This window comes from Bacteroidia bacterium, from assembly GCA_016218155.1.
In the GTDB taxonomy this organism is placed as follows: Bacteria; Bacteroidota; Bacteroidia; order Bacteroidales; family GWA2-32-17; genus GWA2-32-17.
Window position 1 is genome coordinate 57,672 of record JACREQ010000105.1, and the last position, 57,671, is coordinate 115,342.

The following is a 57,671-nucleotide window of genomic DNA, read 5'->3' on the forward strand; positions in this document are numbered from 1 at the left end:
GTCCAACTTTATGTAAAAATACAACATCCGGGTTATTATTGTCAATAGCTTCCTCAATTTCGTCGCGAGTAACTATTTTAAATTTAAATGGGTATTGCTTTTTAAACTTTTCCTCAGTATTTATTAGATTTTCTAACTCATCTTTTGCAACATAAAAAGTTTTATTTTTTAATTCTGCTAAATTTTTCTCGTAGTAATCTATAATATTTGAACTTTTTAATTCCTGATTTTTCGATGTCAGAATCAAATGATTTTGCATAAAGTTTAACATTGTAGCAATTTTATAGCTATATGTTTCCTGTTCGGCATCAGCGTAGGAAAGTGGAACAGTGCACAACTGAGGCATTTCGCTTTCATTTTTATAGTTTCCACCTAATGCAATACATAAAAAATTATATTTTGACGCTGATTTATCACCTTCATAAAAAACTTTATCTATTGTTATAAATGAAAAAGACGGATCTTTAATTTTCTTTTCATAATCATCAACATTAATAAATTCGAATTCTGTTAGTTTCCAGTTCTTTTGCACAGCTGCCTTAAGTTGAATATTTGATTCGTTAAATGGGTCTTCATCCAGAACAACCATTGTTTTTGTTTTAAAAAACTGCTTTAACTGTTCAGGTGTTCCAACAGTATTTTGTGCTTCTGAGTAAGAATAAAAAAAGACAAAAATTGCTAATATGCTTATATATTTCATAACGTTATTGCATTGGTAAATATAATGGATTTCGTTCATTATAACGACGTATGTATAAAAACATCATTTGCTTTTTTTTATTTTTCTTTAATAAGTTAAATTCATTAAAAAGTTCAGGATCTTTTGAAATAAATGCCTGAACAGTCTCGAGAGTAAAGGGAAATGATTTGCCATTTTCGAAATCAATCAAATTTTGAACTAAATGGCTTGTTTCATATGAAGGCATATATGTATTAGAATAATTATAATATGGATCGAAACCATTATCTACTCTTATGGTTTGTGTTGCTACATAATGTGAGATTTTACCAATATACGGCACTCTGTAAAAATCGTTATTATAATATACATAAATAGCACCATTTCTACAATATCCCCATAATTGTTTGGTTTCAACAGTTTGCTGAACTCCGTAATCGTCAAGAAAAACTATTTTCTGGTTTTTAAATATATTGCTATACCAGTTATCATCATTTTTATCACCTGAAATAACTCTTTCAAAAGAAAGTGGCTTATTTAAAAGTAACTGATCAAAGGAGATAAAAATCCCTTCTTTAATTTTATACGATAAAGTATATCGTTCTTTTCCGGTTGTATCTGTTTGAGCAGACACAGCAAAAACATTAAACAATAGAATAACTTTAAAAACGATAAGAAATATTATTATCGGAAAATTAATTTTCATAACAAATAACCTATAATTTTATTCCGATTACAAGAATATCATCAACTTGTTCGAGCTGACCTTTCCAACTTTCAAAATTCTCCTCAAGAAATGCTTTTTGTTTTAGCAATGGAAGTCCATTTATAGTTAATAAAAGGTGACGGAAACGACGGAATTTGAATTTCTTACCAAGTGGACCACCAAACTGATCGGCATAACCATCAGAGAATATATAAAGCATATCATTTTCGCGGTAAGACACAATGTGGTTATCAAATTTAAGATCTTCATTTCCTTCCATTTTACCCACTGCAAAACGATTTCCTTTAACTTCTATAATTTTATTTTCACGTGCAATGTAAAGTGGATTAAAAGCTCCGGCATATTCTAGCACTTTGTTATTACGATCGATAACAAGAAGCGAAACATCCATACCATCCTTTATAGCACTCTCATTTGCATGCTTACTAAAAGTTTCACTAATTCCAAGATTTAATAAATTAAGAATTTGTGCAGGATTTTCTACCCCTTGTTCTTTTGTAATATTTCTTAATAAATCAAATCCAATAATACTCATAAAAGCCCCAGGCACACCATGTCCGGTACAATCAACAGCTGCAATAAAAATCTTACTTTCCTTCTCGGTAACCCAGTAAAAGTCACCGCTAACAATATCCTTAGGGTTATAAAATATGAATGAATCCGGCAATAATTTTCTGAATAAATATTCAGATGGCAACATAGCTTCCTGAATACGTTTAGCATAGTTAATACTATCGGTAATACTCTTATTTTTAACGGCCAGTTCTTCTCTTTGTTTTGCAATTTCCAATGCTGCTAATTGCTTTATCCTAAGTGCATCATTAGCTTTCTGAAGCTTCTTGGTTCTGCTTCTGACATATAAATATATTGCTGTAAATATTAATAAAATATAGGTTATATAAGCATATATAGATTTAAAAATAGGGGGATTAACAATAATCCTTATTGATATTTCTTTATCGTTCCAAACCAAGTCATTATTGCTACCTTTTACTCTAAGAACATATTCTCCTGGTGCCAATGTTCCAAAATCCTGAAAGTTTCTATTACCAATTTGAATCCATGAATTATTAAGCCCTTCCATCATATACATATAACTGTTCTTTGGGGACTTTGTGAATTCTAAAGCTGCAAAGTTAAATGTAAGCGAATGATCAGTATAAGCCAATTCTAACTCACGTACTTTCTCAATGTTTAATATTATTTTATTTCCGTTTGAAATTTTTTCGAAAGTAGTAAAAACAACAGTTGGTATAAAAGGGTTATCATTCATTTCTGAAGGGTTAAAACTATTAAAGCCATTAGTTCCCCCAAAAAATATTTCTCCACTTTTTGAAATAAAAGAAGCTCCGTTATTAAACTCCAAACCCTGCAATCCATCAGCCCTATCGTACGAACGAATTTTAAAAGTTTTGCGATCGAGCATTGCAATACCATGATTTGTACTCATCCAGATATTTCCATTTTTATCTTGCTCAAGTTCGTATATGGTTTCGTTTGGCAAACCATCTTTATCGGTAAAATACTGAAATGTTGCATTTCTTTTATCATATCGATTTAGACCACTTGCAGTACCAATCCAGATAGAGCCATCAATAGAATCCTCAAGTATTTCTTCAATATAAGAGTTACTTATCTGGTAATACTTGTTTTTACCTGCATAAGTACGACCATCTTTTACAGAGCCAATTCTAAAAAACTTATTTGTTTTATAATCAAATCTGTTTAATCCTGCTTTTGTACCTATCCAGATATATCCATCCCTATCTCCCATAATATAAATAATCTGGTTATCAAATAAACTTAATGTGTCGGCATAGGTACTCCAATAAGTGTTAACTGTTAAGTCAGAAATATTAAATCTATTTAAACCATTAGTGGTTCCTACCCAAACATTTCCCTTATAATCCTCAAGAATAGAGTAAATTCTTGATCCATCAAGATTTGGAAAATTTTTAAACTTATAATATTTATTTAAATCAGTAAATTTCTTTGTTTTTTTATCGTAAATGCTTATACCTTTTTTTGTTCCCAGCCAGATTAATCCTTTACTATCAGGCATAATAACGTGAACGTTATCACCAATAATTCTTTCACCCGGAGGTGAGTTTGTTGAATAATTTTTTACTACCCCCGTTTTTCTGTTTACTATATCTAGACCATAATCCCATGTTCCAACCCATAAATCGCCATTATCTGCTTCATAAATTGATGCAATAATATTCTCTGAAAGTTTTAGTGAATTACTCCCTTTAGAATCACGGTATAAAAGAAACTTTTTTGGTTTAAGATCATATTTATCCAACCCCTGATCGTCAGTTCCAATCCATAAATTATATGATTTATCTTCTAAAACAAAATTTAAATATTGTGAGCTTATACTAAATTTATTATTTGGTTGATTTTGAAACACCTGTACATCACCCGTTTTCGGATTTAATTTATTTAATCCACCACCATAAGTAGCAACCCAGATGTAACCATCGTGCCCGTAACAAATAGAATTTATTTGATTGGCAGAAAGACCTTTCTCTTCAGTAAAGTCATGAAAAAAGTGTTCGAATTTTTTAGTTTTCTTATTAAACTTATTTATTCCATAACGGGTAGCAACCCATAATGTTTTATCACCATCAAATACTAATCCTGTAATAAAATTATCACTGATAGAATTTACATCTCCGGGATTATGTGTATAAGATTTAAACTGTTCAAGTTTCCTATTAAAAAAATGTAGTCCTGTTGCTGAGCCTACCCAAATACCCTCTTCATCCTCAAGTAACGGGAACCCTTTGTCGCTCTTATTTGAACCGAAATAATCAATTTCATGTTCAAATCTTGTAAATTTTCCGGTAGCTGTATCTAGCTTATTTAAAGCCTTTTCTGTTTTAGCCCAAACCGTACCAAATCTATCAACCAAAACACCAAACACTTCATTTTCGCTAATTGATGAAGGTTTCTTTGGGTTATGAATATATCTTACTATTTTATCCGATCTCTGATATAATTTATTTAATCCATATTGAGTTCCTATCCAAATAATTCCGGAAGTATCATCATCAATTGCATAGATCCAGTTACTTGAGATAGAATTAGTATCAAGCGGACTATGTTGATAATGTTTAAATTTATATCCGTCGTATTTATTTAGCCCATCTTGTGTTCCAAGCCATAAAAATCCAACCTTACCCTGAACTATGCAATTAACCGAACTTTGCGATAAACCCTCATCAACAGTAAAATGTTCGAAAAAGGCTTCGGATACTTGAGCATTACTTAAACCGCTGATTAAAACCAACAACAACCCCGCAACAATATGTATAAATTTCTTTGATTTCATTAAAATAGTTCTCATGCTAAATTAATATTTCTTTATAATTAAGCATACAGAAATTTAAAATATTACAAACTATTTTAAATTAAATCATGATTTCTTTTCAAAACCTTCGTTTGTAATCAGATTATGAATTATTTGTGATGGCGATTTCTCAAACTCAGAAAAACCATATTTTATCCATTTGGAATCAACAACAGAAATTGTTTCCTTGTCAGAATAAACCGGATTTGGCCACGGACTTTTAATATGTGGTTTTGAAGTACAATCGATAATAACGATAGGTTTTAAATCAAATTGTTTTATTTTAATATCTCTGGTTGGGTCAATGTTAGCAAGACAATGCCACAAAATAAGTTCTTTAGTATCTGGTAATCCTTTATCACAAATTATTAAACTTGTTGGAGAAATATTATTTTCAATAATTTCCTTTAAAAACAATTCTGAATTAAAAACTTCAGAATTTTCAATCTGAACCAATAATATTCGGTATTTCAACAAAAATGAATTTACATTAATAATTTCCCTTTTTTCATTACAAAAATTTATTATAATCTTTTGTTGATCCTGGTTCCATCCTTCAATTAATTCGTAATTTGAATAAGTATTATCTATTGCCAATTTTCCACCAAATGCAAACTGATTTCCTGCATGTTCAAGTGCATCCATTGGTCCTGAAGAGAAAAACATGTTTTTTACAAAATCTGCATTTTCTAGAATTGACTTATAAATATCATCTTCGTTCTTAGGACTTTTATCAGTAATAATTAAAACTTTGTTTAGCATCATTTGTCCCATTCCCCAAAGCGAATGTGCTACTTTTTGAGCCTGTCCTCTATATTCATTTTTTATTTGAACAATAACCAAATTATGAGCTACACCGTAATCGGGCATGCTCATATCAATAACTTCAGGCAAACCTGCCTTTTGCATTAATGGTAAAAAAACACGTTCGGATGCTTTAATTAACCAATAATCTTCTTGTGGTGGAACACCAACAATTGTTGCAGGATAAACTGCATTTTTTCGGCTTGTTATACAGGTAACATGAAATTTCGGGTAGTTATCAGGTAACGAATAAAAACCTGTATGATCACCAAAAGGACCTTCGTTTACAAGTGATTCCATCGGATCAACATAACCTTCAATAACAATATCTGCATCTGAAGGAACTTCAATATCCTGAGTTAAACATTTAACAAGCTGCACCGATTTTTTTCTTAAAAATCCTGCAAGCATGTATTCGTCAATACCATCAGGCAATGGAGCTGATGCACAATATGCATAAACAGGATCCCCACCTAAAATTACAGCTATTGGAATTTTCTTTTTCTGCTTTAAATATTCTGCAAAATGTCTTGCACCTGTTTTGTGTAGATGCCAGTGCATACCAGTTTCCTTTGTTCCAAACACCTGCATTCTGTACATACCTGCATTTCTTATACCTGTTATAGGATCTTTTGTATTAACAACAGGTAAAGTAATAAATTTTCCACCATCAAAAGGCCAGCATTTTAATATTGGCAAAATAGATAAGTCAGGATTTGCATAAACAACTTCCTGACAAGGAGCTTTTCTTTTAGATTTTTTAGGAAAATATGAAGAAACTCTTTTTAATAATCCTAAAGTTTTAAGTTTGGCTTTAAAGCTATTTGCAGGCAATAACAAATTATCAATTATAGCATTTATTTCATTTTCTATTGATAAAAACTTATCGGTATTTAATGCCATACAAACCCTCTCCTCACTTCCATATGCATTAATAAGAAGTGGGAAATTTGTCCCATTATTTTCAAAAAGCAGAGCCTTATTTTGTATTTTACTTTTAGATATTCTATCAGTAATTTCAGCTACTTCAAGCTCGGGATTTACAAATTCTTTAATCCGAACAAGTTGATTTTTTGACTCAAGAGCCAAAATAAATTCATTTAAACCATTATAAGCCATGCTTTTTTCTGAAATATAATTTTAACGAAGATACTTAAACTCTCTTCCTGTATAACGGGCAGAACTACCAAGCGCTTCTTCAATTCTTAAAAGCTGATTATATTTTGCAATTCGTTCAGAACGGCACAAAGAACCTGTTTTGATTAGTCCTGTATTTAATGCAACAGCAAGTTCAGCTATTGTTGTATCTTCTGTTTCACCAGATCTGTGACTGATAATGGAAGTAAAACCCCATTTAGTAGCCAGTTGAACAGTATTTATTGTTTCTGTTAATGTTCCTATCTGATTTAACTTTATTAAAATACTATTTGCTGCACCTTCCATTATTCCCTTTGCTAATCTAGAAGTATTGGTTACAAATAAGTCGTCACCTACCAACTGAACACTATCCCCCATTTTCTTATTTAGTTCAATCCAACCTGCCCAATCATCCTGATCAAGTCCATCTTCAATTGATACTATAGGATATTTTTTAACCCACTTTATCCAATAGTTTATCATTTCAGCAGAAGTCAGTTTTTGTTTCCCTTTTGACAATGAATAAACTTTTTCTTTTGAATTATATAACTCACTTGCAGCAGCATCAATTGCAATAAAAATATCTTTACCTGCTTTATACCCTGCTTTTTCAATTGCTTTAATAATATATTCTATTGCTTCTTCATTGGATTTTAAATTAGGTGCAAATCCACCTTCATCTCCAACATTAGTTGAAAGTCCTTTTTCTTTTAAAATATTTTTAAGATGATGAAAAACTTCAGTTCCCATTCTAAGTGCATCGCTAAAGCTATCTGCATTAGTTGGCATTATCATGTATTCCTGAATATCTATATTATTATCAGAATGTGCACCTCCATTTAAAATATTCATCATTGGAACAGGTAATGTAGTTGCATTTACACCTCCAAGATATCTGTAAAGTGATTGTCCGGTGGTTTGTGCAGCTGCTTTTGCTGCAGCAATTGAAACTGCAAGTATGGCATTTGCACCAATTGTTGATTTATTTTCAGTTCCGTCAATGGCTATCATCGCCTGATCAATACTTACCTGATCTGTAATAAAAATACCTTTAAGTTCATCATTCAGTACTTTATTAACATTATACACTGCTTTAGAGACTCCTCTTCCAAGATATCTTCCTTTATCATTATCGCGAAGTTCTTTTGCTTCATATTTTCCAGTCGATGCGCCTGATGGCACACTTGCTCTACCTATTATTCCTCTGTCTGTTATTAAATCAACCTCTACAGTTGGATTGCCTCTTGAATCGAGTATTTGTCGTGCAAAAATTCTTGAAATATAACCCATAATCTTTTTTTTATAAAGGTAAAAAATCTTTAAAAAATAAGACACGAATTACACTAAAAATAAGATTGTAAATCGATGTCAAAATAATGAAATTTTAAACAAACACTTTTCTACAATTTTAAACAAAATAAAAAAGGGACAATGCTATGCTTTGTCCCTTTTCTTAAAAATATTTGGTTTAGTTTATTCAGCAGCATCTGCTGATTTATCTTCAGCTTTTGGTTCTGATTTTGCTTTTGGAGCTTTTGCTTTTGGAGCTTTTGCAGCAACTTCACCTTCAACTTTTTTCTTAGCAGCACCACGACGAGTAGTTTTTGCTTTTTGTTTAGATTCGGTTTTAGCAGATAACATATTTTCGTTATAATCCACTAATTCTAATCTGCATAATTCAGCATTATCACCTTTACGATTTGCAATTCTCAGAATTCTTGTATAACCACCTGGTCTTTGCGCAACTTTAACAGCTACATCGCGGAAAAGTTCAGAAACTGCACTTTTATCACTAATATAACTAAAAACAACACGACGATTGTGGGTTGAATCTTCTTTTGAACGACTGATTAAAGGTTCAATAAAAACTTTTAAAGCTTTTGCTTTTGCTACTGTAGTAACAATACCTTTGTGCATAATAAGCGAACTTGCCATATTAGCAAATAACGCTTTACGATGAGAGCTCGTTCTGCTAAGGTGATTAAATTTCTTTCCGTGTCTCATTGTACTATTCCTTATCTAATTTGTATTTTGAAATATCCATACCAAAGCTCAAATTCATATTGTTAAGAAGTTCGTCTAACTCGGTTAGAGATTTCTTACCAAAATTACGGAATTTGAGTAAATCGCTACGATTGAAAACTACTAAGTCTGAAAGTGTTTCAACATCAGCAGCTTTTAAGCAATTTAGAGCGCGAACTGATAAATCGAGGTCTATAAGCTTATTTTTAAGAAGTTGACGCATATGAAGTATCTCTTCATCAAATTCTTCATTTTCTTGTTTTTCTTCTGAATCGATAGTAATTTTTTCATCAGAGAATAACATGAAATGATAAATAAGAATTTTAGCTGCTTCTTTTAATGCATCGGTTGGTGCAATTGAACCATCTGTAACGATTTCGAGAATTAGTTTTTCGAAGTCAGTTTTTTGTTCAACACGAATATTCTCAATTGCAAATTTCACATTTTTAATTGGAGTATATATTGAACTTACTGGAATAACACCGATTTCAAATTCGCCGGTTTTATTTTCTTCAGCTGGTACATATCCTCTACCTTTATTAATATTTAAAACCATATGAAGTTTTACATTGTGCTCCATGTGGCATATTTCGAGGTCTGGATTTAATACTTTAAAGCCGGTAAGAAATTTACTGATATCTCCTGCTTTAAATGAATCTTGTCCGGTTATAGAAATTGATACTGTCTCATTTTCAACCTCGTCAAGTTGTCTTTTAAAACGAACCTGTTTCAGATTTAGAACAATTTCAGTAACATCTTCAACAACACCTTTTATTGCTGAAAATTCATGCTCAACTCCTTCAATTTTGATACTATTAATAGCAAAACCTTCGAGAGAGGAAAGAAGAACCCTTCGGAGAGCATTTCCTACGGTTAATCCATACCCGGGTTCCAACGGACGGAATTCAAATTTTCCGTGCGTGTCGGTTGACTCGAGCATTACAACCTTATCGGGTTTTTGAAAAGCTAAAATTGCCATATATTGTTTCTTGCTGTTTTTATTTAGAATATAATTCTACTATAAGTTGTTCTTTGATATTTTCTGGAATATCAGAACGCTCTGGAATTGTAACAAATTTTCCTGTTAAAGATTCCTGTTCCCATTCTAACCAAGGATATCTTTTTCCTCTACCGTTTGAAAGTGAATTAGAAATAACTTCAAGGTTTTTTGATTTTTCTCTTACTGAAACAACATCTCCAGGATTTACCTGAAATGAAGGAATACTTGCAATTTTATTGTTCACAGTTATATGTCTGTGAGAAACAAGTTGTCTTGCAGCATCGCGTGTAGGAGCAATACCTAATCTGAATACTACATTGTCAAGTCTTGATTCTAATAATTGAATAAGAATTTCACCAGTAATACCTTTTTTCCTTTGAGCGTGTTCAAAATATTTACGAAATTGTCTTTCAAGAACTCCATAAGTATATTTCGCTTTTTGTTTTTCTTTTAACTGAGTACCATACTCAGAAGTTTTACGACGTCTGTTTAGACCATGCATTCCAGGTAAATAGCTTTTTCTTTCAAAAACTTTATCTGGTCCGTAAATAGGTTCACCAAATTTTCTTGCAATACGGGTCTTTGGTCCTGTGTATCTTGCCATTTATACTTAATTTATTATTTTCAAAAATTATACTCTTCTTCTTTTTGGTGGTCTGCAACCGTTATGTGGTAAAGGAGTAACATCAATAATTTCTGTTACTTCAATTCCAACTGATGCTACCGCGCGAATTGCTGATTCACGACCTGCTCCGGGTCCTTTAACATAAGCTTTTACTTTTCTTAGTCCAAGGTCGAATGCTGTTTGTGCACAATCTGCAGCTGCAACTTGTGCGGCATAAGGAGTATTCTTTTTTGATCCTCTGAATCCTTTTCTTCCAGCAGATGACCAAGAAATTACCTGACCTTCACCATTAGTCATTGTAATAATAATATTGTTAAATGAGGAATGAACATGAGCTTGTCCAACTGCCTCTATTTTAACGTTTCTTTTACGTGCAACTTTTGTTGTCTTTTTTGCCATAATTATTTATTATTTAGTGGCTTTCTTCTTATTTGCAACTGTCTTTTTCTTTCCGCGACGAGTTCTGGCGTTTGTACGGGTACGTTGTCCTCTAACAGGTAAACCACCTCTATGGCGAATACCTCTGTAACAACCGATATCCATAAGTCTCTTTATGTTTAACTGAGTTTCAGAACGAAGTTCACCTTCAATTTTCAAATTTTCAGAAATTATACTTCTGATTTTAGAAACCTGATCATCATTCCATTTTTCAACATGAAGATTGCAATCAATGCCCGCTTTTGTTAAAATCTTATGAGCTGTACTACGGCCAATTCCATAAATATATGTTAATGAAATTTCGCCTCTTTTCTTGTCAGGTATATCTACTCCTGCGATACGTGCCATATTGTTTTTTTAATTTTTTAAAAGGTTACAAAGTTAAGTAATTATCCTTGACGTTGTTTGAATTTAGGATTTTTTTTGTTAATAACATAAAGGCGACCTTTTCTCCGGACAATTTTACATTCCGGGCTGCGCTTTTTAATGGATGTACGAACTTTCATTTTACTCAGTATTTCAATTATTTATAACGGAAACTTATTCTACCTTTTGATAAATCATATGGCGACATTTCTACTCTAACTTTATCTCCAGGAAGAATTTTAATGTAGTGCATTCTCATTTTTCCTGAAATATGAGCGGTAATAATATGTCCGTTTTGCAACTGAACGCGAAACATTGCATTTGACAAAGCTTCTATAATAGTACCATCTTGCTCAATAGAGGGCTGTTTAGCCATATATTTATTTTATTTTTTTACTTTTTACCTTCGATATAATCGAAAGTGGTTAATATTTCGGCCTTTCCATTAACTACTGCAATAGTATGTTCAAAGTGTGCTGAAGGTTTTCCGTCTCTTGTAGAGATTGTCCAACCATCTCGCCATTGCTTGATTTCTTTTTTTCCCATGTTTACCATAGGTTCAATTGCAATAACTAATCCCTGACGAATCATCATGCCTCTGCCTTTTTTTCCGAAATTCGGAACTTCTGGTTCTTCATGAAGTTGCTTTCCTATTCCATGTCCGATTAATTCTCTAACTAAAGAGTAACCATGATTTTCGGCATGAGTCTGTATAGCATTACTAATGTCGCCTATTCTGTTTCCTTCTGAAGCCATTGCAATCCCTTTATAAAGAGATTCCTTTGTAACTTTAAGTAGTGCTTTATTTTCGGAACTCACTTCACCTGCTTCAAATGTATAAGCAGAATCGCCATGAAAACCATTCATATAAACACCACAATCAACAGAAACAATATCCCCATCTTTAATTTCGTATTCAGAAGGAAATCCGTGTACAATCTGATCGTTTACCGATATGCAAAGTGTATATGGAAAACCTCTGTAACCTTTAAAAGAAGGTTTTGCTCCATTGTCGAGAATAAACTCTTCAGCTTTTTTATCAATTGCTATCGTTTTTGTTCCTGGTACAATAAAAGGTTTAATGTATCCAAGAGTTTTTGAAAGCAGCTGACAACTTAGCTTAATAAGCTCAATCTCTTCATCAGTTTTATAAAAGACCATCAAAGAACGTTTTTTACAACTACATTGAAGCGCCAGCTCCTTGAGAACGACCCTTTATTCGGCCTGATTTCATCAAACCATCATAATGACGCATTAACAAGTGACTTTCAATTTGTTGTAAAGTATCTAATACTACACCTACTAAAATCAATAAGGATGTTCCTCCAAAGAACTGTGCAAATTGATTGTTAACTCCTAATAATCCGGCAAATGCAGGCATAATAGCTATAAATGCTAGGAATATAGAGCCAGGAAGTGTAATTCTTGACATTATCGAATCAATAAATTCAGATGTTTTCTTTCCGGGTTTTACACCAGGAATGAATCCTCCGTTTTTCTTCATATCATCAGCCATTTGAACAGGATTCATAATAATGGCTGTATAAAAATAGGTAAATACAATTATTAGCATTCCAAAAACAAGATTATACCAGAAACTAGTATATCTTGAGAAAGCAGCTGCAAAACCAGATCCTGAATCAGTAAATCCGACAATAATTGTAGGAATAAACATTAATGCCTGAGCGAAAATAATTGGCATAACACCTGCTGCATTAACTTTCAAAGGAATATATTGACGAACCCCACCATATTGTTTATTTCCAACAATACGTTTAGCATATTGTACAGGAATTCTGCGAGTACCTTGAACAAGAAGTATACTTCCGGCTATTACTAATAATAATAATACAATTTCTACAAGTAATATTACAAGACCTCCACCACCTTCTATACGTGAAGCAAATTCAGCACCAAACGCAAAAGGAAGTCGGGCAATAATACCAATCATAATTATTAATGAGATACCGTTACCAATACCTTTATCAGTAATTTTTTCTCCTAACCACATTACGAATATAGTTCCTGCAGCTAAAATCAACATAGAACTAATAGTAAAGAAAGTTCCAGTTATTACAAAAGCATCTGCTGGTAATTGAGCATGTAAGTTTGACAAATAACTTGGACCCTGTAAGAAAAGAATGATAACAGTTAAATACCTTGTAATTTGATTAATCTTCTTTCTTCCACTTTCACCTTCGCGTTGTAATCTTTGAAAATAAGGGATTGCTATACCCATTAACTGAACAACAATAGAAGCGGAGATATATGGCATAATTCCCAAAGCAAAAATAGATGCATTTGAGAAAGCACCACCAGAAAACATATCGAGTAAACCAAGAATACCTTCAGAAGTCTGTTTACTTAGATTTTCAAGTTTAGATGGATCAATACCTGGTAAAGATACATATGAACCCAGTCTGTAAACAAGTAAAATTCCTAAAGTATAAAGGATTCTTGTTCGAAGTTCCTCTATCTTATAAATGTTCTTTATTGTCTCGATAAATCTTTTCATTCACCAAAAATTCTTATAGTTTAGTAACAGTACCTTCTACAGCTTCTATAGCTTTTTGAGCAGTTGCACTAAATGCATGAGCTTTTACTTCTACTTTTTTAGTAATAGTTCCAACTCCCAGTATTTTTACCAGACAGTTTTTAGGAATCATACCAAATTCATAAAGAGTTTCTGGATCAATTGAAACCAGATTATGATCTTCAACAAGACGCTGAATATCTTTTAAGTTTACTCCTTTATATTCAACTCTGTTTATATTTTTGAATCCGAATTTAGGTGATGTTCTTTGAATAGGCATCTGACCTCCTTCAAAACCACGTTTACGGCTATAACCAGAACGAGATTTTGCTCCTTTGTGACCACGTGTGGATGTGCCGCCTTTTCCGGATCCTTGTCCACGTCCCAATCTCTTTTTTTCGTTCTTTACAGATCCTTCTGCAGGTTTTAGATTACTTAAATCCATAACATTTAATCTATTATATATTTTTTACAATTGTTCTGATTTAACCAAATGATGAACTTTTCTAATCATTCCCATAATTTGAGGAGTAGCTTCGTGTTCAACTTTCTGGTTCATTTTCTTTAATCCCAAAGCATCAAGAGTTTTTCTTTGTCTTTGAGTGCAGCCACTTCTGCTACCGGTTTGAATAACTGTTATTTTTGCCATTTTTCTTTAATTCTAGCCGTTAAATACTTTTTCCATAGGAATACCTCTTTGATTAGAGATAGTATATGCATCACGCATTTCGAGTAAAGCTACCATAGTTGCTTTTACTAGATTATGAGGATTTGAACTTCCTTTAGATTTTGCAAGTACATCTTTAATACCTACGCTTTCTAAAACAGCACGCATAGCACCACCAGCTTTAACTCCGGTACCACCAGATGCAGGTTTTAAAAATACCTGAGCACCACCAAATTTAGAAACTTGTTCGTGAGGAACTGTTCCTTTAAATACTGGCACTTTTATAAGGTTTTTCTTTGCATCTTCAACGCCTTTTGCAATAGCAGTTGTTACTTCATTAGCTTTACCTAAGCCATAACCTACTATTCCATTTTCATTTCCAACAACAACTATTGCTGCAAAACTAAAATGACGTCCGCCTTTTGTTACTTTAGTAACTCTATTAATTGAAACCAGACGATCTTTTAATTCGAGGTCGGTTGTTTTTACTTTTCTAATGCTTGATGACATATTTTTTAAAATTTAAGTCCACCTTCTCTAGCTGCATCGGCCAATGCTTTTACTCTGCCATGAAACAGGTAGCCGTTACGATCAAAAACTACTTTTGTAATTCCGGCTTCAATAGCGCGTTCAGCAATAAGCTTACCTACCATTACAGCCATCTCAGTTTTATTACCTTTTTTATCACTTAGTTCTTTTACAAGTGATGAAGCAGAAACAAGAGTTTTCTTGTTAAGGTCGTCAATTACCTGAACTGAAATCTGCTTATTGCTTCTAAAAACTGATAATCTTGGAGTTTCACTAGTTCCGTTTACTTTTTTACGTACACGTAACTTTATTTTTAATCTCCTGCCTAATTTAGTTTGTGCCATAGTTCTTTTTATTCAATTATTTAGCACTTGCTGATTTACCAGCTTTCTTGCGTAATTTTTCGCCAATAAACTTAATACCTTTACCTTTGTATGGTTCTGGTTTACGTAATGAACGAATTTTTGCAGCAACCTGGCCAAGCAATTGCTTGTCAATACTTGTTAATGTAATTATTGGATTTGCTCTACGTTCTGTAACAGCAACAACTGATACTTCTTTAGGCAATTCAAAAACAATTTCGTGGGAATAACCAAGAGTCATATTAAGCAATTGTCCTGCAGATTCAGCTTTGTAACCTACTCCAACAACTTCTTGTTTTAATGTAAATCCTGTAGATACTCCAACAACCATGTTATTAATAAGAGCTCTGTATAATCCATGAAGAGCTTTGTGTTGTTTTTGTTCTGATGGTCTTTCAACAACTAAAGTAGTATCGGTAATGTTTAATTTAAATTCACTATCAATAACTTGTTTTAGTTCTCCAAGGGGACCTTTTACAACTACGATTCCGTCGTTAAAATTAATTTTAACTCCTGAAGGTATGTTTATGGGTAATTTTCCAACTCGTGACATTATCTTATCTGTTTAGTAGATGTAACATAAAACTTCTCCGCCCAGTTTTCTAGCTTTTGCTTCTTTGTCGGTAATAATACCCTGTGGGGTCGACATAACAGCAATACCTAATCCATTCAATACACGTGGAAGATCTTTTACTCCTACGTATTTACGATGTCCTGGACGACTAACTCGTTGAATGTTTTTAATAGCCGGTTTACGGGTTTCTGGATCATATTTAAGAGCTATCTTAATTATACCTTGATAAGCATCATCTTCAAATTTATAATTAAGGATATAGCCTTTCTCAAATAACACTTTTGTTATTTCTTTTTTAATATTGGAAGCTGGAATTTCAACTATCCTATGTTGTGCCATTACGGCATTTCTAACTCGGGTAAGATAATCTGCTATTGGATCAGTCATTTTATTATTTCTTTTGAATTATTACCAACTTGCTTTTTTAACGCCAGGAATTAAACCATTAGATGCCATTTCACGGAAAGTAATACGGCTAATTCCAAAAATACGGATATATCCTTTTGGACGTCCGGTTAGACTACAACGATTATGTAATCTTGTTTTTGAAGAATTTTTTGGAAGTTTTTGCAAACCTACATAATCTCCTTCAGCTTTTAATTTGGCTCTTTTTGGTTCAAATTTATCGTACATTGCTTTCCGCTTTCTTTCGCGGGCTTTCATTGATTCCTTAGCCATAATTAATTCTTTTTATTGTTTTTAAAAGGCATTCCAAATTCTCTTAATAATGCATATGCTTCTTCATCTGTTTTTGCAGATGTAACGAATGTTATTTCCATTCCTTTCATTTTTGATATTTTATCGATATCAATTTCAGGGAAAATAATTTGTTCAGTAATTCCTAATGTATAATTACCTCTACCATCGAATTTAAATTCTACTCCTCTGAAGTCACGAATACGAGGTAAAGAAATATAAATAAGTCTTTCAAGGAATTCATACATTTTTTCGCGGCGTAAAGTTACCTTTATACCTATAGGCATTCCTTTTCTTAACTTAAAGTTAGAAATATCTTTCTTAGACATTGTAGTAATAGGCTTTTGTCCAGAAATATTTGTTATTTCAGTAACAGAAGCATCAACTAATTTTTTGTCAGCAATAGCATCACCCAAACCTTGATTAATTACTATTTTCTGCAATTTTGGTACCTGCATTACATTTTTGTAACTAAACTCTTTTTTAAGAGCTGGTATTACTTCTGCAGTATATTTTTTCTTAAGGGATGTATTATATTCCATTATTTAATCTCCTCTCCTGATTTTTTGGCAAAACGCACAAGTTTGTTTTTATCATTCAATTTGCGTCCTACTCTTGTTGGTTTACCTGATGAAGGATCCACTAACATTAAGTTTGAAATATGAATAGATGCTTCTTTTTTAAGAATTCCACCCTGTGGACTTTTAGCATTTGGTTTTGTGTGTTTAGAAATAAGATTTACGCCTTCAACGATTGCGGTATCTTTTTCTTTATTTACACTTAATACGCGGCCCTGCTGTCCTTTAGAATCACCGGTAAGAACTATTACCGTATCCCCTTTTTTAATATTAAATTTCTTTGGCATAACTTATTATTTACAAATTATAACACTTCAGGAGCCAGTGAAACAATTTTCATATATTGTTTTTCGCGTAATTCTCTTGCAACCGGACCAAAGATACGAGTACCTCTAAGTTCATCTGATTCGGTTAAAAGAACTACTGCGTTATCGTCAAAACGAATATAAGATCCATCAGTTCTTCTAATTTCCTTACTTGTTCTTACTATAACTGCTTTAGAAACTGTTCCTTTTTTAGCATCAGATGAAGGAATAGCAGTTTTAATAGAAACAATTATTTTGTCTCCTACAGAAGCGTATCTTCTTCCTGTACCGCCTAGTACGCGAATACAAAGTACTTCCTTTGCTCCGCTGTTATCGGCTACGGTTAATCTTGATTCTTGCTGTATCATGGTTATTTAGCTCTTTCAATTATTTCCACTAATCTCCAACATTTATTTTTGCTTAGAGGGCGTGTTTCCATAATACGTACTTTATCGCCAACGTTACTTTCGTTTTTCTCGTCGTGAACGTAGTATTTGGAAGTTTTATTAATAAACTTTCCGTACTTAGGGTGTTTTACTTTTCTTTTTTCGGCAACCACGATAGATTTTTCCATCTTGCTGCTTACAACAACCCCAACGCGTTCTTTTCTAAAATTTCTCGTTTCCATTTAGTTGGATGCTATTTATTTTGTTCTTTAATTTCTCTTGAACGGAGTTCGGTAACCATAGTAGCTATTAATCTCCTGGTTCTTTTTATTTTTAATGGATTATCCAATGGTGAAATATGATGATTCAATTTCATTTTAACGAGCATACTTTTTTCGTCTTCGATACGCTCTTTAAGTTCCTTAGTGGATAAATCTTTTATTTCAGCAGTTTTCATGGGTGCTTTAAATAGTGTTTTCGACAAAATCTCTTCTTACAATAAACTTAGTAGCTACTGGTAATTTTTGAGCTGCAAGGCGACATGCTTCACGAGCAATTTCTAATGAAACGCCTTCAACTTCAATAATTATTCTGCCAGGAGTAATAGGTGCAACAAAACCTTCTGGTGCTCCTTTTCCTTTACCCATACGTACTTCGGCAGGTTTTTTAGTTATAGGTTTATCGGGAAATATTCTGATCCAAATTTGACCTTCACGTTTCATATAACGTGTAACGGCCTGACGTGCAGCTTCGATCTGACGGCTGGTGATCCATTCTTTCTCTAAGGTTTTAATACCAAAAGAGCCAAATGCTAGCTGGTTTCCACGCTGTGCATTTCCTTTCATGCGGCCTTTTTGCTGCCTTCTGAATTTGGTTTTTTTCGGCTGTAACATTTCTTAAAAATATTATTTATTAGTTTCTTCTTCTTTTTGCAAATCCTTTTGGTTTTGCTTTTGAAGTTTTAGCTTCGATATTTGGACTAAGATCACGTTTACCGTAAACTTCACCTTTACATATCCAAACTTTAACTCCGATTTTACCAACTTTTGTTAATGCTTCACCTAATGCATAATCAATGTCAGCACGGAATGTATGTAAAGGTATTCTTCCTTCTTTATAAGTTTCACTACGAGCCATTTCAGCTCCGTTAATTCTACCAGCGATTCCAACTTTAATTCCTTCAGCTCCCATTCTCATTGCAGATGCTATTGCCATTTTTACAGCACGGCGATGTGCAATTTTTCCTTCAATCTGACGAGCAACATTACTTGCTACTAACATAGCATCAAGTTCTGGTCTCTTAATTTCAAAGATATTAATCTGAACCTCTTTGCTGGTAATTTTCTTTAATTCTTCTTTTAGCTTATCAACTTCCTGACCACCTTTTCCGATAATAATACCTGGACGAGCAGTGTTAACAGTTATAGTTATAAGCTTTAAAGTACGCTCTATAATAATTTTTGAAACACTAGCTTTTGCAAGACGTGCGTTCAAATACTTTCTGATTCTGTTATCTTCAACAAGCTTATCGCCAAAATTGCGTCCACCAAACCAATTTGAATCCCATCCGTTGATGATTCCTAATCTATTGCTGATTGGATTAACTTTATTTCCCATTAAGCTTCTTGATTTTGAGTTTCGTTAATATTTGTTCCTAAAATTAAAGTAACATGATTCGATCTTTTACGAATTCTGTTTGCTCTGCCTTGTGGCGCAGGACGAAGTCTTTTTAATGCAACAGCTGAATCAACAAATACTTCTTTAACAAATAAATTGCTGTCTTCGATACGAACACCCTGATTTTTATTTGTCCAATTTGCTATTGCAGAAAGTAAAAGTTTTTCAAGTGTATCTGAAGGCTGTTTTGCAGAAAATTTTAGCATATCTAAAGCTTTCTTTACTTCTACACCTCTAACCATGTCAGCAACCAAACGCATTTTACGAGGTGAGGTTGGGCAATTGTGAAGGTAAGCAAATGCTATTTGCTTTTTTTCTTCTTTTAACTTATCGGCACTAAGTCTTTTTCTGGCACCCATATTATTTTATTCTTTTTCTTTATTAATTATTTTTTACCTGCATGACCCCTGTATGTACGGGTAGGTGAAAATTCTCCTAATTTATGTCCAACCATATTCTCAGTTACATATACCGGAATAAATTTATTTCCATTATGTACTGCGATTGTCATTCCAACAAATTCTGGTGAAATTACAGATGCTCTTGACCAAGTTTTAATTGGCTGACGTTTGCCAGAAGCAATCATTTTTGTCACCTTACTCTCGAGTTTGAAGTGAATATATGGTCCCTTTTTTATGGATCGGCTCATAACGATTTACTTAATAATTATTTTTTTCTACGTTCTATGATCAATTTATTTGAAGCATTCTTTGGCTTACGGGTTTTATAACCTTTAGCTGGAATACCTTTACGTGAACGAGGATGACCTCCAGAAGCCTTACCTTCACCTCCACCCATTGGGTGGTCAACTGGGTTCATTGCAACACCACGATTTCTTGGTCTGCGACCTAACCAACGTGAGCGACCTGCTTTTCCAGATACTTCTAGGAAATGGTCAGGATTAGATGTCATACCAACAGTAGCTTTACAAGTAACAAGAATTTTTCTTGTTTCACCTGAAGGCATTTTAATAATTGCATGACGACCTTCACGTGAAGTTAAAGTTGCATAGCAACCAGCGCTTCTAGCGATAGCAGCACCCTGACTAGGATAAAGTTCGATATTATGAATACTTGTACCTAAAGGAATATCTGATAAGAAAAGTGTATTTCCAATTTCTGGAGCTGCATCTTTTCCTGATAAAATTGTTTGACCAACTTTAATTCCGTTTGGAGCAATAATATATCTTTTTTCGCCATCAGCATAATAAACTAATGCTATACGAGCACTGCGATTTGGATCGTATTCTACAGATTTTACTGTAGCAGGAATTCCGTCTTTATCTCTTAAGAAATCGATAGTACGGAATTTCTTTTTATGTCCACCACCAATATAACGCATCGTCATTTTACCGGAATTATTTCTTCCGCCAGAATTTCTTACTGGTGACAATAATGATTTTTCGGGGGAACTAAATGTAATTTCCTCGAATGAGCTTATTACTTTTCTTCTCTGACCCGGGGTAACAGGTTTAAATTTTTTAACGGCCATTGTATATTAAATGTTGCTGTAAAAATCAATTTTTTCTCCTTTAGCCAATGTAACGATTGCTTTCTTAAAAGCACTCGACTTTCCGCGTAAAAGACCGGAACGTGTATTTCGGGTTTTATTTTTGCCACTATACTTTATAGTATTAATAGAAGCAACGTTAACGCTATATAGTTTTTCGATTGCATTTTTAACCTGAAGTTTATTTGCAACGGTTGAAACCATAAATCCGTACTTGCCAAGTGAATCGCCCTGACGATTCATCTTTTCTGTTACTATTGGCCTGATAATGATATCCATTACTCTTTAATTATTTAAGCATATTATTCTCTAAAACCGCAAGTGAACTCTCTACAAGAACTAAAGCCGAAGCTTTAACAATTTCGTATGTAGTTAATTCTGAAATACTTATGACCTTAGAGTCTTTTAAATTTCGAGATGACAAATATACGTTTTTCTTTTGATCTGCTACCACTATTAAAGATTTTTTATCATCTATTTTTAAGTTTTTTCTTAAATCAACGATACTCTTTGTTTTAGGTGTCTCAAAATCAAAATCTTCCAAAATAATAATATTATTATTTTTTGCTTTGGTTGACAACGCAGATTTTCGAGCTAGTTGCTTAACTTTTTTATTAAGCTTTATACTGTAATCGCGAGGCATTGGTCCAAAAGCACGTCCACCACCAACAATAGTAGGTGATTTAATATTACCAGCACGTGCACCGCCAGTACCTTTTTGTTTTTTAATTTTTTTCGAGCTACCACGAATTTCAGCGCGTTGTTTAGATTTGTGAGTACCCTGGCGATTATTTGCCATAAATTGTTTCACATCTAAATAAATAGCATGATCGTTAGGTTCGATTCCGAAAATGGCATCATTAAGGGCTACCTTACGGCCAGAATCTTTTCCGGTTATATTTAATACTGATAGTTCCATTACTTCTCAACAATTATATATGATCCATTTGACCCGGGAACCGAGCCTTTAACAACTAAAATATTTTGTTCAGCAATAAGCTTTACAATTTCAAGATTCATTTGTTTCACTTTTACAGATCCAGTTTGTCCAGCCATACGCATTCCTTTAAATACGCGTGAAGGGAATGAACTTGCACCAAGTGATCCAGGAGCTCTTAATCTGTTATGTTGTCCGTGAGTTGTTCCGCCAACACCACCAAAACCATGACGTTTAATTACGCCCTGAAATCCTTTTCCTTTTGAAGTTCCGGTTACGTCAACAAAATTATCTTCTTTGTACATTTCAGCTGTAATAACATCACCTGCTTTAACGTCAAAAGTGAAATTTTTGAATTCGCGAACAATTCTTTTAGGAGTTGTTCCGGTTTTTTTGAAATGCCCCACCAAAGGTTTTGGGGTATTCTTTTCTTTTCTTTCGTCAAATGCTAACTGAATAGCATCGTAACCGTCTTTTTCTACGGTTTTCACCTGTGTAACTACACAGGGACCAACTTGTAAAACAGTGCATGGAATATTTTTTCCCTCGGCGCTGAAAATCGAAGTCATTCCGATTTTTTTACCTATTAGTCCGGCCATTGTTTAATTATTATTTAAAAAATTACACTTTAATTTCTACTTCAACACCACTAGGAAGTTCTAGTTTCATAAGAGCATCAATAGTTTTGGATGTAGAACTATAAATATCCAATAATCTTTTGTGTGAACTCATCTGAAATTGCTCTCTAGATTTTTTGTTTACAAAAGGCGATTTTAAAACAGTAAATACTCTTTTGTGTGTTGGTAAAGGTATTGGTCCGTTTACAACTGCGCCAGTTGATTTAACAGTCTTTACGATTTTCTCAGCTGACTTGTCAACCAAGTTGTGATCATAAGATTTTAATTTTATTCTAATTCTTTGGCTCATATTATTGATTAATGAAAATTTGCTTTCCTGTAACTCGTTTAATAATTTCAGCAGCTAATTCAAAAGGCATTTTCTGATATTGAAAAAACTCCATTGAAGAAGATGCTCTGCCAGAAGTAATGGTACGTAAAATTGTAACATATCCAAAAACTTCTGCAAGTGGAACCTGAGCTTTTACAACTCTTGCTCCTAATCTGTTATCCATTCCTAGAATCTGGCCACGACGACGATTTAAATCGCTCATTACATCGCCCATATATTCTTCTGGCGTAACTATTTCAACATTCATAATGGGCTCTAGGAGTGTTGGATTTGCACTCATACAAGCATTACGATATGATAAATTTGCTGCAATTTCAAAAGATACTGCATCTGAATCTACCGGATGAAAAGCTGCATCAGTTAACACAACTTTTAAATTATCCAATGTATATCCTGCAAGCGGACCATTATTCATGGCCATTTTAAATCCTTTTTCTACTGCTAAAATATATTCTTTAGGAAGATTATTTCCTTTAAGTTCATTAATAAATTGTAATCCAGAAACACCTTTATCGGCAGGACCAACTTTTACAGTAATTTCTGCAAATTTTCCTTTTCCGCCTGTTTGTTTCTTAAATATTTCGTGATGTTCAGTTTCAGTTGTCAATGTTTCTTTATATGCAACCATTGGAACACCCTGGTTAATCTGAACGTTATGTTCTCTTTTTAATCTGTCAATCAAAATTTCCAAATGAAGTTCACCCATACCGTTAATTGTAGTTTGACCGGTATTCTCATCAATTTTTACTGTGAAAGTTGGATCTTCGTCGGAAAGTTTCTGAAGTGAAAGCACTAATTTATCAATATCTGCCTGACTTACTGGCTCAACTGCTACGCCTATTACAGGTTCAGGAAAAACCATAGTTTCAAGTACTATTGCTTTATGTTCGTCACAAAGAGTATCTCCAGTTTTTACATCTTTTAATCCAACTGCTGCACAAATATCGCCTGCTTCAATTTCGTCTTTTGGTAATTGTTTGTTCGCATGCATCTGAAAAAGCCTTGTAAGTCTTTCTTTTTTTCCGGTACGAACATTATAAATCATTGCTCCGGCTTTTAAAACTCCGGAATAAACTCTTAAATATGTTAATCTACCAACATAAGAGTCGGTAGCTATTTTAAATGCCAATGCTGAAAATGGTTCATCATTTTCAGGTTTTCTTTCAATTGCTTTTTCAGATTTTGGATCAACACCTTTTACGCTGCCAATATCAATCGGACTTGGTAAATAAGCAATGATGCCATCAAGTAAGCACTGAATTCCTTTATTTTTAAATGCAGCTCCGCAAAACATCGGTACAATTTTCATTTTAATTGTAGCCTTACGAATTGCATTATAAATTTCTTCGGATGTAATTAAAGTTTTATCGTTTAAAAATTTTTCTAAAATAACATCATCGTGTTCTGCTAATTTTTCTAACATAAATTCTCTCCATTCCTCAACAATTTCATTCATTTCCTCAGGAACAGGAAGAGTTTCGTAAGTAGAACCTAATGATTCGTTATTCCAAACGATAGCTTTATTATTAATAAGGTCAATAACACCTTTAAAACTTTCTTCGTTTCCAATTGGAATTTGAACCGGAATCGGATTTGCTTTAAGTTTTTTCTGAATTTGTGTTATTACATTATAAAAATCAGCTCCCGGTCTATCCATTTTATTTACAAATGCGATACGGGGAACATGATATTTTGTAGCCTGACGCCAAACAGTTTCGGATTGTGGTTCAACACCACCAACTGCACAAAAAACTGCTACTGCGCCATCAAGAACACGAAGTGACCTTTCTACCTCAACGGTAAAGTCAACGTGTCCGGGAGTATCAATAATGTTTATTTTGTAATCTTCATCAAGGTATTTCCAAAAGGTTGTTGTAGCTGCAGAAGTAATAGTAATACCTCTCTCCTGCTCTTGTACCATCCAGTCCATAGTAGCTGAACCTTCATGTACTTCCCCCATTCTGTGGTTAATACCTGTATAATATAATATACGCTCGGTGGTAGTGGTCTTACCTGCATCAATGTGAGCCATGATGCCAATGTTTCTGGTATATTTTAAATCTTTTGCCATTAATCCACTACCGTCAAAGAACTTTTTTAAAAGCGAAAATGTGAGAACGCTTTGTTTGCGTCTGCCATTCTATGTGTATCTTCTTTTCTTTTAAATGCTCCACCTTCTGAATTATAAGCTGCAACAATTTCTGCTGCGAGTTTTTCGCTCATTGATCTTCCGCTGCGTTTGCGTGCGAACTCGATTAAGTTCTTAATGCTTATTGCAACTTTACGATCCTGACGAATTTCGGTTGGTACCTGAAATGTAGCACCACCAACTCTACGGCTTTTTACTTCAACGTTAGGAGTAATATTTTCTAATGCTCTCTTCCAATATTCCAAAGGTTCTAATCCAGATTCCTTAGTTTTTTTAGCAACCACATCCATAGCATCATAAAATGATTTTAACGCTACGCTTTTTTTGCCTTCGTACATAAGGTCATTTACAAACCTGGTAACCAGTACATCATTAAATTTAGGATCGGGCAGAATGATGCGTTTTTTTGGTCTCGACTTTCTCATTTTGTCTTATAATTATTTTTTAACTTTTGGTCTTTTTGTTCCGTATTTTGATCTTCTTTGTTTACGGCCTTCAACTCCGGCTGTATCTAAAGCTCCACGAATAATATGATAACGTACTCCCGGTAAATCCTTTACACGACCACCACGAATAAGTACTATTGAGTGCTCTTGCAAGTTATGACCTTCACCTGGAATATAAGCAATAACTTCCTGTCCGTTTGTAATACGTACTTTAGCCACTTTGCGCATAGCAGAGTTAGGCTTTTTAGGGGTTGTTGTGTATACACGGGTGCAAACGCCACGACGTTGCGGGCATGAATCAAGTGCTCTTGACTTACTTTTTTCAACGATTTTCTTTCGTCCTTTTCTAACCAATTGCTCTACAGTCGGCATAAATACTCACTTTTAATTAAATAAAGTTTTCCAAAATGGTTTGCAAAGGTAAAACAATATTTTTTTAAAACAACGATGTGAACAGAAAAAATATCTACAAATGTGTAAACAATTTCAATAAATACATTTTAATAACATAAAATGCACGCTTTAAATACCTTATTAGTTATAGATTAAGATGAAATAAAAGTAAGTTAATAAACTAATTTTATTGTGGTTATATAGATTGATTATTGCAAAATATTTATTAATGCATATATAAAATTAATTTTAGGTGATTATTGTATTTTTTCCAAAATTCAATTAGGTTTGTAACCTTTTTGAAAAAGAATGCGCGTAAAACAATTAATTTAATAAGAAGAAAATGAAAGTTTATCAAACCGAGCAAATCAGAAATATTGTATTTGTTGGTAATTCATCCTCAGGGAAAACCACACTTGGAGAGGCTATGCTATTTGAAGGTGGAACGATTAGCCGTCGTGGCGATATAGGTAATAAAAGTACTGTTTCAGACTTTTATGATATTGAACATCACAATGGTTGCTCTATTTATTCAGCTTTACTTCAGACAGAATATCTTGATAAAAAGATAAACATTTTAGACACACCTGGTTTTGACGATTTTAACAACGCTATATTCTCATCATTTAAAGTTGCCGATACAGCTGTATTGTTAGTTAATGCACAAAACGGAATTGAGGTTGGCACTCAGATTCAAATGCGTTATGTTGAGAAAATGGAAAAACCATTAATTATTGTAATTAATCAGGTTGACCATGATAAAGCAAATATTGAAGCAACATCTGAAGCTATAAAATCATTTTTCGGAAATAAAGCAGCATTGGTTCAATTTCCAGTAAACACCGGTAGTGGATTTAATTCAATTATCGATGTATTGAAAATGAAAATGCTTAAATATGGTGCTGACGGTGGTAAAGCTGAATTAGTAGACATACCAGCAGAACATATGGCTCAGGCAGAAGAATTACGCAATAAACTTATTGAAACTGCTGCTGAAAACGAAGAAGCATTAATGGAAAAATTCTTCGAAACTGGCACATTAGACGAAGCTGAAGTTGCTCGTGGTATTAAACTTGGCATAATGAACCGTTCATTATATCCTGTTTTCTGCACATCTGCAAAAAAGAATATGGGTGTTGGAAGATTAATGGAATTTATCGGAACAAGCGGACCATCTCCTATTGATGTTCCTGCTCCAAAAACAACCGATGGAAAAGAAGTAAAAATTGATTCAAAAGGACCAATTTCTGTTTTTGTTTTCAAAACTTCTATTGAGCAACACATTGGTGAAATAAACTACTTTAAAGTAATATCAGGTGAATTAACTGAAGGTACCGATTTGGTAAATAACAATTCACTTAGTAAAGAAAGAATGGCACAGCTTTTAACAGTTGCCGGAAAAACAAGAAATAAAATTGAAAAGATTGTTGCCGGAGATTTAGGTGCTACTGTAAAATTAAAAAATACAAAGTTTAACCAGACTATGTCTGCTTCAAACAACGATTTTACATTTGAACCTATTCCTTTTCCTGAGCCTCGTTTCCGCACCGCTATTAAGGCAGTAAGTGAAAACGATGATGAAAAATTAGGTGAAGCATTAAACAGAATGCATGTTGAAGATCCAAGTATTCAGATTGAATATTCAAAAGAGTTAAAACAAATTATTATTTCCGGTCAGGGCGAATATCATTTAAATATCATGAAATGGCATTTAGATAATATTTATAAAATACCTACAGAATTTTTAGCTCCAAAAATTCCATACCGCGAAACTATTACTAAACCTGCTCAGGCAGACTACAGACATAAAAAACAATCAGGTGGTGCAGGACAATTTGGCGAAGTACATATTGTTATTGAACCATACACTGATGGAATGGCTAACCCAACTAAATACAAATTCGGCGCAAAAGAAATCAACATTTCAGTGAGAGGAAAAGAAGAGCACGATCTTGCTTGGGGTGGTAAATTAGTTTATTTAAACTGTATTGTTGGAGGTTCAATCGAAGCTCGTTTCTTACCTGCAATTTTAAAAGGTATTATGGAGAAAATGGAAGAAGGTCCACTTACAGGTTCTTATGCCCGTGATATCCGCGTAGCTGTTTACGACGGTAAGATGCACCCTGTTGATTCAAACGAAATCTCTTTCCGCCTAGCTGGTAGAAACGCATTCAGAGAAGCATTTAAAAATGCCGGTCCAAGAATTATGGAACCTGTGTACGATGTTGAAGTATGGGTACCAAGCGAAAAAATGGGTGATGTTATGAGTGACCTTCAAACCCGTCGTGCAATTGTACAGGGAATGAGCAGCGAAAAAGGTTTTGAAGTTATTAAAGCTAAAGTTCCTTTGGCTGAAATGAACAAATACTCCACTGCTTTAAGTTCTATTACAAGCGGACGTGCTATTTATACAATGAAATATGCTGAATACGCTCAGGTTCCTGGCGAATTACAGGACAAATTGCTTAAGGAATACGAAGCACAGGAAAAAGAAGAAGAATAGATTTCTGTTTATCATATCAAAACCCGGTCAAAAGCCGGGTTTTGTGATTTATATTTGTAAATAAAAATCTGCTAGGTTACAAACTAAGCTGAGAATTTGTATATTTATACATTATAAAAAAATATAGACTATGAAAACAACTACAATTATTATATTATCATTAATTATAAGTAATAGTCTTTTTTCTCAAACAGATAACAATAATCAGAACAAGAGAGAAACATGGTACGAAGCACAACCTAAGGGGATGTCGTTTATTGGTCAGGGAACATATAGCAGAACAGTAATTATTAAAAATGACACTGTAATTTATAAAGCTTCAGTAGCACCATTCTGGATGAGTAATGAAATTACGAATAAAGAATTCAGAGAATTTATATCAGCATTAAGTCTCACACCTAATGATAGTCTGTGCTGGATTAATTATAATTCTAATAATAATCAATCAACAAATAACAAATCGCACTCATGCATATCATATTCTGACGCTTCTAAAAATTTAATTGATACAACAATTTTTAAAAATGAGAATACTAGATACAAAAATTATTTTAGCAATAAAGAATTTGACGACTATCCAATTGTTGGTGTATCATATAACGGAGCAAAATTTTATTGTATGTGGAAAACCCAAATTGAAATTGAAAAATTAAAGAAAGATGGCAAAACCCCTTATATGAATGACTATCGTGTTCCGGTCGAAGAAGAATGGTATTATGCGGCTTCAATGCCAATGTTAAAAGAAAAAACAAACAACAATAATTTGCAAAAAGTTAATTCCGGAGAAAGAAGTAAAAACAGTTTATATCATTTTTCTGATAATGTCTCAGAATGGACGAGCACTAATTCAGACAATGAACTTAACAATTCAAATGTAGTATTAGGTGGATCTTGGAAAGACAATGCTGATGTAAATAATAGATTCTCTCTGGACAGAAATTCTAAAAATAATTATGTAGGATTTAGGATTGTTAGGACTTATATTTCAAATATAAAAAACTAAAAGACCAGGCAACCTATTTCAGGCTTGTTTGTCTTATAATTAAATCCTTTAAATAATAATTCTATGAAAAAGCCAGCATTTCTTTTTTTAGTAGCATTATTAGCAATAAGCATAAATGCCACATGCCAGACATTTTATTACGTTGGAGGTATACAGATTATTCCAACAAATCCTACTACAGCCGATATTATTAAAGTAAAACTATTTGGGAATTTTGCCAGTACCGGATCATACATCGTTAACCATGACATTAATATTAATAACTTTCAGGTTAACTTAACCATTAATTGCAATGATCAGGGTGGACTTACTGTAATTGTACCTCATGATACTGCATTCACAATCGGAATGCTTCCTGCAGGAACATATACTATTAATCTATCAGGAATAGGCATTGGTGATTACGCACCAGCAATAGATAAAACTTTTGTTGTTACCTCACCAAGTGTAATTGAAGAAAATAATTTAATAAAACCATCATTTATTTATCCCAACCCATGCACAAATTATATTTCTGTAAAAAATAACAAATCATCAGATTTTGAATTATACAATTATAATGGTGCTTTAATTCTTGAAAAGAAAATTGCAAACAATGGCATAATTGACTTAACAGATATGGAGCATGGCATTTATTTTATTAAAATAATTACGGATAACGGAATAGAATGTCAAAAAATAATTAAACAATAACAATCGGTTTTTAAATAATGATGAGTTATATTTACTTATAATTAAATACAACAATTATGAAAACAAAACTTTTACTATTTTTAGCTTTCTCAATTATTATTTCGGTAACAGCAAAAGCACAGTGGATAAATAAATCGTTTACTTTTCAAACAAAGCTCAGACAATACAGAATATACAAACCTGCTATTTATAATGCTGCAAATCCGGCTTCTCTGGTTTTAACTTTACATGGTTTGGGCGATAACATGACAAACTTTAGTACAATTGGTATGAACTATGTTGCCGACACTGCAAATATTATAGTAATTGTTCCTCAGGCTTATACCGATCCATTTGCAGGAGCAGCCTGGAATTCAGGTGCAGGATCATCTGGTTATTATCCAAATGCAACAATTAATGACATGGCTTTTTTAAATGCACTAATTGATACAGCTATTGCAAACTATGCTATAGACCAAAGCAGAATATATATTTGTGGATTCTCGATGGGTGGTTTTATGACTGAGCGTATGGCATGCGAATCAAACACAAGAATTGCTGCTTTTGCATCTGTTGCAGGAACAATTGGTATTGGCTTAACACAATGCAATCCCGGTCGTGCAATTCCAATAGCTCATTTTCATGGAACAGCAGATGGTACTGTTTCTTACTCTGCAAATACATATGGAATAAATACCGATTCTCTTATAAATTTCTGGGTTGATAACAACCTTTGCAATACAACACCAACAACTACAACATTTCCAGATTTAGTTGCCGATGGCTTTACTGTTGATCATTATGTTTACCCAAACGGACAACAAAATTCAATTGTAGAGCTTTTTAAAGCAAATGGTGCCGACCATCAATGGCTTTACCCACCTGCAAACGATATTTCATATACAATTGAAATATGGAAATTTTTCAGAAGATATACGCTTTCCACAAGCAATGTAATGCCTGTAACAAATAATCAAAATATTTCTGTTTATCCCAGTCCTGCAAAAGATTTAATTAATATTATCCTTCCACAATCATGCATTGGAAATAACTATAACATTAAACTCATAAATATTTACGGGCAAACTGTTATTTCAAAATCATTCTCGGGTAACGAATACTCTTTATTGTTAAATAACAAAGCAGTTAAATCTGGTATTTATTTTTTGAAAGTAAATGGTAACGGGGTTAATAATTCGAAAAAAGTATTGATAGAAAAATAAAACAAATCAAATGAGTAATTATTTGCAAAGGGATAAATTTTAAACAATTCTCGTCATATTTATCTCTTGAATACAATTTTTCACTCTCTCCTCACCTTCGCCTTTTACAATAAAGTAAGGAATATTTAAAGCTTCTATTTCTTTTTTATACCAATCAAAAAAGTATTCTCTTAGTTCAGGATTTTCGCGAACCGGATCAAATTCCCAGGGCAAATCGGGATAACATAATATGTATAAAGTGCGCGGAGTATTTTTAATTGCTTCGTTTATCCAATCGGGACAAGAATTATAAACATGCAGAAGCCAGACTTTAGTAATAATTAAATCGGTATCAATAAAAAGCACATCATTATTTTTCGCTAATTCTTCTTCTAAATCAATTTGTTTTTTAGCAATGTGCAAAACATCATCATTAGTATATGGTCGATTTAAGTTTTCAATATACGTACGTGCATATTCCGGCAACCATTGTGTATTATAGTGTTCTGCCAGTTTCTGGCAAATAGTCGTTTTCCCTGTCGACTCAGGTCCTATTACTACTATTCGCTTTTGCATAGCATAGATTTTTTCCATGAATTATAACCTACAAAAGCCAGAACGGTTAACACGGTAAATAAAACTATTGTTGGATATAATCCCTTGTAAATATACACTCCAACACATGCAGCATCAACTACTATCCACACTAACCAGTTCTCTATTTTCTTTTTAGCAAGTAACCAAGTTGCAATAAAACTAAGAGCTGTAACAAATGCATCAACATATGGCACGTCAGTATTTGTATATTTCTTTAAAACATATGCCATAGCAAAGAACAATGCAACAAATATCACAAAAAGCTTTATTATAAGACTTTTACTGCACACTGTTATTTTAAGTTCGCTTCCTTTGTTCTTTATTTTACCTGATTGCCAGTAATACCATCCATAAATACTAACTACTAAATAATAAAGTTGCAAACTAACTTCAGCATATAACAGTGCATTAAAATAAACAAAAATATAAAGAATAACATTAATCAAACTAATTGGCCAGAAAATTACTTTTTCTTTAATCTGAAAATAGATTGCAATTAATCCGGTTAATGCTCCAGCAACCTCAACCCAATTCTTAATAAGCCAATCTAAGATCATTATTGAATTAGGATTAAGAATTTATTCCACCGAGGCGGATTATGTTTTGTTTATGATTTTGAAAGTTTCTTAGAATACAATTTTTTATCATGAAGCACTTCAATAGCTTTCATATATTCTGGACGTGAAGGGTTAATAATTTCCCAGTATTCACTGTAGTTCCACAAATTATTTGCAATCATCCCTTTTACAAAAAGCTTCATATCATCTTTATTTTTTGCAATCTCGTCATCCTTTTTCTCAATACTATTTTTGGTAGCCATACTTACAAGACTATCAATCATAACATCGTCCACAATAAATTCGGTTTTAAACTTTGCAAAATCAGGATATTTCTCTTTTAAGGTTGTACGATTATTGTCAATATAGGTAAGCACGTATTTATTAATGACTCCTTTTCTGATTAAACTTCTGTAATAATCAGAATATTGATTGGTATCAAGCGGAATAAAGAAATCGGGCATAATACCACCACCACCATAAACATTACGTTTAGAATTCAAAGTTTGAAATTTTAAACTATCCGGAAAATGAATACTGTCTGCATGAATTAATTCTCCTTTGTTATATCTGTGAATAATATCTTTAGAATACTCCGAAAAGCCATTCTCATATGATTTTTGTATTAATCTGCCAGAAGGAGTATAATAACGTGCAACTGTAAGACGTATTAAGGAACCGTCAGGTAAGTTAAAAGGACGTTGAACCAATCCTTTCGCAAAAGTACGGCGACCAATAATTACCCCCCTATCCCAGTCCTGTATTGCACCGGACACAATTTCACTTGCCGAAGCAGAGCCTTCATCAACCAATACAATTAAACGACCATCTGTCCACTCACCGGAATTTGTAGCTTTATAATCTGATCTTGGACTGTTGTTACCTTGTGTATAAACAACCATTTTCTTATCCTCAAGAAACTGATCGGCTAAATCAACCGCAGTATTCAAATAACCCCCACCATTGCCGGTTAAATCTAAAACCAAATCCTTTGCACCAGCTTTTTTTAGTTTTGAAATTGCCTCGCCAAACTCAGTCATAGTTGTTGCAGAAAATCTGTCTAACTTAATATATCCAATTTCTTTATCAATCATGTATGATGCATTCAGGCTATAAATTGGAATTTTATCTCTTGAAATAGTATAATCGATTAGATCTTTTTCGTTTCTACGTGCAATAGAAACTGTTACAAGAGTTCCTTTTTTTCCTCTAAGCTTTTTAAAAACATCATTATTTTTAATTTTAACACCAGCAACATTTACTCCATCTATTTGAATAATTCTGTCGCCTGCACGAATACCTAATTTTTCTGATGGTCCACCAGGAATAGGATTTACAACCATAATAGTATCGTTATAAATATTAAACTGAACTCCTATTCCTTCAAAATTACCTTCCAAAGGTTCATTCATTTCTTTTACTTCATCAGCACTAACATAAACAGAGTGAGGATCAAGCTCTTTTAACATTTCAACAATTGCTGCTTCAACAAGTTTATCATTGCTAACAGTATCTACGTAAAACATATTTATTACATCAAGTACCCTGCTTAACTTATATGAAGCTGCCTGATTGCCTACCTGAGAGAATCCGTTTAAGGAAACTAACAAAGCAAGAAAAGATATTATCAACTTAATTTTATGCATATTCAGAATTATATTAATTTTACAGAACGTAAAAATAATACATTTCTGCAAGTAAGTTTGAGCTAAACACAAACAAATAACCTAATAAACTGATATGCTATGAATTGCGATATCGAAAAAAATGTTAAAAACTGCAATTGCACTTATCCATGCAGCAGAAAAGGAAAATGTTGCGAATGTTTGGATTATCACAGAAGTATGGGCGAATTACCGGCATGCTACTTTTCTTCAGGATATGAAAGAACCTATAATCGTTCAATTGACAACTATTTAAAATCAATTGGAAGAAAACAATTTTAAAAATGGATGAGAAATTAATTGACGAAATACCTGAAGATAAAATTTTACAGGACTATAAAACCGATTATTCTTTTAGTTATACAGAATCAAATACCTTCAGTTTAATACTTTTTGGGTTTTCAGTGGTTTTCTTTGTAGGGATTTTTGGCATGATATGGGGTTTTGGTCACACATGGACAATAACCGAAAGAATAATATTTGATGTTTATATTACTGTTCCTGTATTAATAGCAGGTATTTTCGTTCACGAATTATTACATGCAATTACTCTTTTAATTTTTGCAGACATAAAAATTTCTGATTTAAAAGCCGGAATAAATTGGATTAATTTTACACCTTACGTTCATTGCAAGCATCCTATAAGCGTTAAAACATACAGAATAAGCACAGCAACACCAGCAATATTAATGGGTTTTATTCCAACATTTACATCTATTATTATTGATTCTGTTCCTTTGTTATTATCTGGAATTCTGTTTATTGTTACAGCAGGCTCCGATTTATATTCAATCTGGAAATTAAGAAAAGTAAAAGGTAATTATCTTGCCTCAGATCATCCGGACAGAGCCGGTTGTGTAGTTTTTGAAAATCCATTCGCATAATAAATAAAAAAGGCATCCTTTTCAGAATGCCTTTAATAATTCATTAATTATCACTATTTGTCTAAAATAATCTTATATCTCAAATCAGTATTCTGATTCTTAATATTGATAAAATAAAGTCCCTTTGAGTAGGCACTTAAATCAATTGTCATAACTGAACCCATAGTCTGGCTTGATTTTCTTTCAAAAACTCTTTGGCCAATTACATTTTCAATCACAAAATCAACTTCATTCATTTCTTTTTCAAAAGCGATATTAATTATACCGTGACTAGGATTTGGATAAATACTAATTAATCCATAATCCATATTTTCTGAAATTCCTGTAACAGTAATCTGAACACATGAAGAAGTTGAACTACATCCATTCTGATTAACAACAACTGCATAATTACCATTTACCATAGGTGAAAAATCAGTATTCGTTTCACCTGGAATATTAGCATTTCCATTATCACAGTCAATCCATTGATATGTTGCATTTAATAATGATGTAACTGATGCAATAGGATCAATAACACTAACCGAATAGTTTTCTACTTCATTTACTGTAATTGTTACAACATCGTTTGCAGAACAACCATTTATCGTACCTGTAACTGTATAATTTAAAGTTCCTGCTGAAGGTATAAATGAAACTCCATCTGTAATTCCATTATCCCAGGTATAAGATGTTGCTCCACTACCTGATAATGTTACAGATGTGCCAACACAAACTGTCTGATCCAAACCAGCATTAACAACGGGCAATGAATTAACGGTTACAACAACCTGATCTGTATTAGAACAACCATTTAATGTTCCTGTAACATTATAAGTAATTGATCCTGCTAAAGGAATAAATGCTATTCCATCAGTAACTCCGTTATCCCATGTATAAGTTGTTGCACCGCTTCCGGATAATGTTACAGTAGTTCCGGCACATACTTCCTGATCTATTCCGGCACTAACAACTGGCAATGAATTAACAATTACAACAACCTGATCAGTATTTGAACAACCGTTTAAAGTGCCAGTAACATTATAAGTAATTGATCCTGCTAAAGGAATAAATGCTATTCCATCAGTAACTCCGTTATCCCATGTATAAGTTGTTGCTCCATTTCCTGATAATGTTACAGCAGTTCCCTCACAAATTACCTGATCTGCACCTGCATCTACGGAAGGAATCGGATTCACTGTCATAACTACGTTATTAGATGTCGCTGTAGGAGTAGCAGGACATGATACAGTAGATGTCATAACACAACTTACAACATCCGAATTTAATAATGCAGCATTTGTATATGTATCACCACCTGTTCCAACATTTGTTCCATTTAAAATCCATTGATATGTTGGAGTTCCACCATTAACAGGCGTTGCAGTAAAAACAACTGAGGTTCCTGAACAAATTGTTGAAGAACTTGGAGAGATTGACACGAGTGGAGTAACTGTTGGATTTACAGTTAGAGTAATCACATTAGAAGTAGCATTTACCGGAGCAGCACATGCCAAACCGGAAGTCATTATACAACTTACTGTATTTCCACTTAGCAAAGTACTACTTGTAAATGTTGAGCTATTAGTTCCCACTGGCAAGCCATTAACCTGCCATTGATATACAGGTGTTCCTCCATTAACAGGAATAGCGGTAAAACTTGTTGAAGTTCCAGAACAAATGCTAGAATTCCCTATAATTGAGACAGAAGGAGTAAAAGTTGAATTAACTGACATTGTTATAGAATTAGAAGTAGCAGGACTACCAGAAACACAGCTACCATTTGAAGTCATAACACAAGTTACAATATCATTGTTGGCAAGAGTTGAATTAGAATATGTAGGACTATTTGTTCCCATTGGACTACCATTTACACTCCATTGATATATTGGTGTTGTTCCACCATTTGTAGGCGATGCAGTAAATGTGACATTTGTACCAGAACAAATAGTAGAAGAACTTGCAGTTACATTAACACTTGCAGGTAATGCCGTATTAACAGTTGCAATTACAGGGACTCTTGCACTTACACAATCAGGTTCTTTAACCTCCCAATCAAAGAAGTAAGGAAACCTTGTGGTTCCTGCACTACTACCTGTAATACTTACTAAGCCAGCAAGAGTATAAGGATATGAAACACCTGTGGTTTTCCTTGTTAAATTAGCACCTGTGCCAATATAAAGTTGTAAACCTGATGCAACAGGAACATTAAAATTTAAATTAATTCTACTTGTACCTGCTGGAATATTAACCGTTGTAGTTTGCAATACTGCGCTTGCACTATTACGCAATTCAATTGTTCTGTTGCCAGCTGCACTTGCAGTTACACTAACTGAAACTAAAACTACAGGGACAGAACAATCAAAAGAAATATAATAACTGGTAGTATTATTCGCACCGGCTGCCACTGGTCCTACATACTGGCTAGCCTGACTAATATGATTTTCTAAATAATATGTGGTAGTATTTGTAATGCTTGGTGTTGTAAATGTAGTTCCGATTCCAAGATCAGTACCAGCTGTTGCTGCATCAAACCAATGCAAAACACCTGTTCCGGTACCATTTAAAGTTGCTGTTCCTGCTCCACATATTGTTGCACCTGTTCCTGTAGGAATATCAGGTACATTTACAGTAACATAGTTTGTATTTACAATTTGATTATTACCACAATTATTTGCTGCTGTTAATGTAACAGAATACGTACCACTAGAAAGATAATCATGTGAAGGACTTTGAGAAGTTGAAGACTGTCCATCACCAAAATTCCACAACCATGTTGATGGACTACCTGTAGAATTATCTGTAAACTGAACAAATCCTGAACAAACAGTTGCAATTGGACTTGCATTAAAGTTTGCCACAGGCGAAGTATTCACTAAAATTGAAGTTGATCCAGGTGTACTTGGACAGGCACCTTGCAGTACAGTAACAGAATAGGTTCCTGCCATGGCAGCAGTTGCAGACGGAATAACAGGATTCTGTTGTGTTGAAGTAAACCCATTTGGGCCTGTCCAGCTATATGTAGCACCAGAAACAGAAGGTGTTGTTAAATTAATTGCTGATGCTGAACAAACAGGCGAATTACTTGATGCTGTTGGCATAGCAGGTGCAGCAGTTACAGTCACTGTAGTTGAGCCTGGAAGACTGGTACAACCTGTTTGAGTTACTGAAACAGAATAAACACCTGCCATTGTTGTGGTTGCATTTGTTATAACAGGATTTTGAGAAGTAGATGTATAGGAGTTTGGTCCCGACCAAGAATACGATGCACCACTAACTAAAGGAGTAGTTAAATTAATTGAAGCCCCTGCACATACCGGTGAACTACTTGTAGCAACAGGAGTGGCAGGAATCGGATTAACTACCATTGTAATTGTATTCGAAGTTGCTAATGTAGGACTTGCACATGTTGCATTTGATGTCATAACACAAGATACAGTATTTCCGTTTGCTATAGCTCCGTTTGTGTAAGTTGGACTATTTGTCCCAACATTAGCTCCATTTAACTTCCATTGATAAGAAGGAGTTCCACCATTTGTAGGAGCTGCTGTAAACGTTGTTGAAACACCTGCACATATTGTTGAGTTACCAGAAACAACAACTGATGGAGTAAGGCTCGCATTAATTGTTAAATTTGTTCCGTTATCACTTCCGGTTGTTGCCGGAGTACTTGCAATAACTCTAATTCTGTATCCGGTTCCTGTTGCAGTTCCAGCAGGTATAGTAGCTGAAATTGTTCCCGATGTAGTACTTGTTAAAGTACCAATATTAACAGGTGTTGCAAAACTTCCAGTTGCATTAGATAGCTGAGCAGTAAAAACATTTCCTGCAGTAAACGAACCAGACATTGTAAAAGGAACACTAACTGCAACGCCGGCACAAAATGGACTTCCGGATATTGTTCCTGAAGTTATTGAATTTGTTGAACCTGTAATTGTAAAATTCGCATTAGAAATATCAAAGAATATATTATTAGCACCTTTAACCATCACCCTGCATGTTGTTGAAGGATTATTTGGAACAGTAATAGTTTCAGTACCATCATTTGGTGTATTTGTAAGTAATGCTACAGGATAAGTATAACCACCATCTGTTGATAAGAAAATATCAACATTAGCGCAACTTACCGGCGAAGCAGTAGTACCGGCAACATTCCAAGTTACAGTTTGTGTACTTCCAGCAGCCCAGGTAACCGCAGTATTTGGAGCAGAAACGGTAAATGGTCCAGCAGTGCCATTAACTGTAACAACCATTAAATCATTAGCTGTTTGACCACCACCTGTTTTATTATCTCTTGTTACTAAAGAAAAATTCATTGTTCTGCCAACTGATGGAACAACTTCGTACGCAGGAGTTAAATTATTAGCAATTATAGAAGCAATTGCAGGAAAATATCTTTTTGGATCTGTAGTTCCTTTTCTTGAACGAAACATTGGGCCTACAGTCCATGTAGCAATAGGTGCTGTTGCAGCAGGAGCCTGTGCGGGATCATTTTGTTCCCATGTATAAGTAAGAGCATCACCATCAGGATCAGTTCCTGTTCCTGTTAATACAAAAGCAGTTGATTTTGGAATTGTATAGTCTGCGCCTGCATTTGCAGTTGGTGGGTTATTTGAAATATTTATTACTTGTGCACAACTCGAACTATTTCCTGATTGAACATTTGCAGATATATCTCTGATATTAACATATGCAAAATAATCATCGCTGTTTGCTTGTATATTGTAAGAACAAATACCTGCATAACCCATAATAGTGCTACCGCTTGTAGGTTCAACCTCTGTTGAACCACTTCCACTTCTGCTACAGGTATTCATTGTATGATATCCTCCAAACTGATGTCCCATTTCATGCGCTACATAATCAATATCAAAAGCATCACCAGTTGGATTTGATCTACCTGTCATTCCTCTACCTTTATGTGTTCCTGCCTGAGTTGATGTACTACCTAAGCAGACACATGCAATACACCCTGCATTTCCTCCACCTGAAGTATTAAAATTATGACCAATATCGTAATTGGAAATTCCAATATTTGCATCAATAGTCTGAGCAGTTTTAGTATTAAACTCACCCGACCAAGGATCTGTTGTTGTACTTCCGAACCATAAAATAATATCATTATTTGCAATAAGTTCCATAGTAATAGATAAATCTTTTTCGTAAACACCATTCACTCTTGTCATAGTAATATTCATCTGAGCAAGAATATTAGCTCTTTTTGCAGCATCTGTAGTTGCAGATCCAATAAATAAATTTCCATATTCAGCATTACAACAAAGGGCCAATCTGTATTTCCTAAGTTTTTTATCATTTGTAGCCTTAGTTGTAATATTCTCTTCATCCTCATGGTGACCATTAGCATCATCCATTGTACACTCAAAATCTGCAGCATCAGTTCTTATCATATCCTTTTTTGAATAAACCATGTATTCTGTAAAATCTGTAGAATATGGATCAATAAAGCTGGTACCATCATCTTCATTAAAAATCATTCCATGTAATCCTCTTTGGTAAGAAACACTAAATCTTATAGATACTGCAGGATTATCAACACCATGACCAGCATAAGATTTAATACCCGGATATTTCGCTGCCAAATCAGGATGCATTATCGGTGCCTCAACAACACTGTAGGTTACAAACTGACCATCTGAACCAGGAAAACTAACGAACAACTCATTTCCCTTAGAAAACTCTCCCCTCATTGGTGCACTTTCCAATGCCTCGTTTAAACTCTCTAAATCAAGCGTATAAACACTATAATAATTAACAGCAACTCTGTTCGAAACTAATTCTTTACCTTTTGCTGATGAATTTGATTCAGTCCAGTAATTCTGACTTTGAGCAAAAAAGAAACTAGTAATTACTAGTATTGCCGTTAAAAGTGATTTTGTATTCATACTTAAGTATTAAAATGGTTTATTTTTTGGCTTAATAAAACAAATTTATTGAACAATTGAGTTAAAAACAAATGTTATTCATAATAATTACAATGCTTTTCATGATTTTAAACAAAAACTCTAAATCCATTTAGTCGCAAATCTAAATGGATTAAGATTTTAAGATTTAAATAAAAATTTATCAACTTTTAGACTGAACATTTCCAAAAAAGGTTGTTTTATACAAAAACTGCCTATTTACTCTTAAATTAAAACATTGAAATGATTTTTTGCATTTCTCGAAGAAAATATGCAGGTTTGCAAGCAAATAAAAAAAGGTGAAAACAATAAAATCTATTTTAAATTTTAAAAAATCCCTTTGGTTTATTCTTTTTCTACTTGTTGTTAACATTTGTACTTACGCACAATCCCCGGTATATAAACATTATTCTGTTGCAGATGGTCTTCCATCATCAGAAGTATATCATGTTTTTCAGGATTCAAAGGGCTATATCTGGTTTGCTACTGTAAATGGTGTTTCGCGGTTTGATGGCTATGAATTCAAAAACTTTAGCTACGAAAATGGACTACCAGATAATTCTGTTTTTGAAATTTATGAAGATTATAAAGGACGTATCTGGTTTATCCCATATTCATTTAAACTATCATATTTCGAAAATGATACTATTCATGAATATAAATATAACGATAAATTTATTTCACAGTTTAAAATATATGCTAGTCCCGCAAAAAGAGGTTTATATATTGACAAAAAAGACAATTTATATATAAGTGATATTTTAAACGGTATTTTTAAAATAAGCAATAATGGAATTTGTAAAAAAATAGTTTGCAAAACAGCCGGCATGGTTTATATTATTGACAATAAACCTCTTTTTAAAGTAACTTATGTAAATAATAATGAAATAAGTGTAATAAGAAGTAACAAAATAACCGGTTCTATCGAGACTAACGATTTTTATCCTAATCAAATCACTCCTCAGGTTCAATTATATGGCAATAAAATATATCTAACATCTGATAAACACCTTACTGTTTTAGAAAATGATTGCTTTAAACAAAAATTTGAATTTAAATCTACAATATATTGGATGTGTTTTGACAACACAAAAAAACTTTGGATGGGATTTGCAGATAAAGGAGCATGTTATTTTGAAGACGGAAATCTTAACAAATGTTCAGATATTAAGTTTTTGCCGGGTAAATCTGTAACTTCAGTTTTAACTGATAAAGAAAATGGCATATGGTTTACTACAATAAACGACGGAGTATATTACCTTCCTTCATTATTTTTTCTTAGCTATACTTTAAAGGATGGACTGACTTCAAATTATGCCGGTGCAATTGCTGCAAGCCATGATACTCTTTGGGCCGGTTTAAACGGAGGTAATATTATTCGAATCTCATCGAAATCAAAAAAACTATTTAATATTAAAAAAGAGCAACAGTTCTATTCTATGGTTTATAGCTCCAATTCTGGCAATTTGTATTTTGGTGGTAGGTATTCTGCCGGAGTTATTTCAAAAGATTTAATTAATCAATATAGAAACGATCATCCGAGTTATTCAAACACACCCGATTTATGGCTTTCGTGTAGAAATATATTGCTTACTGGTGAAAACAGTTTCTGGTTTGGTTATTATAACAATTTAGCACATATTGAAAATGGGCATTTAACATATCACTCAAATGCTAATGATAACACTCAAATGAGAGTAGGAGCATTATGTTTAGATAATGATTCTACTCTTTGGATTGGCAGTTATAAAGGATTATGGAAATACATAAAACCAAAATCCGGAATATCAGGTGGGGATTATATATATTTTGGGGATAAAAATCCATTACTTAAAACAAGAATATTAGACATAAAAAAAGACAAAGAAGGAACTTTCTGGATAGCCACAAAAGAAATGGGCATTATTGTTTATAACAAAGATACGATATACCAGATTACTACAAAAAACGGCCTATCAACAAATACAGTGTCCAAATTATTAATTGATAAAAATACTGTTTGGGCAGGTACTAATAATGGCCTTAATAAAATTACAATCAACGTCGGAAATAATAAGAAGTTTACTATCCAAAAGATTACTACAACTTCAGGATTAGTCTCTAATGAGATAAACGATCTTGCAATGTCTGGTTCAATAATTTATGTAGCAACTCCTGAAGGAATAACTTTTTTTGACTCAAATAACATTAAGCCCAATACTTCTTTTCCTCCAATTGTAATAAAATCTATAAAAATAAATTTTCACGATACTCTTATTCTTAACAATTACGAATTAAGTCACAATTATAACAATATAGAAATAAATTTTGCCGGATTATCTTTTCATAATGCCGGAAAGATATTTTATAAATATAAAATGACAGGTGCCGGTAATGAGTTTAATTTTACTACAAGTCCCACTGTACAATACCCTGCATTAACACCCGGAAACTACTCATTCGAAGTATATGCGGCAAATGAAGAAGGCAATTGGAATAATAAACCTTTAAGAATTCAATTTATTATTAAACCACCATTTTATAATACCTGGTGGTTTATTGTGATTTCTATATTAGTTCTAATAACAATAATCTGGATGGCATTTGTAACAAGATTAAAAAGAATAAGAGAAAAAAACAAAACTCGTAACAGTCTATATCAATACATGTTAAAAGCACTTGGACAACAGATGAATCCGCATTTCATTTTCAATTCTCTTAACTCATTACAATATTATATTTTACAAAATGATAAAACAAAATCATCCAGTTATCTCGAAAAATTTGCATCGTTAATGAGATTAATACTTGACAACTCACAAGAACAATTAATTTTATTAAGTAATGAATTAAAGGCTGTTGAATTATATCTTGAATTAGAACAAATCCGATTTAAAGAAAAATTTGATTTTGTAATTAATGCAAAAGAAGAAGATACTTTAAATTATAAAATTGCACCACTATTATTACAACCTTTTGTTGAGAATGCCATACATCATGGTTTTTTAACAAAGGAAGATAAAGGTCTTTTAACAATTACGATTGAAAAAAAAGAACAAGTTTTACATTGTATTATAGAAGATAATGGCATTGGAAGAGAAGCAAGTGAAGCACTTAAAGCAGGTAGAGTTATTAAGCGGCGCTCATTAGGCACAAGAATTACTGCAACAAGAATAGGAATAATTAACAATTTGTACGGAACAGAAATGACAGTTAAATATATTGATTTAAAATCACATGATGGAAAAGCTATAGGAACTCGTGTTGAAATTTTGATACCAATTCTTGCACAATAAAATATTTTATTATAAGTTTAAAACTCAAAAATTTAATAATATCCTGAATTTATGATTAGAGCTATAATAGTTGACGACGAACTAGACTCTATAAGTTCTACAAGATTAATACTTGAGGAGTTTTTTAAAGACAAAATAAAAATTACAGGAAGCTTTCTTGACCCAAAAAAAGCATTAGAAGAAATAAAACTTAATCCACCCGACTTATTGTTACTTGATATAGATATGCCCGGGATGAGTGGTTTTGAGCTTTTAAAAGCATTACCTGTCTGTAATTTTGAGGTTATTTTTATTACAGCTTACAACCAATTTGCTATAGAAGCATTCAATGTTCATGCTGCCGATTATATATTAAAACCTGTTTTTCCCGAACGTTTAATTGACACTATTAACAAAATACTTAATCGCATACCACAACCTAAAAGCAAAAATGAAAAATACGACCAGATACTATGTTTTCTTGAAGGACAATTTATGAGGCGTATTTCTATTTCATCTACAGAAGGTGTGGAATACATTCCGGCAAGTGATATTTTATATGTTGAAGCCGATGAGGGTTACAGCTATATTTTTTTAAAAGATCGTAAAATTACAACAACAAAAAAACTTAATCTGTTACTCGAAGAATTAGGTGAAGCTTGTTTTTATCGATGCCACCGTTCATTTCTGGTAAACATACAACATATTACAAAATATTCTGCAAAAGAAGGCGGCTATATACAAATGACTAATAATGCCCTAATCCCTTTAGCGCGCCGTAACAAAGATGAATTTTTAGAGCGCATGGTAAAGTTTTCTGTATAACAATAGTTGGTATATCCAAACAAATAGCCTTTTTGTCATACTGAGCGAAGTGAAGTATCTATTATAACAATTCCTTTTACCGTTCAGAGTTAAAATCCTACCGCTCATGAAACCGATTTAGGCTTTCATGAAATTACCCCTTATACCTATATAACCAATAACTATTTTCACACATCCCAAAATAATTTTTGGTGATAGCGAATGCCGAAAAGCTTAAAGAGTAGGCTGCTAATTAATGAAATTATAATCTAATAACAACCTAAATAAATTAATATGAAAATTAAAATCACATTTTTAGTTTTGTTTTTGTTAATAAATCTTATAATTAAAAGCCAAAACAATGATTTCAAAATCGGAATCCTTTTTTCAAATTCTATGATGAATCAATCACCGATTGTTAATGGTCCGTATTTGGGTTCTAATCAATTAAGTTTTAGTACTAAAACAACATATATTTTAGGACAAAATTATAATACTAGTCCCTTAAATATTATATCTGAAGACGGATTTAACTCAGTATATTTTTTTGAACCTAATTCGTATCAAATGTCAGAAAATCAATACAGAAAAACGCTAGATCTTATTAAAGCAAATAATTTGACAACCTTTGCACATTCACAATTGTGGTATGTGCCTAATTATCCTAATTCTGGTGGTAGAAATGTTTATGATAATAATTTAAGTCTACCTTATAATCCCAATTCAGGATGTTCAAATTACCAGAACCAAGCTGAAAAATTAAATAAGGCTAGACCAAACTATTTAAGTTTTTCAAATATCTATAAAGATCCATTATACAGTAATGTTATTTGGGGTCATGATATAGCAAATGAGATGAATTTTGCACATCCGTATAATTATTCATGTGAACCTTTATATTTACAACAATATATGGCAAATGGTGAAATTCCTCCAAGTAATGTTAGCGATGCTATAGCTTATTTTAAAAGTAATTTGATTCCTTCCTCACAAAAAACTGTAGTTGCAGTTGTAAATCACCTTAAGTCTATAAATAGCAACTCCAATGATGCAGAGTATAATGGAACTAATGAATATCAGAACTCTCCAATTGATTATGATCCTCAAGTATATCTCGATATTGAAAACAAACCAGATATTTTAATGGATGGTTCATATTATCAATACCCGGTTTCTGATTGGTGGCAGAATTATTATCTATATAGTAATATTTATAATGTTCCAACACCTAATACAAATTATGGTAAACACTATTTGGGAAAATTTGCAAGTTTTGATTTTTTTAGAAAAAAAGGTTATAATCAAATACAAACTTGGATTTCTTGTGAAAGATACTGGCCTCCTGATGAAGATCATCCCAATGGAACTGATTTAATTGCTGCATATAACACAACAAATATTTATAATGCAAACTATATATGGCTTCAATCATATACATCGATAATTCATGGTTGCCAAGGTATCTGGCTTTATGTAATGGAGGATTATGATGCATCAACTTCAGAGCAAAACAATAAAATTTATATGTTTAATCAAATTGCAAATCCGCCGGCTGAAAGATTAGATAGGTATAATAGACAGTATTTTTCGAGTAATTATAAGGATTTTATCAGTAATTTAGGAAAAGAACTTAGATATCTTAAAAACCGTGGTTTTTTATCTACCGATCCAAATTCAATATTATATACTAAAACAAATCAGGTTGATCCTAATTGTATTGTTCCTCCTGCATCTTCTTATATCCCTACAAACTTTCCCACAGGTTACGGACCTGGTGGTGCGTTACCTACAGATTTGAGAACTGAAAATTATGGTCTGAGGTATACAATTCGAACTAATGGCACCACTGCAGTAATGATAATCTCAAATCCTTTAAATATACCCATAACTGCGACATTAAATTTTGATAATATTTTAAATCCGATTATTGACAATTCTACTGGTGTTAAAGTATTGTTTGAGAGTTTTAGATGGTCTCCTACTTCTTCTTCTTATAAAACAGCTCCCTATAGAAATTCTGGCATAACTCTTAATAATGATCCAAATCTCAATACTGTTAATCTTTGGTATAATATCATGTATTCAGGCAATAAAAACTTAACTTTAACATTCGGCCCATCAGATGTACATGTTCTTGAATTTATTACTTCACCAGTTGGTGATTATAAAAATGGATGGGATAAAGTGTGGTCAAATGAAAATTTATCTTTTATCGGTAGTTATCAAAATGGATGGACAATTTCGGATAATGATAAATTTATTCCTGGTGATTTTGATGGTGATGGAGCTCAAGAATTACTCTGCATTCAGTATTTAAATAACAACGCATATGCAGGGTTATATAAATTTCAAAATAACAATTGGAATTGGGTTTGGGATAATAGTGGAAATGGGAAAATAAATAGTCTTAATCAAGGCTGGTCAATTTTACAAACAGATAAGTACTATGTAGGTAAATTTTCCAATTCTGGTCGTGATGAAATCTTATGTGTTCAGACAGGAAATAATGCATATATAGGATTATATCAGTTTAATAATGGTAACTGGCAATGGATTTGGGACAATCCCACTGGCTCAAATTTAAATTCATATAGAGGTAACATAACAATTGGCGATTATGATCATGATGGTTATTCTGAGTTATTTGGAGTTGGCAATTCTGATATGAAAATGTTCAACTATCAGTCAAATTCATGGGTAGCTGCTTTTACAGGTAGCACATCGCATCCAATGTGGCCATACAGAAATAATCTTAAATCAGGTGATTTTGATGGTCAAGATGGTCAAGATGACCTACTGGGTATTGCATCTTGGGCTACAGTATTTTATTATAACACATCAAATAACTCTTGGAATTGGGGTGAATCAAGTGGTGGAACAAATATGGGAGGATGGACCTTGCCCGCAGCATCAAATGATATCTGTTTGACAGGTAATATTGATGGTGACATTAAATCAGAAATATTATGGATTAGAAAGGGAGAACATCTTGCAAATTCTATGGAAGCAAAAACAGGTTCTTTTTATTCAAATTGGTCTAATGGAAGTAATTTCATAATTAACGATTGGATTAATGAGGCAAATTCAAATTACTTGCTAATTAAAGCTGTTGCTAATGAACCAAAGTATTTAATTGCTTACAAAAAAACTTCCTGCCAACAGAAATACTTATTATCAATGTTCAAATCAGTAAACGGCTCTAACAAATCTACAAATTATCAGTCTCAAACAACTGAGATATCAACAATTGAAGAGATGGTTCATTTTTATCCAAATCCAAGTGAAGGTAAAGTTTTTGTTAATTCAGAAAAAAGTGGAATCTTATCAGTTGAAATCTATAACAATCAAGGAAAGAGTATCTTCAGAAAAACATGCTATTCTGAAAGAGAAATTCTAATAGACATTTCTGATCAACCAGATGGTATATATTTAGCAAAACTCGTAGATGAAAAAGGTAAAATCTTTACAAAAAAATTAGTTCTCTCAAAATAATATTGTTATGAAAATAAACAAAATAATAAAACTTTTATTTATCAGTGGACTTCTGTTACCGGATCTTTTAATGGCCCAAACAAATATTGATTTATTCATACTAGCAGGGCAATCAAACGCTCAGGGATTAAAAGGCCTCGCTCAATATTATCCATCTAATCCTTCCTTAGATAGCCAAATAAAACTTTATTGGACAAATTGGTGGGCAAATCCTGTAACATCCGGCAATTGGGTTTCAATGCAAACTCAGCCAGGTGGTGTAAACGATAGTCTAATTTTTGGGCCAGAAGTAACATTTAGCAGAAGACTAAAATTAAATGGTTATAATCCTGCAATTTATAAATGCGCTATCCCAGGCACTAATATTGGTTCAAATTGGGGTCAGCCAGGTAGCCAAGATTTTTATGATGACATGGTTAGTGATTTACAAGCTGCTATAGCTAGTTTACAAAGTCAAAAGAAAATTGTTACAATAAGGGGTTTAATATGGATTCAAGGTGAGTTTGATTCTGATAACCAAACTTACGCAATGCAGTATGAAACAAAATTAATTAATATCATCAATGATTTCCGAAATCATTTTGGCTCAAATCTTCCAATATTATTAGGTGTTGATGAACAATATTCGGGACCATTTATTAATTCAATAATTCAAGCACAAATGTCAATTGCAAACACTCTTCCTAATGTAATATTTACAAGTATGTATGGATTACAAAAAGCTCCAAATGACGGCACACATCTTTCTCCAGAGGGATTGGAGGAGCATGGGGAAAGATTATATAATTATTACATGTCAATGTTAACAAATAAATGGGAAAATAAATGGTCAAACTATGGTACTAGTCAAATTGCTGGCCATACTGTACTTTCTACTGATAATTTCTTCCAAGGTGATTTTGATGGCGATGGTTCACAAGAATTACTTTGTATTCAAAGTTTAAATAATAATGCATATGCGGGATTATATAAATATCAAAACAATGATTGGAATTGGGTATGGGATAATGGCGGAAATGGTAAAATAAATAGCCTTAATCAAGGTTGGACTATTTTGCAAACAGATAAATTCTATGTAGGTAAATTTTCCAATTCTGGTCGCGATGAAATCTTATGTGTTCAAGCGGGAAATAACGCATATGTTGGCTTATATCAATTTAACAATGGCAACTGGCAATGGATTTGGGACAATCCAATTGGCTCAATCTTAAATCTGTATAGATCCAAACTAACAGTTGGTGATTACGATCATGATGGTTATTCAGAGTTATTTGGAGTAAGCAGTTCTGATATGAAAATGTTTAATTTTCAGACAAATTCATGGGTTGCTTCTTTTACTGGAAACTCCTCACATCCAATGTGGCCATATAGAAGTAATCTTAAATCTGGTGACTTTGATGGCCAAGATGGTCAAGATGATCTTATAGGTATCGTCTCGTCTTGGGCTACTGTATTCTACTATCATAATAATGACAATAGTTGGAATTGGGGTGAAAGTAACGGTGGAGCAAATAATGTTGCCGGTTGGACACTTCCTGCACTTACTTCTGATATTTGTTTAATTGGGAATATAGATAATTATGATTTAAAGGATGAACTCTTCTGGCTGCAGACCGGAACAAATGCAGCATGGGCAACAACTATGAACGCTGGAAACGGAAATTTTACTGCTGGATGGACAACCAATGCAACTCCCCCATTTATTGATGACTGGTCATTAGCAAATAATGGTGGACTTAATTCAAAATATTTATTAATTAAAGCAAAAATAAATGAACCAGAATATTTAATGACAATGCGAAGTTTTAATTCAAATTATTTAATTAATATGTATAAAACGACAACTCCTTCTAATTACAAAACTCAAAATCTGGAAGTATCAAAAAATGAAGATTTAGAATATGACAATTTATGCATTTTTCCAAATCCAACAAATGGTAAAATAAATTTTCTTATTAAAGACAAAGGCAACCAATTGGTCGAATTATTTAATAATCAAGGAACTCTTTTACATAAAAAGGAGTATAATTCAGAATTGAATATTCAGCTTGATATTTCTGACCAGCCAAATGGAATTTACCTTATTAAAATAACAAATTGTAATGATAAGACAACAATGAGTAAAGTTCTTTTGCTTAAATAACTTTTTGGAAAACCATTGCACATTATTACCGACATCTGATCAGTTTGCAACAACGATTGATCACTCGTTGATTTAGCAATGTAATCTTAACAGCAACTTCCTGATGATAACACCATTAATCACACTGACTACAACACCTCATCACACAAGTGTAAGCATATTTGTTTTCGCACAATGCTAATCTGCAAAACAAAGAAACGAATAAGCTTACATTTTGTGTCAACCACTGCTGAGAGCGGAACGATATTTTATTCCAAATATTATACACAGTCATGTTTAGAAAAGGTAATGGAAAATTTCTATAATAGCTAAATAAGGGATAATGATTTCATTTTAGAAGTTTTTACGATGTTCAGAATTACAAATGCGATACTATCATTTTGAGCACTACCACTCCTTCTTCCTTGTTTGAAAAGAAGATGTAGGTTTTAAGAAAAAGAAACCCGATTAATGCGAAGTATTAAATTGTGCTTTTTTTAATATTTTAAATTTATTATATAATAATTGATCCTTTTTATCTTATATTTTTTAATAGTGAATTTATACAATAACAAAGCTTATTGTAGCTAGAATAAAAAAACACACCTAAGATAATTAATTACTTTTTCGCCTCTTTTGGACTTGCCAACGAAAGTAAAACCCCCAATACTATACCCAAAAACGCAGCAATTACAACACGATATTCTGAGGCAACTGAAAAAGTAATTGTTTGCATTGGAATCCAGAAAAAAGGAATAGTTTTTTTAAACACAAAACCCATTGCATTTTCCAGTTTATTTCTTTAAAATTAATTTGTTAATCCTATAAATCTATATAGAGGTGCAAATTTTAATTTTTACCATTATTATTTACACTTTGTTATTTTCACTACATTTATTTTATTAAATTATTTGTACTTGTGAACAAGTGAACACATGTTTTATAATAAGTTTTTGAAATCAAAATATTTGTATATTTGTTTTAACAATAAAAAATTATAGCATTATGAAAACAAAAATGTCTTTATTATTAATATCATGTTTAATTAGTATTATTGCATGTAAAAAAGATAAAACTACCAGCCCGGGCAGCTCAACACCTGTAAATACAAGTGGTACCATGAATTTTAAAATTAACGGCACAAACTATTCTGCAACTTCATATAATAATACTTTAATTAATGCAAGTCAGGGAGGTCAGACTGGCAGGAGATTAGATATCAGAGGTTCATTTGCTGGTAATAAAACTTTAGTTTTAACTGTTTCAAACTGGGATTGGCAAAACCCACCGGTAAATGGAATTGTTGTTAAAAAGTACGACACACAGACTATTGGTCCGAATACCGTTTGTCAGGATATAAGTGGTGGCACATACTGTGATGGTGCATTAGGCACTTATTTATTTGGCTCATCATACCATATGACAGTTAGCGAGGTTGCAGAGGGTTATATACAAATTTCATCATGCGAAGCAACAAATAAAAAAGTTTCAGGAAGTTTTTATTTTATTACATCTGATTTATCAGAAACGGTATTTGATACTATAGAAGGAACGTTTACAAATCAGGTGTATACTGTACAGTAGTTTTGTTAGTAAGAACGAGATAGTATACTCTACACTAGATTACCTTCGGTGAAATTGTTTCTCGCTACGTTCGAAATGACAATAGAGTGTTTTGTCATCCAGAGTGAAGTGTAACGTAAGGAAGGATCTGGTTCGAGATACTTTGTATACTACACTAGATTACCTTCGGTGAAAAAGTTCTTCGCTCTGCTCTGAATGACAGTCTGATTTTTGTCATCCAGAGTGAAGCGTAGCGAAACGAAGTATCTAGTCCGAGATACTTTGAATACTACACTAGATTACCTTTGGTGAAATTGTTTCTCCTTTCAGTCGAAATGACAAAAAAGGGTTGCTACAAAAATTAAGTACTGATTTTATTTCTAACACATTGGAGTTTTGTTACTCAGAGCGAAACAAGGTGAAGCGAAGAGTCTAGTTATTAAAAAATATTATTTCTTTAAGAATAAATTACATTCTTGTATAATTAATATTGTGATTCTACACTAGATTTCTCGCTACGCTCGAAATGACAAGAAAAAAGGCTGCTTAAAAATTTAAGCAGCCTTTTTAATCATTTAAAACCTAAGGTTATTTTTCTAAAACTACTTTGTATTTCGACACTTTGTTATCATCAGAAATATTTAAGAAATAAACACCGTTTGGTAATTTGCTTAAATCAAGTTTTTTGCTAGTACCATTAATTTTTGAATCAAGAACTTTATCACCAACGATATTAATTACCTGAACTGATGCATTAATTGTATTTTTACTTTCAATGTTTACAATACCTGTTGTTAAATTCGGGTAAACATTTATAGTATTTACTGTATTTTCAACAATACCTGAATAAGTAAATGCTATTGTATTTGAAGTGGCAGTACAACCATTTACATCTGTAACAATAGAATAATAATTTCCACTTGCAGTTGGAGTATAAGCTGCACCTGTAGCTGCAACGATAATTCCATTTGCATCATACCATTGATTACCGGTTGTTGCAGTAGAATTTAAAGTACCTGTTGCCTCGGTAATTGTTACAGGAGCTACTGTGTAAACACCTGTGTTAAATGTTGCAGAAGTTGCTGTTGTTGGGTTTGCACATGTTGCATTTGAAGTCATTGTACAAACAACCGCCTGACCGTTTGTGAAAACTGCAGAATATGTATTATTTGTTCCAACAACTGATCCATCAACAGACCATGAGTAAGTTGGAGTACCGCCATTTGTTGGCACAGCTGTTAAAACTACTGTAGTACCAGGACAAACAGTTGCTGCACTTGGGTTAACAACTACAGAAGGAACAAGAGTTGGATTAACTGTAATATAATTTGTTTGTGTTGATGTATTATTACCACTTGCATTTGTAGCAGTTAATGCTACAGTATAAGTTCCTGCTGCAGCATATGTATGTGTTGGATTCTGAACAGTAGATGTTTGACCATCACCAAAATTCCATGCCCATGAAGTTGGAGTATTAGTACTTTGATCGGTAAAAGAAATATTTCCATTCTGGCAAATATTTGTTGTATTTGCAGCAAATGCTGCAACCGGAGCTGCTGCTGCAGGAATCCAATCCAATACCATATTTGTATATTCCGTTTGGTTAGCAGGTGTTAAATGTACAGAAGCAGGTCCCTTGGTAAAAGAAACAGTTGTATTTGTTGTAGAAGTTGTGCCATGTTGCCATGTAAATTCAACTCTTACATTATATGTTCCGTCAGGAACAACATTACCAGCAACATCAGTTCCGTTCCATGAAATAGTCATTGGTGTAGTATAATTAGTTAAAGAAGCACCTGTAGTTGCATCAACAACATTAGAAGCTGAGCTTGCTTTCCATACTAAAAGATGGCTATTTGTTCCATGGCCGTCAGCTCTTTTTAATTTGGTTTTCACAAAAGTATTAGAACTGTTTTCTAACCATATTGCACAATAATGATCCAGACCGTAACTTCCGTTATGTGAAGTTAAATTAACCGAAAAAGTTAAAGTCCCCGGAGTTTGAGCTTTTGCAGGATTCAAAAAGCTTAATGCAATCATAACTATTGCAATAGCACTAATTTTAAGTAGATTTCTTTTCATATTCTGATATTTAAATTTTTTACTTATTAGAATATGCAAATATACCAATACGATGCTATACAACATAATTATTTAACATATTTTTCACCTTCTGAAATGTTAAAAGATACAAAATTTTAATTTTCAGAAAATTAGAAAGTCAAATTAAACTGTAAACAGAAAATATTTACTTTTTAGCTTCTTTTGGAGTAGCCAGAGAAAGAAGGACACCCAAAACTATACCCAGAAAAGCAGCAATAACAACTCTGTATTCCGAAGCAACCGAAAAAGTTACTGTTTGCATTGGTATCCAAAAGAAAGGAATAGTTTTTTTGAAAATAAAACCCCACTGCATTTTCCAGTTAATCTCTTTAAAGTTCTCTACAAAATTTATTGGCCTTAAAAATCCACTTATTGTACCGCCATTTTTCACAATATGAAAATCAGTAATCTTATGAAAAGTCATCATAACCGGAGCATAAAACAAATTCATAATTGCACTGATAAAAAAAGCAGAAATTAATCGGGTACCTCCGGCACCTGCAGTATGAGCTTCAAATACATCTTTAAAATTCATAGAGTCTTTTGCACCTGCAACCCATAAACATTTTTCTAAAAATGCAGGAACACCGGCTGCAAAGACAACAAAAGCTACTTTAATTGTTAAACCTAAAAATCCCCAGACTATCATTCTTGGAATTAATCCGAAACCTTTTTGCAAATACACACCAGCTTTAATACGTAAACCAATAACTTCACCTAATGTTGCTAATAAAGCAAATTTTAAAAAGCTTGTCCAAATCCAATGCGATTCATTATATAAAAAATTTGTTTGAAATTCTTTTAAAAATGTAAATGGTATGAACGGTGTTACAATAACACAGAAAATTAAAATAAATATTAAATCAGCTTTTTTCATAACAAATTGTTTAAACTTTAAATACTTTAGTACACTTTAGGCAATTAAGGCACTTTTTTACTTTTCTATTCGTATACGTGCATCCACTGCAACCACTTTATCTTTTTTACCCAAAAGAGGATTTAAATCCATTTCAAAAATTTCAGGAGCTACGCTAACTAAAACAGATACCCGTGAAATAATCTCGGCAAACATTTCTTCGTTAACACCTTCCTGACCTCTTGCACCCTTAATAATGCCATAGCTTTTTAAACCCTTAATCATTAAAGAAGCTTCATTAACAGGTATTGTTGCTAATCCGGCTTTTACATCTTTCAGAACTTCGATAAATATTCCACCTAAACCACAAAGTACCATATGTCCGAATTTATCCTCCTTTTTAGCACCTACAAAAAGCTCGGTTCCTGAAAGCATTGGCTGTATTAATATTGCAGTTGTATCTTTTATTTTAATCATTCTTTCGAATTCTTTTTCAACTGTTACAATATCTTTAACATTTAACACAACACCACCTACATCAGACTTATGAACTGGACCAACAACTTTCATAACAACAGGTAGTCCTAATTTATTTGCAGCTTCTACAGCATCCTTTGAGGTTGTTACAACAGCCTCTCCTGCCCTACTTATTCCAGCAGCATCTAACATTTTTTGAATTTCAGCTGGTTTTAAATAACCATTTTCAGCATTATCGATTATATCTCTGATTTTCTTCTCATCAACCTTAGGCAATGTTAGGTTTTCTGAAATTGGCTTTGCTGTATTAAATATTTTTGCAAGAGCATTTCCAAAAACCACCTCATCAGGAAAATTTAATCTTCCAAAAGAAATAAATTCATCTATTTCTTTACTAACATTTATTATTGACGGAAGTATAGGAAAAATAGGCTTTTTACAGGTTTTCATTTTTTCATTTAATAACCTGTACACATCATATACTTCAAATAAACCTGGGCTACCGAAAATAACTGCCATTGCATCTATTTCATGAAAATCATTTTCACAATAATCAATTATTTTTCCTAATTGCTCGGCAGTACCTGTTGCTAAAAAATCTATTGGGTTGGCAACTGATGAGCCTGGATATAAATGAGTCAATAATTCTTTTGCTTTATCACCTTCGATATGCGGAACTTCAAGACCACCATTAGAAAGCGCATCTGTTAACATTACTGCAGGTCCTCCGGCATGTGTAATAATAGCTACACGTTTACCCTGTAATTCAGGATGCATAAAAATTGATGCTACAGTTGTAAGTTCTTCTCTTCCATAACAACGAACAATACCAGCTTTTTTAAATAAAGCATCAACAGCTAAATCCGGACTAGCTAATGCACCAGTATGTGAAGAAGCTGCTCTGCTTCCCGCTTCAGATGAACCGGATTTAATTGCAGCTATTTTACATCCTTTGCGAATCAACGAAGAAGCGTGTTTCAATATTAAATCTGGCTTCTTTACATTTTCGATATAAAGAAGTTTTACCCTTGAACTTGTTTTGGGGTCAAAACTTTCATCTAGATATTTCAAAACTTCTTCAACGCCCATCTGTGCACTGTTTCCTACAGAATACACACTTGAAAATGTTAAACCTTTTGGCATTCCGGCTTCCATAATAAAAACAGCTGTAGCACCCGATCCACTAATAAAATCACAGCCTTTAGTATCAAGTTTTGGAATTGGTGTAGTAAAAACACCCGCATAATTTGAATTTAAAAAGCCAACACAATTAGGTCCGATTAAAGAACCGTTTACACTATTTATAATATCTACAATTTGTTTTTCGAGTAAAGCACCTTCATGATTCTCTTCACTAAAACCCGCAGAAAGAATAATAAAAGCACGAGTATTTTTTTCTCTTGCAAGAATTTCAACAGCCTCAACACAATATTTTGCTGCAATTGCAAGAATTGCAAGATCTACCTGTGGTAAACTTTTTACATCCTGATATGATTTAATTCCCTGCACCTCAGCTTCCTTTTGGTTTACAACCATTAACTCACCCTTAAAATTAAAATCTATCAGATTTTTTAAGACTTTTCCGCCTGGTTTATTAATAGCATTTGAACCTCCTACTATTACAATACTTTTTGGATTTAACAACTGTTGATTTATCATAAACAATTAGGTTAATTTAATGAAATACAAATAAAAGGATTAAATAATCATTGCTTTATTAAGTTTTCAAAATTAATTAAATTATTAAAACTAAAAGCCTTTATAATATGAGTAAAATCATTTATTTTACATTAATATTTTAAAGCAAAATAAAGATCGAATACTGCCTATTATGATATATGATTTTGCAAACAATAATGTAACAAAGCTTTCTAAAGGAAAACAAAAACCTACTACACGACGTGAAAATTTAGAATTTGATTTCAGAATCTGGTAAATTTTTAAAAATATTATTTTCTGACATTTATTTAAAATAAAAATATTTTAAGTATTTTTGTGCTTAATTAATCATTTATTTAAAAATTAAAACATAATTTATGAGAAACATTGCAGTTATATTTGGCTTAATGTTAATGTTCAACTTTGGATTTGCTCAGACTTCAACTCTTGATAACGAAAAGGGAACATCCATGCAACCTATTATTGACGGCCTTTCA

The 57,671-nt window shown here is 32.9% G+C and carries 58 protein-coding genes (2 of these 58 cut by a window edge); 12 read left to right on the plus strand and 46 right to left on the minus strand.

Going from position 1 to position 57,671, the window contains the following annotated elements; translation table 11 throughout:
- The 38 genes from HY951_16665 to HY951_16850 all read right to left on the minus strand — a co-directional run.
- Positions 1-700: the 5' portion of a hypothetical protein gene (locus HY951_16665; protein ID MBI5541694.1), read on the minus strand. Its footprint begins 152 nt before the window's first position; the window shows 700 of its 852 coding nt (coding positions 1-700); it begins with the start codon at positions 698-700; its stop codon lies off the left edge, out of view.
- Between the two features lie 4 nt (positions 701-704).
- Entirely contained in the window at positions 705-1,385 is a 681-nt protein-coding gene (locus HY951_16670; GenBank protein MBI5541695.1) for a hypothetical protein, read from the minus strand.
- A 10-nt stretch (positions 1,386-1,395) separates the two neighbouring features.
- Positions 1,396-4,758, minus strand: coding sequence for a SpoIIE family protein phosphatase (locus tag HY951_16675; protein ID MBI5541696.1), 3,363 nt, complete (start codon positions 4,756-4,758; stop codon positions 1,396-1,398).
- A 69-nt stretch (positions 4,759-4,827) separates the two neighbouring features.
- The gene (locus HY951_16680) at positions 4,828-6,684 is read right to left on the minus strand and encodes a menaquinone biosynthesis decarboxylase (protein ID MBI5541697.1); all 1,857 of its coding nucleotides are present in this window, start codon (positions 6,682-6,684) and stop codon (positions 4,828-4,830) included.
- A gap of 21 nt (positions 6,685-6,705) precedes the next feature.
- The gene (gene eno, locus HY951_16685; GenBank protein MBI5541698.1) at positions 6,706-7,992 is read right to left on the minus strand and encodes a phosphopyruvate hydratase; all 1,287 of its coding nucleotides are present in this window, start codon (positions 7,990-7,992) and stop codon (positions 6,706-6,708) included.
- A gap of 183 nt (positions 7,993-8,175) precedes the next feature.
- Positions 8,176-8,706 carry a 50S ribosomal protein L17 gene (gene rplQ / locus HY951_16690; protein MBI5541699.1) on the minus strand — a complete coding sequence of 177 codons (531 nt, stop codon included), beginning with the start codon at positions 8,704-8,706 and terminating at the stop codon, positions 8,176-8,178.
- A gap of 4 nt (positions 8,707-8,710) precedes the next feature.
- Complete coding sequence (locus HY951_16695) at positions 8,711-9,703, minus strand: DNA-directed RNA polymerase subunit alpha (GenBank protein MBI5541700.1); 993 nt, start codon at positions 9,701-9,703, stop codon at positions 8,711-8,713.
- 19 nt (positions 9,704-9,722) lie between these two features.
- Positions 9,723-10,328, minus strand: a complete 606-nt coding sequence (gene rpsD, locus HY951_16700; GenBank protein MBI5541701.1) for a 30S ribosomal protein S4 — start codon at positions 10,326-10,328, stop codon at positions 9,723-9,725.
- Between the two features lie 27 nt (positions 10,329-10,355).
- On the minus strand, positions 10,356-10,748 hold the full coding sequence (gene rpsK, locus HY951_16705) for a 30S ribosomal protein S11 (protein MBI5541702.1): 393 nt from the start codon (positions 10,746-10,748) through the stop codon (positions 10,356-10,358).
- 9 nt (positions 10,749-10,757) lie between these two features.
- Positions 10,758-11,135 carry a 30S ribosomal protein S13 gene (rpsM, locus tag HY951_16710; GenBank protein MBI5541703.1) on the minus strand — a complete coding sequence of 126 codons (378 nt, stop codon included), beginning with the start codon at positions 11,133-11,135 and terminating at the stop codon, positions 10,758-10,760.
- Between the two features lie 41 nt (positions 11,136-11,176).
- Complete coding sequence (rpmJ, locus tag HY951_16715; protein ID MBI5541704.1) at positions 11,177-11,293, minus strand: 50S ribosomal protein L36; 117 nt, start codon at positions 11,291-11,293, stop codon at positions 11,177-11,179.
- 17 nt (positions 11,294-11,310) lie between these two features.
- Complete coding sequence (gene infA / locus HY951_16720; protein ID MBI5541705.1) at positions 11,311-11,529, minus strand: translation initiation factor IF-1; 219 nt, start codon at positions 11,527-11,529, stop codon at positions 11,311-11,313.
- Positions 11,530-11,546: 17 nt separating this feature from the next.
- Complete coding sequence (gene map / locus HY951_16725) at positions 11,547-12,314, minus strand: type I methionyl aminopeptidase (GenBank protein MBI5541706.1); 768 nt, start codon at positions 12,312-12,314, stop codon at positions 11,547-11,549.
- A 19-nt stretch (positions 12,315-12,333) separates the two neighbouring features.
- Complete coding sequence (gene secY, locus HY951_16730) at positions 12,334-13,668, minus strand: preprotein translocase subunit SecY (protein MBI5541707.1); 1,335 nt, start codon at positions 13,666-13,668, stop codon at positions 12,334-12,336.
- A 13-nt stretch (positions 13,669-13,681) separates the two neighbouring features.
- Entirely contained in the window at positions 13,682-14,131 is a 450-nt protein-coding gene (gene rplO, locus HY951_16735; GenBank protein ID MBI5541708.1) for a 50S ribosomal protein L15, read from the minus strand.
- Between the two features lie 24 nt (positions 14,132-14,155).
- Positions 14,156-14,335 carry a 50S ribosomal protein L30 gene (gene rpmD / locus HY951_16740; GenBank protein MBI5541709.1) on the minus strand — a complete coding sequence of 60 codons (180 nt, stop codon included), beginning with the start codon at positions 14,333-14,335 and terminating at the stop codon, positions 14,156-14,158.
- 12 nt (positions 14,336-14,347) lie between these two features.
- Positions 14,348-14,863: a 30S ribosomal protein S5 gene (gene rpsE / locus HY951_16745; protein MBI5541710.1), complete on the minus strand. Its 516-nt coding sequence runs from the start codon at positions 14,861-14,863 to the stop codon at positions 14,348-14,350.
- Between the two features lie 5 nt (positions 14,864-14,868).
- Positions 14,869-15,225, minus strand: coding sequence for a 50S ribosomal protein L18 (gene rplR / locus HY951_16750; GenBank protein ID MBI5541711.1), 357 nt, complete (start codon positions 15,223-15,225; stop codon positions 14,869-14,871).
- A 16-nt stretch (positions 15,226-15,241) separates the two neighbouring features.
- Positions 15,242-15,796, minus strand: a complete 555-nt coding sequence (gene rplF / locus HY951_16755; protein MBI5541712.1) for a 50S ribosomal protein L6 — start codon at positions 15,794-15,796, stop codon at positions 15,242-15,244.
- Positions 15,797-15,808: 12 nt separating this feature from the next.
- Entirely contained in the window at positions 15,809-16,204 is a 396-nt protein-coding gene (rpsH, locus tag HY951_16760) for a 30S ribosomal protein S8 (protein MBI5541713.1), read from the minus strand.
- Positions 16,205-16,225: 21 nt separating this feature from the next.
- Positions 16,226-16,495 (minus strand): 30S ribosomal protein S14, encoded by a 270-nt coding sequence (gene rpsN / locus HY951_16765; protein ID MBI5541714.1) that lies wholly within the window; start codon positions 16,493-16,495, stop codon positions 16,226-16,228.
- A 2-nt stretch (positions 16,496-16,497) separates the two neighbouring features.
- A complete protein-coding gene (gene rplE / locus HY951_16770) occupies positions 16,498-17,055 on the minus strand; it encodes a 50S ribosomal protein L5 (GenBank protein MBI5541715.1) in 558 nt (185 codons plus the stop codon).
- Positions 17,055-17,378 carry a 50S ribosomal protein L24 gene (gene rplX, locus HY951_16775; protein ID MBI5541716.1) on the minus strand — a complete coding sequence of 108 codons (324 nt, stop codon included), beginning with the start codon at positions 17,376-17,378 and terminating at the stop codon, positions 17,055-17,057. The genes rplE and rplX overlap by 1 nt, the downstream gene beginning before the upstream one ends.
- A 17-nt stretch (positions 17,379-17,395) precedes the next feature.
- Positions 17,396-17,764, minus strand: coding sequence for a 50S ribosomal protein L14 (gene rplN / locus HY951_16780; protein ID MBI5541717.1), 369 nt, complete (start codon positions 17,762-17,764; stop codon positions 17,396-17,398).
- A 2-nt stretch (positions 17,765-17,766) separates the two neighbouring features.
- Complete coding sequence (gene rpsQ / locus HY951_16785) at positions 17,767-18,024, minus strand: 30S ribosomal protein S17 (GenBank protein ID MBI5541718.1); 258 nt, start codon at positions 18,022-18,024, stop codon at positions 17,767-17,769.
- A gap of 11 nt (positions 18,025-18,035) precedes the next feature.
- A complete protein-coding gene (rpmC, locus tag HY951_16790) occupies positions 18,036-18,239 on the minus strand; it encodes a 50S ribosomal protein L29 (protein MBI5541719.1) in 204 nt (67 codons plus the stop codon).
- Between the two features lie 7 nt (positions 18,240-18,246).
- Entirely contained in the window at positions 18,247-18,675 is a 429-nt protein-coding gene (rplP, locus tag HY951_16795) for a 50S ribosomal protein L16 (GenBank protein ID MBI5541720.1), read from the minus strand.
- A 19-nt stretch (positions 18,676-18,694) separates the two neighbouring features.
- Entirely contained in the window at positions 18,695-19,399 is a 705-nt protein-coding gene (gene rpsC / locus HY951_16800; protein MBI5541721.1) for a 30S ribosomal protein S3, read from the minus strand.
- The gene (gene rplV / locus HY951_16805) at positions 19,399-19,818 is read right to left on the minus strand and encodes a 50S ribosomal protein L22 (GenBank protein ID MBI5541722.1); all 420 of its coding nucleotides are present in this window, start codon (positions 19,816-19,818) and stop codon (positions 19,399-19,401) included. Before rplV ends, rpsC begins: the two co-directional genes overlap by 1 nt.
- 26 nt (positions 19,819-19,844) lie before the next feature.
- A complete protein-coding gene (rpsS, locus tag HY951_16810; protein ID MBI5541723.1) occupies positions 19,845-20,108 on the minus strand; it encodes a 30S ribosomal protein S19 in 264 nt (87 codons plus the stop codon).
- A 17-nt stretch (positions 20,109-20,125) separates the two neighbouring features.
- Positions 20,126-20,950 carry a 50S ribosomal protein L2 gene (gene rplB / locus HY951_16815; GenBank protein ID MBI5541724.1) on the minus strand — a complete coding sequence of 275 codons (825 nt, stop codon included), beginning with the start codon at positions 20,948-20,950 and terminating at the stop codon, positions 20,126-20,128.
- A 6-nt stretch (positions 20,951-20,956) separates the two neighbouring features.
- The gene (rplW, locus tag HY951_16820; GenBank protein MBI5541725.1) at positions 20,957-21,247 is read right to left on the minus strand and encodes a 50S ribosomal protein L23; all 291 of its coding nucleotides are present in this window, start codon (positions 21,245-21,247) and stop codon (positions 20,957-20,959) included.
- A 10-nt stretch (positions 21,248-21,257) separates the two neighbouring features.
- Entirely contained in the window at positions 21,258-21,887 is a 630-nt protein-coding gene (gene rplD / locus HY951_16825) for a 50S ribosomal protein L4 (protein ID MBI5541726.1), read from the minus strand.
- Positions 21,887-22,504 carry a 50S ribosomal protein L3 gene (rplC, locus tag HY951_16830; protein MBI5541727.1) on the minus strand — a complete coding sequence of 206 codons (618 nt, stop codon included), beginning with the start codon at positions 22,502-22,504 and terminating at the stop codon, positions 21,887-21,889. Before rplC ends, rplD begins: the two co-directional genes overlap by 1 nt.
- 22 nt (positions 22,505-22,526) lie before the next feature.
- Positions 22,527-22,832 carry a 30S ribosomal protein S10 gene (rpsJ, locus tag HY951_16835; protein MBI5541728.1) on the minus strand — a complete coding sequence of 102 codons (306 nt, stop codon included), beginning with the start codon at positions 22,830-22,832 and terminating at the stop codon, positions 22,527-22,529.
- Between the two features lies 1 nt (position 22,833).
- Complete coding sequence (gene fusA, locus HY951_16840) at positions 22,834-24,945, minus strand: elongation factor G (protein ID MBI5541729.1); 2,112 nt, start codon at positions 24,943-24,945, stop codon at positions 22,834-22,836.
- A gap of 26 nt (positions 24,946-24,971) precedes the next feature.
- Positions 24,972-25,448, minus strand: a complete 477-nt coding sequence (gene rpsG / locus HY951_16845; GenBank protein MBI5541730.1) for a 30S ribosomal protein S7 — start codon at positions 25,446-25,448, stop codon at positions 24,972-24,974.
- Positions 25,449-25,460: 12 nt separating this feature from the next.
- Positions 25,461-25,841 carry a 30S ribosomal protein S12 gene (locus HY951_16850; GenBank protein ID MBI5541731.1) on the minus strand — a complete coding sequence of 127 codons (381 nt, stop codon included), beginning with the start codon at positions 25,839-25,841 and terminating at the stop codon, positions 25,461-25,463.
- A gap of 364 nt (positions 25,842-26,205) precedes the next feature.
- Here HY951_16850 and HY951_16855 point away from each other — a divergent pair, with 364 nt between their 5' ends.
- The 4 genes from HY951_16855 (at position 26,206) to HY951_16870 (ending at position 31,263) form a co-directional block, all read left to right on the plus strand.
- Positions 26,206-28,365 carry an elongation factor G gene (locus HY951_16855; GenBank protein MBI5541732.1) on the plus strand — a complete coding sequence of 720 codons (2,160 nt, stop codon included), beginning with the start codon at positions 26,206-26,208 and terminating at the stop codon, positions 28,363-28,365.
- A gap of 130 nt (positions 28,366-28,495) precedes the next feature.
- Positions 28,496-29,368: an SUMF1/EgtB/PvdO family nonheme iron enzyme gene (locus tag HY951_16860; GenBank protein MBI5541733.1), complete on the plus strand. Its 873-nt coding sequence runs from the start codon at positions 28,496-28,498 to the stop codon at positions 29,366-29,368.
- 63 nt (positions 29,369-29,431) lie between these two features.
- Positions 29,432-30,061 (plus strand): T9SS type A sorting domain-containing protein, encoded by a 630-nt coding sequence (locus HY951_16865; protein ID MBI5541734.1) that lies wholly within the window; start codon positions 29,432-29,434, stop codon positions 30,059-30,061.
- A 56-nt stretch (positions 30,062-30,117) separates the two neighbouring features.
- A complete protein-coding gene (locus tag HY951_16870) occupies positions 30,118-31,263 on the plus strand; it encodes a T9SS type A sorting domain-containing protein (protein MBI5541735.1) in 1,146 nt (381 codons plus the stop codon).
- A gap of 39 nt (positions 31,264-31,302) precedes the next feature.
- Here HY951_16870 and HY951_16875 read toward each other — a convergent pair whose 3' ends face one another.
- From HY951_16875 to HY951_16885, 3 genes are read right to left on the minus strand one after another with little or no spacing between them, the layout of a single operon-like run.
- Entirely contained in the window at positions 31,303-31,818 is a 516-nt protein-coding gene (locus HY951_16875) for an ATP-binding protein (GenBank protein ID MBI5541736.1), read from the minus strand.
- Complete coding sequence (locus HY951_16880; GenBank protein MBI5541737.1) at positions 31,803-32,396, minus strand: nicotinamide mononucleotide transporter; 594 nt, start codon at positions 32,394-32,396, stop codon at positions 31,803-31,805. The genes HY951_16875 and HY951_16880 overlap by 16 nt, the downstream gene beginning before the upstream one ends.
- Positions 32,397-32,446: 50 nt before the next feature.
- A complete protein-coding gene (locus HY951_16885) occupies positions 32,447-34,042 on the minus strand; it encodes a S41 family peptidase (protein ID MBI5541738.1) in 1,596 nt (531 codons plus the stop codon).
- 99 nt (positions 34,043-34,141) lie between these two features.
- Between HY951_16885 and HY951_16890 the strand changes: the two genes are divergently transcribed.
- Positions 34,142-34,342, plus strand: a complete 201-nt coding sequence (locus HY951_16890) for a hypothetical protein (GenBank protein MBI5541739.1) — start codon at positions 34,142-34,144, stop codon at positions 34,340-34,342.
- 2 nt (positions 34,343-34,344) lie between these two features.
- Positions 34,345-34,944, plus strand: a complete 600-nt coding sequence (locus tag HY951_16895) for a DUF3267 domain-containing protein (protein ID MBI5541740.1) — start codon at positions 34,345-34,347, stop codon at positions 34,942-34,944.
- A 53-nt stretch (positions 34,945-34,997) separates the two neighbouring features.
- Here the strand turns inward: HY951_16895 and HY951_16900 are convergent, their stop codons facing one another.
- Complete coding sequence (locus HY951_16900) at positions 34,998-40,826, minus strand: PKD domain-containing protein (protein MBI5541741.1); 5,829 nt, start codon at positions 40,824-40,826, stop codon at positions 34,998-35,000.
- A gap of 317 nt (positions 40,827-41,143) precedes the next feature.
- On the opposite strand from HY951_16900, the gene HY951_16905 reads away from it, so the two are divergent.
- From HY951_16905 to HY951_16920, 4 genes are all read left to right on the plus strand, one after another.
- On the plus strand, positions 41,144-44,119 hold the full coding sequence (locus HY951_16905) for a histidine kinase (GenBank protein ID MBI5541742.1): 2,976 nt from the start codon (positions 41,144-41,146) through the stop codon (positions 44,117-44,119).
- 51 nt (positions 44,120-44,170) lie between these two features.
- Positions 44,171-44,923 carry a response regulator transcription factor gene (locus HY951_16910; protein ID MBI5541743.1) on the plus strand — a complete coding sequence of 251 codons (753 nt, stop codon included), beginning with the start codon at positions 44,171-44,173 and terminating at the stop codon, positions 44,921-44,923.
- Positions 44,924-45,196: 273 nt separating this feature from the next.
- On the plus strand, positions 45,197-48,394 hold the full coding sequence (locus HY951_16915; GenBank protein MBI5541744.1) for a T9SS type A sorting domain-containing protein: 3,198 nt from the start codon (positions 45,197-45,199) through the stop codon (positions 48,392-48,394).
- A gap of 7 nt (positions 48,395-48,401) precedes the next feature.
- Entirely contained in the window at positions 48,402-50,537 is a 2,136-nt protein-coding gene (locus HY951_16920) for a T9SS type A sorting domain-containing protein (GenBank protein ID MBI5541745.1), read from the plus strand.
- A 598-nt stretch (positions 50,538-51,135) separates the two neighbouring features.
- Here the strand turns inward: HY951_16920 and HY951_16925 are convergent.
- Entirely contained in the window at positions 51,136-51,297 is a 162-nt protein-coding gene (locus HY951_16925) for an Mpv17/PMP22 family protein (protein MBI5541746.1), read from the minus strand.
- Positions 51,298-51,521: 224 nt separating this feature from the next.
- On the opposite strand from HY951_16925, the gene HY951_16930 reads away from it, so the two are divergent.
- The gene (locus HY951_16930) at positions 51,522-52,100 is read left to right on the plus strand and encodes a hypothetical protein (GenBank protein ID MBI5541747.1); all 579 of its coding nucleotides are present in this window, start codon (positions 51,522-51,524) and stop codon (positions 52,098-52,100) included.
- Between the two features lie 567 nt (positions 52,101-52,667).
- On the opposite strand, the gene HY951_16935 is transcribed toward HY951_16930, so the two are convergent.
- From HY951_16935 to HY951_16945, 3 genes are all read right to left on the minus strand, one after another.
- On the minus strand, positions 52,668-54,161 hold the full coding sequence (locus HY951_16935; GenBank protein MBI5541748.1) for a DUF2271 domain-containing protein: 1,494 nt from the start codon (positions 54,159-54,161) through the stop codon (positions 52,668-52,670).
- A 166-nt stretch (positions 54,162-54,327) separates the two neighbouring features.
- A complete protein-coding gene (locus HY951_16940) occupies positions 54,328-55,059 on the minus strand; it encodes a hypothetical protein (protein ID MBI5541749.1) in 732 nt (243 codons plus the stop codon).
- A 57-nt stretch (positions 55,060-55,116) separates the two neighbouring features.
- The gene (locus HY951_16945; protein ID MBI5541750.1) at positions 55,117-57,174 is read right to left on the minus strand and encodes an acetate--CoA ligase family protein; all 2,058 of its coding nucleotides are present in this window, start codon (positions 57,172-57,174) and stop codon (positions 55,117-55,119) included.
- A gap of 377 nt (positions 57,175-57,551) precedes the next feature.
- Here HY951_16945 and HY951_16950 point away from each other — a divergent pair, with 377 nt between their 5' ends.
- On the plus strand, positions 57,552-57,671 hold the start of the coding sequence (locus tag HY951_16950) for a hypothetical protein (GenBank protein MBI5541751.1). The gene runs 348 nt beyond the window's last position; the window shows 120 of its 468 coding nt (coding positions 1-120); the start codon lies at positions 57,552-57,554; the stop codon falls past the right edge of the window.

What these genes read in the sequence shown, in the direction of transcription:
- HY951_16670 (MBI5541695.1), bottom strand. Translation starts at nt 1,385, where the DNA reads ATGAAAATTAATTTTCCGATAATAATATTTCTTATCGTTTTTAAAGTT.
- HY951_16675 (MBI5541696.1), bottom strand. Translation starts at nt 4,758, where the DNA reads ATGAGAACTATTTTAATGAAATCAAAGAAATTTATACATATTGTTGCG.
- HY951_16680 (MBI5541697.1), bottom strand. Translation starts at nt 6,684, where the DNA reads ATGGCTTATAATGGTTTAAATGAATTTATTTTGGCTCTTGAGTCAAAA.
- eno (MBI5541698.1), bottom strand. Translation starts at nt 7,992, where the DNA reads ATGGGTTATATTTCAAGAATTTTTGCACGACAAATACTCGATTCAAGA.
- rplQ (MBI5541699.1), bottom strand. Translation starts at nt 8,706, where the DNA reads ATGAGACACGGAAAGAAATTTAATCACCTTAGCAGAACGAGCTCTCAT.
- HY951_16695 (MBI5541700.1), bottom strand. Translation starts at nt 9,703, where the DNA reads ATGGCAATTTTAGCTTTTCAAAAACCCGATAAGGTTGTAATGCTCGAG.
- rpsD (MBI5541701.1), bottom strand. Translation starts at nt 10,328, where the DNA reads ATGGCAAGATACACAGGACCAAAGACCCGTATTGCAAGAAAATTTGGT.
- rpsK (MBI5541702.1), bottom strand. Translation starts at nt 10,748, where the DNA reads ATGGCAAAAAAGACAACAAAAGTTGCACGTAAAAGAAACGTTAAAATA.
- rpsM (MBI5541703.1), bottom strand. Translation starts at nt 11,135, where the DNA reads ATGGCACGTATCGCAGGAGTAGATATACCTGACAAGAAAAGAGGCGAA.
- rpmJ (MBI5541704.1), bottom strand. Translation starts at nt 11,293, where the DNA reads ATGAAAGTTCGTACATCCATTAAAAAGCGCAGCCCGGAATGTAAAATT.
- infA (MBI5541705.1), bottom strand. Translation starts at nt 11,529, where the DNA reads ATGGCTAAACAGCCCTCTATTGAGCAAGATGGTACTATTATAGAAGCT.
- map (MBI5541706.1), bottom strand. Translation starts at nt 12,314, where the DNA reads ATGGTCTTTTATAAAACTGATGAAGAGATTGAGCTTATTAAGCTAAGT.
- secY (MBI5541707.1), bottom strand. Translation starts at nt 13,668, where the DNA reads ATGAAAAGATTTATCGAGACAATAAAGAACATTTATAAGATAGAGGAA.
- rplO (MBI5541708.1), bottom strand. Translation starts at nt 14,131, where the DNA reads ATGGATTTAAGTAATCTAAAACCTGCAGAAGGATCTGTAAAGAACGAA.
- rpmD (MBI5541709.1), bottom strand. Translation starts at nt 14,335, where the DNA reads ATGGCAAAAATAACAGTTATTCAAACCGGTAGCAGAAGTGGCTGCACT.
- rpsE (MBI5541710.1), bottom strand. Translation starts at nt 14,863, where the DNA reads ATGTCATCAAGCATTAGAAAAGTAAAAACAACCGACCTCGAATTAAAA.
- rplR (MBI5541711.1), bottom strand. Translation starts at nt 15,225, where the DNA reads ATGGCACAAACTAAATTAGGCAGGAGATTAAAAATAAAGTTACGTGTA.
- rplF (MBI5541712.1), bottom strand. Translation starts at nt 15,796, where the DNA reads ATGTCACGAGTTGGAAAATTACCCATAAACATACCTTCAGGAGTTAAA.
- rpsH (MBI5541713.1), bottom strand. Translation starts at nt 16,204, where the DNA reads ATGACTGATCCAATAGCAGATTATCTTACCCGAGTTAGAAATGCCGTA.
- rpsN (MBI5541714.1), bottom strand. Translation starts at nt 16,495, where the DNA reads ATGGCTAAGGAATCAATGAAAGCCCGCGAAAGAAAGCGGAAAGCAATG.
- rplE (MBI5541715.1), bottom strand. Translation starts at nt 17,055, where the DNA reads ATGGAATATAATACATCCCTTAAGAAAAAATATACTGCAGAAGTAATA.
- rplX (MBI5541716.1), bottom strand. Translation starts at nt 17,378, where the DNA reads ATGCCAAAGAAATTTAATATTAAAAAAGGGGATACGGTAATAGTTCTT.
- rplN (MBI5541717.1), bottom strand. Translation starts at nt 17,764, where the DNA reads ATGATACAGCAAGAATCAAGATTAACCGTAGCCGATAACAGCGGAGCA.
- rpsQ (MBI5541718.1), bottom strand. Translation starts at nt 18,024, where the DNA reads ATGGAAACGAGAAATTTTAGAAAAGAACGCGTTGGGGTTGTTGTAAGC.
- rpmC (MBI5541719.1), bottom strand. Translation starts at nt 18,239, where the DNA reads ATGAAAACTGCTGAAATAAAAGATTTATCCACTAAGGAACTTAAAGAG.
- rplP (MBI5541720.1), bottom strand. Translation starts at nt 18,675, where the DNA reads ATGTTACAGCCGAAAAAAACCAAATTCAGAAGGCAGCAAAAAGGCCGC.
- rpsC (MBI5541721.1), bottom strand. Translation starts at nt 19,399, where the DNA reads ATGGGAAATAAAGTTAATCCAATCAGCAATAGATTAGGAATCATCAAC.
- rplV (MBI5541722.1), bottom strand. Translation starts at nt 19,818, where the DNA reads ATGGGTGCCAGAAAAAGACTTAGTGCCGATAAGTTAAAAGAAGAAAAA.
- rpsS (MBI5541723.1), bottom strand. Translation starts at nt 20,108, where the DNA reads ATGAGCCGATCCATAAAAAAGGGACCATATATTCACTTCAAACTCGAG.
- rplB (MBI5541724.1), bottom strand. Translation starts at nt 20,950, where the DNA reads ATGGCCGTTAAAAAATTTAAACCTGTTACCCCGGGTCAGAGAAGAAAA.
- rplW (MBI5541725.1), bottom strand. Translation starts at nt 21,247, where the DNA reads ATGGATATCATTATCAGGCCAATAGTAACAGAAAAGATGAATCGTCAG.
- rplD (MBI5541726.1), bottom strand. Translation starts at nt 21,887, where the DNA reads ATGGAACTATCAGTATTAAATATAACCGGAAAAGATTCTGGCCGTAAG.
- rplC (MBI5541727.1), bottom strand. Translation starts at nt 22,504, where the DNA reads ATGGCCGGACTAATAGGTAAAAAAATCGGAATGACTTCGATTTTCAGC.
- rpsJ (MBI5541728.1), bottom strand. Translation starts at nt 22,832, where the DNA reads ATGAGCCAAAGAATTAGAATAAAATTAAAATCTTATGATCACAACTTG.
- fusA (MBI5541729.1), bottom strand. Translation starts at nt 24,945, where the DNA reads ATGGCAAAAGATTTAAAATATACCAGAAACATTGGCATCATGGCTCAC.
- rpsG (MBI5541730.1), bottom strand. Translation starts at nt 25,448, where the DNA reads ATGAGAAAGTCGAGACCAAAAAAACGCATCATTCTGCCCGATCCTAAA.
- HY951_16850 (MBI5541731.1), bottom strand. Translation starts at nt 25,841, where the DNA reads ATGCCGACTGTAGAGCAATTGGTTAGAAAAGGACGAAAGAAAATCGTT.
- HY951_16855 (MBI5541732.1), top strand. Translation starts at nt 26,206, where the DNA reads ATGAAAGTTTATCAAACCGAGCAAATCAGAAATATTGTATTTGTTGGT.
- HY951_16860 (MBI5541733.1), top strand. Translation starts at nt 28,496, where the DNA reads ATGAAAACAACTACAATTATTATATTATCATTAATTATAAGTAATAGT.
- HY951_16865 (MBI5541734.1), top strand. Translation starts at nt 29,432, where the DNA reads ATGAAAAAGCCAGCATTTCTTTTTTTAGTAGCATTATTAGCAATAAGC.
- HY951_16870 (MBI5541735.1), top strand. Translation starts at nt 30,118, where the DNA reads ATGAAAACAAAACTTTTACTATTTTTAGCTTTCTCAATTATTATTTCG.
- HY951_16875 (MBI5541736.1), bottom strand. Translation starts at nt 31,818, where the DNA reads ATGCAAAAGCGAATAGTAGTAATAGGACCTGAGTCGACAGGGAAAACG.
- HY951_16880 (MBI5541737.1), bottom strand. Translation starts at nt 32,396, where the DNA reads ATGATCTTAGATTGGCTTATTAAGAATTGGGTTGAGGTTGCTGGAGCA.
- HY951_16885 (MBI5541738.1), bottom strand. Translation starts at nt 34,042, where the DNA reads ATGCATAAAATTAAGTTGATAATATCTTTTCTTGCTTTGTTAGTTTCC.
- HY951_16890 (MBI5541739.1), top strand. Translation starts at nt 34,142, where the DNA reads ATGAATTGCGATATCGAAAAAAATGTTAAAAACTGCAATTGCACTTAT.
- HY951_16895 (MBI5541740.1), top strand. Translation starts at nt 34,345, where the DNA reads ATGGATGAGAAATTAATTGACGAAATACCTGAAGATAAAATTTTACAG.
- HY951_16900 (MBI5541741.1), bottom strand. Translation starts at nt 40,826, where the DNA reads ATGAATACAAAATCACTTTTAACGGCAATACTAGTAATTACTAGTTTC.
- HY951_16910 (MBI5541743.1), top strand. Translation starts at nt 44,171, where the DNA reads ATGATTAGAGCTATAATAGTTGACGACGAACTAGACTCTATAAGTTCT.
- HY951_16915 (MBI5541744.1), top strand. Translation starts at nt 45,197, where the DNA reads ATGAAAATTAAAATCACATTTTTAGTTTTGTTTTTGTTAATAAATCTT.
- HY951_16920 (MBI5541745.1), top strand. Translation starts at nt 48,402, where the DNA reads ATGAAAATAAACAAAATAATAAAACTTTTATTTATCAGTGGACTTCTG.
- HY951_16925 (MBI5541746.1), bottom strand. Translation starts at nt 51,297, where the DNA reads ATGGGTTTTGTGTTTAAAAAAACTATTCCTTTTTTCTGGATTCCAATG.
- HY951_16930 (MBI5541747.1), top strand. Translation starts at nt 51,522, where the DNA reads ATGAAAACAAAAATGTCTTTATTATTAATATCATGTTTAATTAGTATT.
- HY951_16935 (MBI5541748.1), bottom strand. Translation starts at nt 54,161, where the DNA reads ATGAAAAGAAATCTACTTAAAATTAGTGCTATTGCAATAGTTATGATT.
- HY951_16940 (MBI5541749.1), bottom strand. Translation starts at nt 55,059, where the DNA reads ATGAAAAAAGCTGATTTAATATTTATTTTAATTTTCTGTGTTATTGTA.
- HY951_16945 (MBI5541750.1), bottom strand. Translation starts at nt 57,174, where the DNA reads ATGATAAATCAACAGTTGTTAAATCCAAAAAGTATTGTAATAGTAGGA.